Here is a 57,671-nt window from a genome sequence, read left to right as displayed (position 1 = left end):
CGCAGCTTTCCAAAGCTTCCGCTGCCAGCAGATCGTTGCGGGTTCTCGCGCTGATGATCGCCACGCTCTGTACGCCTTGTTCAGAGGCCTCCTGCGCTAATGCCGCGAGCGTCGCGATCCCGACTCCTCTGGCCAGCATCAGGATTTTGCCGGGGACACCGCTTTCACCGTTCTCTTTGGCAAAATTATTATTACCACTAGCAGGAGCTTTGGCAGCCTCCGTAGTCTTTAGTGTAAAGCCTTCGCCGAGCGGACCGAACACATCCACGCGCTCACCTGTCGTCAGCCCGGTAAGACGCTGGGTTCCAATCCCCTTGACCAAATAGAGAAACTCTAGCGTTCCCTCCTGCTTGTTAATCCGATATATGCTGAAAGGCCGACGCAGCAAGGGATAATATTCCTCCGCACAGCGAATATTGAAGAACTGACCCGGCTTGACGTCTTCCTGAAGCTCGGAGGCATCTACGACCATATGCCAATACCGCTGACTGACCTGCTGATTAGACAATATCTTTAGCTTGACCGCTTTCATGTGTTTTGCCTCCTCCCATATTCATCCCGGGCACAGTGCCCGATACAGGCTCGGCATACAGCAGCACCGCCTGCTCGAGCAAAGCCGCACCCTTCGCAACCTGATCCATCGAGCTGAACTCATCCTTATGATGGCTGAGCCCACCCTGCGACGGGACGAAAATAAGCCCTGTCGGGCATAATGCCGCCATATTCATGGCATCATGGCCTGCTCCGCTCATCATCGTCAAATATGAAATTCCCAGCTCATCGCATTGCTCAGATAGAGAGCGGACGAGCCGCTCATCCAGCAGGACGGGCTCTTCATTGCTCAATATACGTGTATCGATCGTTAGCCCCCGAGTTCGTTCCAATTGGCGAATCTTCTCGTTTATCCTATCCACAACCGTCTTTCTCGACTCGGCTATCGTGCCCCGAACATCGATTTTCAGGCTCACCCAGTCCGGCACAACATTCATAGCTCCCGGATGAACATCACAGACACCGGCAGTGGCTACGGTTCCATGTTCCCGTTCCGCCAAGGCCGCTCGTTCGACCTCAAGTATAATTTCGGCAGCGCCAATTAACGCATCATGGCGCATATTCATCGGCGTCGTCCCAGAATGGGACGCTTTACCTTGAATGGTCAGCTCCAGGCGAAAGGGTGCGGCAATTCCTACGGCGATCCCCACATCCAGCTTACGCCGTTCCAAGACCGGCCCCTGCTCGATATGAAGCTCGAAGAAGGCGGCCAGCTCGCCTCTGCTTCTGCGCGCTTCGGTAATTCGCTGCAGCTCCAGCCCTACCGAAGACAAAGCCGCCGAAAAAGAGATCCCTTCCTTGTCCTCCAACTGTACTAGCATGCTAGGATCTAGTAATCCGGACATCGCCTTACTGCCGATCGTAGATACGCCAAAACGCGCCGATTCCTCGCAAGCGAAGGAAATCACCTCAATAGGACGGCAAGTCGCGATTCCACGCTCATTCAAGCTTGCAACCAATTCCAGGCCGGCTATGACACCAAGCGTCCCATCAAATGGGCCTCCCTCGTAGACGGTATCCAAATGAGAGCCGCAGGCAACCGCAGATAATCCGATCTCGGTTCCTTCCCTCCGGGCAATCACGTTGCCGGCTGCATCAATCCGTACGGACATCCCTAGCTCTCTGCTCTTCCGAATAAAGTATTGGTTAGCTGCCCAATGCTCCTCGGAATAAGCCAGCCTCGTAATTCCGTGATCCGCGGATTCGCCAATATGATTCATTTCAATGAATAATGATTCCAAGCGAGCGATATTCATGTTCATTCACCTCGGGTGCCTACTTAAAATAAGACCCGCCCCTTCATTCCACCGACGGCTGACGCGGACGAAAGGGCGGGCATATGGTGCTCGTTGTTCCGTAGTTACATAATCATGTCTTGCGACTCATGCCAATGAAGTACTTTTTTCTCCAAATAACTCGACAGCAAATACAGAACCAGCCCGATGACACTCAGCAAAATAACCGCCGTCAAAATCATATTAATATCGAATGTTTCGTTCCCTAGAATAACCAAATATCCAAGGCCCGCCTTGGCCCCGATCATCTCTCCAATGACCGCGCCGGTGATAGCATACGTTGTGGATACCTTTAATCCCGACATAATCGACGGGAGAGAATACGGAATTTCAACCGACCAGAAGCGCTGCCAGCGGTTCGCCTTCAGAATGTGCAGCAGATCCTGCATATTATTCTCGACAGATCGAATCCCGATGATCGTGTTGACCATGATCGGAAAGAATACAACGAGAATGACGAGCGCGATTTTTGAGGTCGCCCCGAGCCCGAACCAGAGGACGAACAAGGGAGCGATCGAGATTTTTGGTGCAATCTGCGCAAGCACAATGTATGGTGTGAACAGACGCTCCAGCACAACGCTTTTCGCCAAAAAATAACCGAATACGAGTCCCATTGCGCTGCCGATAATGAAGCCGACGAAAATTTCATACAGCGTGGCTCCAATATGAACGCCGAATCCGTCCATCGTCAAATAGCCGATAAACTTGCCGAAGAATTCCAAAGGTGCAGGCAATATTTGTGGCGGAACCTTGAACGCCGTCACATAGATTTGCCACAGCAAAAGAAATATCAGCAGCGTACCTATGACCAAAATGCTTTTGCGTCCATATTTAGACAATGATATCCCCACCATTATTTCAGATTCGTGACTACAAGCTCATCCGCCTTAATATCCTTGCTGATGATTTCGAATTGTCTTTGCGTATCGATCGCGGATTGCCATCTGTCCATGTCGGCAGCCCCAAAGCCTTCCTTCTCCGTCAGTTCGCTTTGCCACAAGTAAGGAATGAAAACGTCGTTGAATATTTTTGCCGTAATCTCTTGCTTGCCTTCCGCGGTTGGTGCGTATTTCTTAATAGCCATATCCACGACGGCATTCACATCGCCGTTAATGATGTAATCCAGGGATTTGTTCAATGCTTTGTTGAAGCCGATGACCGTATCCTTGTCCGATTCCAAGAAGCTGTCGGAGGTAATTACTACGTTACCGAAAGACGGCAGAAATTCATCTGAACGGATTTCATCGACTTCGACCCCGCTGTTGCGAAGCTCAACGGTTCGCAGCATCGAGAAGGTGATGGCATCAACCTGATCATTAACGAGGGCATTGACGATGGCGCCAGTGCCGACGATTTTTGTGTTGACGTCTTTGGTACTCATTCCGTTCTTCTCAAGCATAACCTGCAACTGAATATAGTTCGGGCTGCCGAAGCTCGTAACAGCGATCGTCTTGCCCTTCAAATCCTGCGGACTGCTAATGCCTTTGTCTTTCTTGAAAATCGTCGCACCAAGGCCATGCTGATATGTCGTGTGAACGACTTTCACCGGAATATCTTGTGCTTTAGCCGTAATTACGGAATCCGCGTTCGGGAAACCGAACTGCACATTGCCTGCGGCCACGTTCTTCACGATGCTTGCAGCATCGGCGTAGACGAAGTCAACATCCAATCCCTCTTCTTTGAAAAAGCCTTGTTCCTTCGCCACATACATCGGGGCGTAATAAGGAACGGCAGCTCCGTCCATTTGCACTGTAACCTTCTTCAGTTCATTGGACTGTCCTTGCCCCTCCGAATCCGGGGCTGCGCCGTTATTGTTAGCCTTTGCGCCGCAGGCGGATAAAACGATTACGAGCATCAGAGATAAAAATGCGAACGTTGCTTTTCTCATAGTTTTACAACTCCTCTGTGGATTAATTTATCGATGGCATGCAAAGCAGCCCTGCATAATTTCATTTGGCTTTCCTCGTAATCGACGAGCCATTGGTTCGTGGCACGGTTGGCGTGGACGACGAGCAGCGTGCCCGCGTAAGCTCCCATGACCGAAGCCAGCGTCAGGAGCGTCTCCGACTCCATCTCCAGGTTCAAAACGCCCAGCGACTGCATCTCTTCGATGATGCCGCTTGAATAGTTGGAGCCCGTCAAGTCCCGGCCCTGCCCATGATAAAAGGAAGAGGTCGTCGCCCCGATCCCGAGATGGTAACGGTATCCTAATTCCTCGCACGCTTCAATCAGGGCCTGAACCACGTAATGATTAGCAACGGCAGGGTATTCAGGACGAGCGTAATGATGCGAAGTCCCGCCGATCCGAACGCTGCCCGTGTTGATAATCAAGTCGCCGCAATCGATTCCTTCTTGAATTGCCCCGGTGCCTCCGATGCGCAGCAAGCACTTCGCCTTTAGCTTCAGCAGCTCAAGCACGGCGATTTCCGTGGAGGAGCCGCCAATACCGGTTGAGCATACCGATACGGATTTTCCGTTATATTCACCGGTGCCAACCTTGAATTCCCGGTTCGAGCCGACGATTTCGTACTGGTCGAACAACTGTGAGATTAGTTCCACACGCCCCGGGTCTCCAGGTAATAGCACATAGGGCGCTACATCTCCTTCGGCAATACGAAGATGGGGGACTTTTGTTCCCTCATACATGGGGAAGTCTGCCTGAATGAATGTATGACCGTTGCTCATTTTTTTCCGTCACCTTCTCTTGTAGAAATCACGATTTACTCTCCAGCCGCTTCGATTCATGCCAGAACAAGAAGCGATTCTCAAGTACACCAATCAAGACATAAAATAGGATGCCCATAATGATCGTATAAATGATGCTGGCGAACAGCATCGGTGAATTATAGGTCGTACTGTTGTATACGAGCAGGTACCCGAGACCGCTTTCTCCCGAAATCCACTCGGCCACGATCGAAGCGATGACGGCTTGCACGACGCCTACCTTCAACCCGGCGAATATTTGCGGAAGCGAATGCGGCAGCTCTACTTGAATGATTTTCTGCCACCAGTTCAAGCCGGTAATTTGCATCAGGCATTTCAAGTTATAGTTAATACTCTTCAAACCAAACACCGCACCTACCATAACGGGGAAGAACACCATGGAGATGATGAGCACCAGCTTCGAGGTGAAACCGAGCCCGAACCAGATGACGAACAGCGGTGCTAGCGCGATTTTGGGCGCCGTCTGGGCAAGAAGAATAAACGGCATCAGCGCTTCCTCCAGCAGCTTGACCTTCCCGATAAGATAACCGATACCATATCCGAGGAGCGTTCCCAATATGAATCCGGCAAATACCTCGCCGGAAGTAATGAGGAAATGGTACAGAACATTCTGCTCCGCAAACATATCGATCAATGCCGTGCCCACATCGGACGGAAGCGGCAGCATAAAGGCAGGAACATCGAAGACGATGATGTAGGCGTACCACAGCAGCACTAAAACGATCATGGCTGCGGCGTATTCGCCGATAACTCTAATCTTGGACATCAGCCTAACACTTCCCTTAATTTTTTCACGTAATTGACGAATTCAATCGTTTCTTTGACTTCTACGCTTCGCGGGCGGGGCAGATCAATATCGATGATTTCATCGATTTTGCCAGGGCGAGGAGACATCACAATGACGCGATCCGATAAAAATACCGCTTCGGCAATGCTGTGCGTTACGAACAGAATAGTCTTCTTCGTTTCCGTCCAGATCCGGAGCAGCTCAATGCCCATCTTGTCCCGGGTCAAAGCATCCAGAGCGCCGAACGGCTCGTCCATCAGCAGGACGTCAGGGTTGTAGGAGAGCGCTCGAACGATCGAGACTCTTTGTCTCATCCCACCGGAGAGCTCGCGGGGATAGGCCTTCTCGAAGCCTTTCAATCCGGCCAGCTCAAGCAGCTTATCGAGATTGTCCAAGTGCTCTTTCGAGGTCATCTTTTTCACTTCCAGAGGAAACTTCGCATTCTCGTAGACGGTCTTCCACGGGAGCAGAGTAGCGTCCTGAAAGACGAATCCAATATGATCGGCAGAACTTTCCCAATGGATATGACCGGAAGAGGGCGTGTCCAAATTGGCCAGAATTCGCAGCAAGGTGGACTTGCCGCAGCCTGATGGGCCGATGATCGAGATGAACTCGCTTTCATCGACGTTCAGATTGATGTTCGTCAATGCTTGCACCTCGCGGCCTCGGCTTGCCTTATATATCTTATTTACCTCTTCGATGCGAATCGCGGTAGACATGTCGGATCACACTCCCTTTTGTGTCTTTTGCTTCATCAAACTTCAACTAAAGCCTATAAAGCCTAATTTTTTTATCTTTTTAGTATTTTATTATTTAAAATGCTTCATACACATGTCCCACCGGACAGATTTGCACCCTTCAAATTTGTCCACATGTACAATTTACTTTGGGATTATCGCTGCTAATGCTACCGCCTCAGCCACATTATTCACAACGCGTGCATCGAATGGCCTAGGAATTATATAATCCGCGGTCAATTCCTCATTGGAGACCAGTTCAGCAATGGCCCTAGCTGCGGCAATTTTCATCTCATCGGTAATCGCCGCTGCGCGTGCATTCAAGGCTCCTCGGAATATTCCTGGAAAAGCCAGCACATTATTTACCTGATTGGGGTAATCAGATCGTCCTGTGCATACGATGCCAGCCCCGGCGCGCCATGCCGCCTCCGGCATGATCTCCGGATCCGGGTTGGAAAGCGCGAAGATGATCGAGTTCGCCGCCATGGTGCGCACCATCGATTCTGATAAAATATTGGCCGCCGACACGCCGATGAATACATCGGCTCCCTGTATTACTTGTTCGAGGCTGCCATCTGCCCTTTCGATATTCGTTATTTCGGCGATTTCTTCCTTATAAGCGTTCATGCCCTGGGTTCTTCCCTTGTAGATTGCGCCTGTCCGATCCACGAGAATGATTTGTCGGAACCCAAACTTAACGAGCAGCTTCGTAATGGACAAGCCAGCTGCGCCTGCTCCGTTGACCACGATTCGAGTATCTGGTACATTCCGTCCGGTAAGCTTCACCGCATTTATTAATGCCGCCAGCGCAACAATCGCCGTACCGTGCTGATCATCATGGAAGACGGGAATGCCCATCTCCTTTTTGAGCCGATCCTCAATTTCAAAGCAGGCAGGGGCAGCAATATCCTCCAGATTAATGCCTCCAAAGGAAGGCTCTAGACGCTTGATCGTCTCGACAAGCTCGTCCGGCTCCGTACCGCGGATGCAGAGCGGTATGGCATCAATCCCCGCGAATTGCTTGAACAGGATCGCTTTTCCCTCCATAACCGGAATCGCCGCCTCCGGGCCAATAGGCCCGAGCCCTAATACAGCCGTTCCATTGGAGACGATGGCAATCATGTTCCCCTTTGCCGTATATTCATAGGCCGCTTTTGGATCACTCGCAATCTCCATGCAAGGCTCCGCGACTCCGGGGGAATAGGCCAAGCTTAAATCATCGGCATCCTTGACGGGCACCTTGGAGATCACTTCGAATTTGCCCCGGTGTTCCCGGTGAAGGGCCAGCGCCGCCAGCCGCTTATCGATCATCTGTTGCTTCGCGTTCATGTCCCACTCTCCATCCGATTATTGGTTCAGCTCTTCATAGACGATTTGCCCTCTTACCATCGTCATAACCGTCTTGCCTCTTAATCTCATTCCGTCAAACGGCGTATTTCGTGATTTCGAGCGGAAGCCCTTCGGATCAACGACCCATTCCTTATCAGGGTCGATCACCGTTATATCCGCTTCTCCTTCTGGGGCCAGCTTACCGGCCTGCAGCCCCATTACGGCGGCTGGCTGAACGGTTAGCTTGGCAATGGCTTCTGCCGCCGTGAGCTTCCCTTTATGGACAAGATTCGTAAAGGTTAGCCCAACCGCCGTCTCCAGCCCGACCATGCCGAACGGCGCCTGATCGAGCGGACGCGACTTCTCCTCAGCCGTATGCGGAGCGTGATCCGTCGCGATAACGTCCAACGTTCCGTCCTGCAGACCGCGAATGACGGCTTCGACATCGTGAGCCGTACGAAGCGGCGGGTTCACTTTGGCTAGCGTGCCGCAAATAAGCGCCTGTTCGTCCGTGATCGAGAAATGGTGCGGAGCACCTTCTGCCGTCACGCGAACGCCCCTCGCCTTCGCTTCACGAATGAGCTGCACCCCCCGGGCCGTAGATACATGCTGAATGTGCAGCCGGGCTCCTGTCTCTTCGGCAAACAATATGTCCCGGGCTATGATCAGTTCCTCGCCGATCGCCGGGATGCCCGGATCGCCGAGCCGCTCGCTAACCTTCCCACGATTCAATGCTCCGCGGTCGATAAGTCGGTGCTCCTCGCAATGGGAGCTGATCGGAATGCCGAGCTTTGCGGCCCGCTGAAACGCTTCATAAAGCAGATGCGGATCCATCACCGAACGGCCGTCATCCGTAAAAGTCACTGCTCCTGCTTCGCTTAGAGTTTCCAACTCTGTGAGCTTGCATCCTTCAATGCCATAGGTTATGGCAGCGGAAGAATATACCTTGACTATTCCCAGCTTGGCCCCGGTATCCAGCACATATCTTAAGGTGTCCACCGTATCGATTGCAGGCTTGGTATTCGGCATGCATACGACCGATGTAAAGCCGCCGGCAGCTGCAGACAACGAGCCCGTCTCAATCGTTTCTTTTTGCGGGAATCCCGGATCACGAAAATGAACATGAATATCAACCAATCCAGGAACAACCATCAGCCCGGTAGCATCGATGACCCGATCAGCCATTTGCTCAAGGTTATCGCCGATATAAATGACTCGCCCCTGGTCTACGAAAACATCCGTAACCCTTTCTAACTTTGTACTCGGATCTATCACCAGCCCATTCCGAAAAAGCGTTTTCATATATGGTTTTACTCCTTTGTTATCTATTAGGTACAAGCATCTTAACAAACAATCCTGAGCGGTCATATGTTCCTGTGGACAAAAAAAGGAACCGACAATTGTCGGTTCGGCTAAATGAGAACGTAATTCAACATAGATGCCTTTTCAGTTCTGTTTAAAGGATGGAATGAAGCTTCAGGCCGATATGCAGGAGCAGCCGCTCCTCGGCGTCATGGACGCTGCAGCCGGTTAACTGCTCTATTTTTTGCAGCCGGTATTTCATCGTGTTCACATGGACAAACAGCTTTGAGGCCGTTTCCGATAATACGCAGTTATGAGCAAAATACTCGTTTAAGCTCGTTACGAGATTTGAATTATTGCTTCGGTCGTAATCCACCAGCTTACCGATTGTTTCTGCATAAATCGCTTCCTTCTCCTCCTGATCCGCGAATGGGCTTAATATCCGGTATATTCCTAAATCCTCATAATGAATGCACCCGCTATCCCTCGAAATTGGCTTGCTTAATTTAATGGCTTTCATGGATTCCATGTAGCTTATATGAATGCCTTCGAGTCCAGGATGAAACCGACCTACGCCAATCACAAACTTGATATCCTCAAACTCCTGGGCCAGCTGCTGTATGAGCGAATCCGCGACGCTCCTGATCGTCTCCTCCTGACCATCGCTCAAACGAGGCCGCTTCGACTTAGGCTCGCCTTTCAGGATCTCGCGAGGAATTGGATACAGCACCACAAGCACGTCCCTCTGAATGCTCTCGATGATTTTATGAGCGTCAAAGCGAAAAATTTCTTTAATCTTCCTCAGAAGCTTGCGCTTCTCCTCCTGCAGGATGAGCGGATCCTGCTGCTCCACGTTCTCGCTCGCTTTTGGGGCGAAGGCGATGGAGAGCACTTGATAATTTTTACGAAGATCCCAGCCGAACAAGGCTGCCCTGGAAATAACCTCCTCCTTGTCCTTCAAATTTCCCAGCAACACTTCCGATAGGAAATCATCCTTGAACGTTTGCTCCACATCAGCCTTCGTAATGGCCTTCAAAAACTCTAATGCCAGCAGCAGCACCATCCGGTCGAGCACGATCAAATCGCGTTCCCGGAAATCCCGTGTCGTCTGCCAGCAAGTCACATCACCATACAAAGTGCCATTAAAGAGCAAAGGAGTCACGATGCAGGAGGTCTCCTGGTTATCGAGCAGCCGCTGCATACGAATTGACCGCTTGGCCGTCTTCAGTTCATTTTTCTGAGCCAGGGTGAGCGGAGCGACATTTCTCCCCTTGTGAAGACTATCCAGCGAAGGGATATCTGATCCCACAGTAATGGGGTTTTCCGTTATTTGCTGCACAGCTTCAACCAAAGGCTGAATTCCTTTCCCTCCCATCGCCAGCTCCGTAATCCACTGAAAAAAAGGCTCCAACGCCTCATTGTCCGCCTCGCGGCTTCTCAGCAGCAATTCCATCAGCGGCGTCATAATATCCAAATAAGATACTTCGCCTTCGATCTGGATAATGGGCAGCCGTAGCCGGTTTCCCGCTTCGATGATCGCTTCCGGAATCTCTGTCACATAGCGATGGGTTTTGATCGCCAAAGCGGAGCTGCCTACCTCATCCAACTGATCGACCAGGCGGCCGATCGCCTCTTCATCATCCTTGATGGCATACAAGCTTGTCAGCAAAAGATCATTGCCCTTCAGCCACTGGATGACATCCGGCACCTCCATAACCGTTATATAATCGATTGTCCGATCGAGTCCCTGCTCCCCAGCAACAACCTTACATTGCTGCAATCCTCCGATTTGCATTGCTTTCCTTACGCTAACACCCATTTATTCGCCCTCTTCATGTGATCTTGTTGTTCGATATTCAGCTTAAACGAACAGCTTTGTTCATATTATATCAAATCCTTGTTTGTACATACCTTTCAGCCTATTGAGCTCGCAGTAATGACTGTTTGTTTTTGTTTATTTATTTTCTAATATATGATATATTTAAGGTGTTTAGAAACATTATCTCTCATTAAATAATAGAAGAAACGTGAGCGTGTTCATATGCTAAGAGAAGAACGATTAAGAGAAATAGAGGATATTCTGAAAAGCAACGGAATGGTTGAAGTCGCGAAGCTTTCCCGCCTGTTCAATGTCACTGAAATGACGATCCGCCGAGATCTGGATGACTTGGTGCAGCGGAAAATTGCCGTTCGTTCTCACGGCGGAGCCATGCTTCCTCCGGATAATGTGTTATCGGAACGCTCCTATGAAATGCGCATCATGGTCAATCGTAAGGAGAAAGAAGCTATCGCAAGGGAAGCTCTGGCACTGATCAACGAAGGGGATCGCGTCTTTTTTGACTCGAGCACAACGGTCTATTGCCTGGCTCAATTGATCTCCAATACGCAAAATTTGTTAGTCGTTACCGACACGCTTTCTACCGCGAACGAATTAATATCTCGTTCCCGCGTAAAAGTCGTTTGTCTCGGTGGTGAGCTGCAGAAGGAAACCGGCTCTTGTGCGGGGCCATTTGCCGAGCAGATGATCGAGTGCATGAATTTTAATACTGCATTTATAGGGCTGCCCCGCATTTCTATGAATGGGGTGCTATCCACGTCCAGCATAAGCGGCCTGCGAATTAAGCAGGCCGCCATCCAACGCTCCAAGAAGGTCGTTATCCTGATCGATAGCAGCAAACTGGGCGATCCTGAGTTTTTGGAGGTCGGCCACTTGTCCGAAATAGATACCGTGATCACCGACTCCAACATCGACCCCAGCTTTGTAACTTACTGCAAGAGCATCAACGTGAACGTCATCATTGCCAAGGTTAATGAGTAAAAACTTCCAAGGCTAGCTTGGATAAAAAATAAGGGATTCGCAGCCAAAAGCAGCAGCGGGAGCAATGATCTCCGGCTGCTGCTTAGTGTATTAAAGCGATCTTCTAATCTGGTCGGCGGCATCCTTCAAGGCGTTCTCCACCGTATCCTGCCCGTAGAAAGCCTTCTGTACCGCTTCGGCCCAAATATCGAGGAAGCGGGTAATCTCAGGATGCGCCGGTAGTCGTAAGCCAGCTACTTTGGACATTTCCTGAACGACGGACAGATATTGTCCTTCGTTCTCGCCCCAGCCTTTCACCATCGCCGCAACCTCTGGGTCCTCCCAAGCCGAGGTACGTACCGGGTTCATGTTGCCGGACAGATGGGTCTTGATCATCACCTCGCGGGAGGTTGTCCACTGCATGAATTTCCAGGCAGCGTCCTTCTGCTTGGACGACGAATTCATCCCCATCGACCATACCCAGATCGAGGCGCTGCGGGAGCCGCCCGGCCCTTCTGGAGTCAAGGCGTAGCCTACATCGTCGGAGACTTGTGATTGCTCCTTGTTTTCATAGGTAGAAGCAAAGCCGTCAGCCTCATTGAGCGAGAACAGATACTGACCGGAAGCAAAGCCCTGCAAGGCCTCATACCAGGTGAACAGTCCGGCTCCTTCCGGGGAGCCCTCCTTAATCATTTTCACGAACAGCTCCGTAGCTTCAATGCTCTCCGGGGAGTCGATAGCGACTTCGCCATTGTCATCAATCATCTTCACGCCGTAAGTTTGGAGCATCGTGCCCAGCGTCAAGTAAGTCAAATCCCAGTATTTATCGAAGCGGGTTACAATCGGATAAATCTTCTGTCCGTTCTCATCCGTCATATTGGTCTTTGAAAGCTCCGTAACCATTTTGCCGAGATCCTCATAAGTCTTCGGTACTTCCAAGTTGTATTTCTTCAGGATGCTGGGACGGTAAGCCAAATTATAGCTTTCGTAGTTGATCGGCAGCGCATACAGCTTGCCTTCGCCAACCCCTTTAAGAGGTTCTCCTGTCCAACGGCCCGAGTTGACAATACCCGGCACGAAATCATCGAAATCCCAGGATTCCGGTGTCTTTGCCGTATCCGCGATATACTCATCCAAGGGCTCGATCCATCCGCCGGAAATATACTGCCAGTTGTTGATCGGCGAAGTCATAAAGACATCATAGATACCGGTATTGGAAGAGAGGTCAGCTAGCAATTTTTCAAAAGCCGGGCCTTCCGCCAGCACCTCATATTTCACCTTAATCCCCGTTTCCTTCTCAAACTCAGGGATGAGCGGTTTAAGTGCATCCACAAAAGTATGGGAGACTAGAAGCAAGTTGATTTCTTCGCCGGAGGTTTTTCCCCCACCGTTTCCACCATTCGAAGTTTCATTGCTCGGGTTTTTCTGCGCACAGCCAATGAGGGATGTAAACATTAGTATTGCAACAGCTAGAAGACTAATCTGCTTTTTCATTGCTTGCTACACCTCTTTCCACAATTGGTTCTTTTCTTGTTTTTTAAAAAATTACTGAATTACAAGGTTTCGCGAAGCTCACGGACGCGATCCATAAATTCCTTCAGCTTGGCCACATTCGTTTTGCCGCTCATCAGATTCGGATCCTTGATCGAAACCCCGAGAATGGCTCCATCAGCTACCTTCAACAGCTCCTGGCAGTTGCTGGCGTCGATTCCGCTGCCCACGAGCACCGGCAAATCGGCCCCTTTCTTCACGGCAAGCACCTCTTCGACCTTCGTTGGATCACCGGTACGGAAGCCTGTGGCAATCAACGAGGAAGCACCGAAGAAAGCTGCATCCCGCGCAAGTTCTTCAATCGGCCGATCTGCCACGATGGCATGGCTGCCATGCTTGACATGAACGTCAGCAAAGACGTGAATATCCTCGGCCTCCAGCATCGATCTGTAGCGAAGCGCTACCCCAGAGGCTCCTTCCACAAATCCCTCGTTAGCGATATACGCATTGGCCCATTGGTTCACCCGGACGAATTGCCCGCCAAAGGCCTGGGTAGCCGCAATTGATTGAATTGCCGCATTCGCTACGATGTTCACGCCAATCGGCAGGTTCGTCTCTCTACGGATGCGCTCTCCGATAATGGCAATACAAGCCGCCGTCTCCGGGCCCATATATTCTGATTTTACAAAAGGAATATCACCGGCATTTTCAATCATCAGTCCGTCGACGCCGCCTTCGATGAGCCTCATCGCTTCTTCTACGCAATAGTCGTAAATGTCCGGCAGATTGTATTTCTTGAATTCCGGGGAACCCGGCAGCGGAAGAGAGTGCACCATGCCGATAATTGGTTTTTTTACAGGGAACAATTCTTGAAGTATGCTCATTTGTCAGTTCTCCATTCTGTCGCTCTTGGCGTTATTTTGATTATTCTTTGATTCCCCAGATGCGCATAGCATTCGTCCGGAACACCTGCTCCAATTGCTTGTCGGTCAGGCCGATTTCTCTCAGCTTGAGCTGCTCTACAGCGGCCGACTGGTAAGGCGCATCCGAGCCGTACATCAATTTTTCGCTGGATACCTGCTCGATGAAGATTTTAATATCAAATGGAAATGCCTGGGACATGTCCACATAGATATTGGGATAATCCTGAGCCGCGATGATTGCCTCCCATAAATACAGATGCATGCCGGCGTGGGCGAGCACGACGTTGACCTTCGGATAATTTTTAGCAGCGATGGCTTGCAACGAAGGCAGATCTCTAGGCGCATCCCCGGAGTGGAAAAGCACCGTCAATCCGTACTCCTCCGCTTTTTCCATTAATGGCCCCATTACTTTCATATCGTTAGGACGATAGAAATCGTACCCGGCTACCAGCTTGAGCCCTTTGCAATTCCATTCCTTCACGTATTTGTCGATGAGAGCACAGGTATGCTCTTTGCCGAACGTCGGGTTGATCCGGGCTACGCCGACCAGGCGATCCGGGTATTTCTTAACGGCCTCCCCGACCTGCATATTCGCTTTATCGTAGTCCACGTCCCAAGGGGGAGACATAATCCGGTCATGCGGAAAAAGAACACCATGGGAAGCGTTTTGCTCATCCAAGTAACGAATGACCGTATCCGGCTGCCCCGTAATCATGTACGGTGTGCATACCGAGCTCGCGACCTTTGCATCGGTACCATAGTGCATATGAGCATCAATTACTTTCATCTAGCATCCTCCTTTTTGTAATTGGTCAGCGAATGAATCGAGCGATTGGAGCGCTATAATTCATCCCCGAAATATTCGCGGTAGCGGATCTTCATTCTGTTCCAATCGGGCACATTGCTCTGGCAGCCCCAAGCCTCGATGATGAAGCTGGACACCGTAGCTCCTACTTGGGCGGCTAGCCGGGGAGTACAGCCCTTGATCAGCGCCGCTATCGCTCCTCCCGCAAAGGAATCGCCTGCTCCGGTCGTATCCACCACGTTCTCTCTCCTTACAATCGGCACGATTTCCGACTTGTCAGCCGAAATAACCCTGCAGCCGCGCATCCCCATCGTCATAAAAATCAGCTCCAGACCGTATTTTTCAAAAAGACTTGCTTCGCTGCCGCCGATTTTGGCAATCAACCGTCCATATTCACTCTCATTAATGAAAATCACATCGGTCAGGGAGAGAAATTCGTCCAGCAAATCCTCGGCCGTTTCCACCATGCCGTTGATGTAGGTGTGAGCGCCCGCTTCGCGTGCTGCCCGCAGAGCTTCTAGCGTGTAGGAGGAAAATTTCTCGCTGACAACAACATGCTCAGCTTGAGCGGCCAAGCCGTCCGGAATCCGCTCCTCCTCCTGCTGCTCTGCCGCGCCCAGATAAGAGAAGCAGAAGCCCTTTCCCTGACTATCGAAGTATAGATAGTTGTGTCCGCTGGGCAGATCGGATTTTATCGTAAGCCCGCTCAAATCGATACCGGCCTGCTCAAGATGAGCCCGGTAGCCATACGCATCGAAATCATGGCCCGCAATCGTGGCCAGGGAAGTCTTTATCCCTAGTTGTGCGGCTACATAGGCTAGATTAATGCTGCAATCTCCGAAGTACACCTGATTAACCCCGTCGCCGCTAGTTTCAATGGGTATCGTCTCCCCTTCCTGGGGAAAATGACTCATCTTGAACAGATGGTCAAAGGGAGCCCAGCTGCCGACTGACAATAATTGAAATTTCTTCATTTTACCGCCCCCATCGTAAGTCCTTTAACGAGGAAACGTTGGGCAAATATCGCGATGATAATCCCCGGTACGGAAGATATCACCGCAGAGGCCGCCATTTCTCCCCATTTAATCTGGTCAAAGGTCATCGCCTGCAGAATTCCCATCGTGACCGGCATCGTCGATCCCCCGGACATCACTAAGCCGAATAGCAGGTTGTTCCAGCTGAAGACAAAGGAGATAATCATCGCGCTTCCAATTCCCGATTTAACGATAGGGAGCATGATACGGAAGAAGATGATCCAATGATTAGCGCCATCGATGCTCGCCGCCTCCTCCATTTCTTTCGGCACCTCCCGGAAAAAGCCCCTCATAATCCAAATGATCAGCGGCAGCGTGATCAGCTGATGCACCAGAATCATCCCCGGAAAAGTATCATAGAAGCCGATTTTCTTGTAAATCGAATACAAGGGCAAAATAACCACAAGCTCAGGTGCGAAGCGATAACTCATAAAATTACCGGCAATACGGTCATTCGCCTTTGACTTCTCGCGACCCAGAACGTATGCAGCTGGCAGACCCAACACCAGCCCCAGTGCGACCGCACTGAACGTCGTAATGCTGGAGTTGATGACATAGCGTAGAAACTCCGGAATACCCTGCAAATCGCTAAAGCTCCCGCCACTGAACAAAATTTGCCTATAATTGTCAAAGGTCGGAGTGAATATAAATCTGGGTGGATACGCTATAATGTCCTTAAAGTTTTTGAGTGACATCGTAAAAATCCAGTAGAGCGGGAACATAATGACGAATAACAAGGCCATATACGCGGCATAGCGGACAATCGTCTTAATGAATTGATGTGAAGAATGGCTCACTGCGCACCTCCTACTCGATTCCGCTCTTATTCCATTTACGCATCAAGAACGTACTGGCGATGTAAGCGAGAATCCATAATGTGAATAATATGCTCATTGCCTTGCCTATACTGGACCAACGGAACGCCTCTTCATAGGCCATAATATTCAGCGTCCGGCTGGCATTCAGCGGCCCGCCGCGCGTGGTGGAATAGATTAATTCAAAGGCCTTTAAAGAATCGCAAACACGGAATAACAGAACGAGAAGGATGCTGGATTTCAGCCACCGGAGCTTAATTGCGAAGAAGATTCGAATCGGGTTCGCTCCATCCACTTGAGCCGATTCCAGGATGTCCTGCGGCAGCGACTGCAAACCGGACAATAATATGATCGTTATAAAAGGAAGGTATACCCAAGTATCGATTACGACGAGAGAGAACAATGCGGTATCCACACTAGTCAGCCACGGAAACGGGGCGATGCCGACCTTCGACAGCAGATAATTCAGAACCCCCGAATTCGGCTGCATCATCGTCTTCCACATCAGGCTGGAAACGATCGGCGGTATCAATAGCGGAAACACCAATACCGAACGCATAAAGCCCTTGAATCTGGACGGAATATCGAGCAGCAGCGCAGCCAATATTGCCAGGGGCAGCTGCATGAGGATCGCCATAATTACGTAGCTCAAGGTGTTGCCGAGACTCGTCAGAAATATCGGATCTTTGAAGTTGTTGATATAGTTGCTCAGGAAAATAAAATTGAAGTTGCCCGAATAAAGTTTCTTGTCTGTGAGCGAGGTCGCCACACCGATCAGGAACGGGATCATGATCCCGATAAGCACCAGTACTGCCGGCATCAACATTAATCTTTTGATGAACTTCTCGTTATCTACAAAGTGATGCAACGGATTCGGGTTTTTCACGAGCTGTATGTCCTCCTTTGAGTAGTGTAAAGTTCGTTTTTGTTCTATATGTTAACTTTCATATTAACACCACACCTTAGCAATCACTTTAAAACAGCGATTTTTCAACATATTATTCACACAACGTTCAAAGACCCCTAACTTTTTTGCTTGTTTTTTCATATTCAATTTTGGAAAGCGCATTCATTTCTATGTTTTTGATTATACTTTTATTTCGATTCATGTCAATATGCTTTTTATTATTAGAACATAATAATAAATAATCGAACATTCAAAAGCGAGAAAGTAGACTTCTATATCCCGATTCTCTTTTCTCTCTCTTCAAAGCCTTAATAACTACGCGTTATTTAGTTGGTTAGTCATTTTCAAACATAAAAAAATAGAGCATCAGGGATAACCCTAATACTCTATTAGTCCAAACATTACCAATAAAATTATTACATTAACTATCATTTTATTACATTACAGCATTTTCTAGCTTTTTTAGATCAGTTTATGCGCGTACCATTTCTCTCCCCTGAATCGCCAAGCGAAGACTAATCCGCGAATGCCCCATTCAGCTACCATGGCCACCCAAACCCCCATAATGCCAAATCCGAGCGTAATGCCTAGGATATACCCCAAAATAACGCGGAACAGCCACATCGACAACAGAGATGAGACCGATGTAAAATTGGAATCCCCCGCGGCGCGCAAGGCTGCCGGCAGAACAAAGCTAAACGACCAAAGGAATGGCTGCGCAATGGCGATAAGCAGAATCAAACCGAAAATGGTTGGAATAATTTCCGCAGGCGGCGAGAACATGCGCACAATCAGCGGAAATAAAGGGAGCAGAATCAGCGATGCAAGCACGAACAGGATGGTGGAGAGCCCTATAAAGGATTTAATAAACTTCCTCGCGTCCTGAATATTCCTTTGGCCGATACACTGGCCGACCACCGTAACAATCGCAATACTCAGCGCTCCTCCTCCAATTTGAAAGACTAGCGACATGGAGCCGCTAATCGCATTCGCCGTCATTGCCAATGTCCCCAATTGCACAATAAAGGTCTGCGTCAGGAGCTTGCCTCCGTTAAAAAACATCTGCTCTGCAGCAAAGGGAATGCCGATGAACATAATTTTCTTCTGGATCGAGAAATCCAGCTTTAACGTGTTTTTTAATTGGACGCGCAGGGTCTGGTTATATTTCAACAAGTAAACCAAAGAACTGACCATGCCTAGAATTCTGGCTAATAGCATAGAAATAATGAGACCGATCACGCCTAAATCCAGAACCGTAATTAACAGTACGTTCAAGCACAAAAAGGTAATGTTCATGATCAAAGACAAATTCAGGCTGGCCTTCGTCTCCGCCACGCCTCGAAGTACGCCGTTGACGGCTTGAAATATCGCAATAAACGGGTAGGAGATACAGCTGCCGATCAGATACAGCCTGGCATTCTGGAAGACTTCCGCTTCCGCCTGGCCAAATAGCAGGTTCAAAGTAGGCGTATGAAAAACAATGACCAAGACACTGAGCAGCACAGACAGCACCGCTACAGCGGATAGAGCCTGCGTAGCTGCTTTGGACACCATGCTCTGATTCCCGCTGCCTTTATATTGCGCAACGATGACCGTCCCCCCGGTAGCTATGGCCACAAACACATTAATTAAGAAAATGTTGAGCGAATCTACCATACTCACCGCACTGACGGCGGCTACCCCGGACGAGCTGATCATGGCCGTATTCAGCAGACTCATCAAAACAATAAAGCCTTGGTCAACAAAAATAGGAATAATAATCGAAATGATTTGCTTATAATCCATCGATGTTCCGGTAAAATAACGATTTAACAAGGAAACACTGCCCTGTCGTATTCTCGGCCTTAAACTATTCACCTGTGTCATCACTTCTTTGGTTGGATTCTGTATCTGTTGCATCAGCGTAATTTTTATACAGCTTCATATCATTATAGCATTCTTCTACTAGAAGAGATTGAACGATCATCAACAAAGAGAATTTTTCTCCGTTTACAGAAATTACATTACAAGCAGTGCATTTTTCCTTCCGCTTCATTCCAAGGTACGGTGTACCCCTGTCCTTTCGCGCAAAAAATCGAAGACGAAGTATACTCCGGATCTGCGTCCTTATTATAGCCGATCCGCTCAATGACCTCCTGCTCATTATGGCACCGGTCATAGCCGGCGAATGTTAAGCTCAGCGTCCCTCTTCCTTGAGTGAAGGAGGCTAGCTCGCTACTGTAATTCATAAAAGTCGCAACCGGTACAATTCCCGTCAGAATCGCTTTGTCCCCTTCCGTGCGGGGAGCGTCGCAGGTGCCGTGAGCCTGTTGCACGTCCGAGATCACGCGGCCAAGCTGATCCAGCTCCACCTTGATTTTGAATTGATAGTACGGCTCCAGCAGCAGGTTCTTCGCTTTCTCCAGCCCTTGCCTTAACGCGCGATAAGTTGCCTCCCTGAAATCGCCGCCGGACGTGTGTTTATTATGGCCCCTCCCGGTAAGCAACGTTACGACCACATCCGTAAGCGGCGAGCCCGTTAACAAGCCGTGATGTTCCCGTTCATATAGATGATGGCGTACAAGGTTCTGGTTCCCGACGGACAGATCATCGGCATGGCAGGCATTCTCGAACCGGATGCCGCTGTTTCGCTCAGCCGGCTGCATACGAAGATGCACCTCGGCGTAGTGCTTTAACGGTTCGAAATGGCCGTAGCCGGTCGTCTCCGCCTCGATCGTTTCTTTATACAGAATCTCCGGCTTATCGAACGATACGTTTAGGGCGAACCGCTCCTTGACAAGCTGCTGGAGTACTTCAAGCTGAATTCTTCCCATGACATGAAGATGGATCTCCTGCAGGCTTTCCACCCAAAGGACATTCAAAGAAGGATCCTCGTCATTCAATATTTTGAAATATTGCAGAGCCTCCTTCTTGTTCACCTCAGGTTCCAGGATCACCTTCGATTTCAGGGTCGGCACCATTTCGTACACAGCATTTTCCGTTAACTCCCCTAGGCCGTCACCCACCGCAGCCATGGACAGACCGGTAACGGCAAATAGCTCTCCCGCCTCCACCCGTTCCACGGCTTTAAATTCGCGGCCATTGTACACACGGATCTGGGTTACTTTCTCGCTTATACGGTTCTCTGCATCGCCGTAATGGAGAATATCCCGCACTTTTAACGTCCCGCTTAGCGCCTTAACAAAAGTGATTCTCGTGCCCTGCTCGTCATGGCGAATCCGGTAAACACGGCCGGCAAACGGCTCCTCGCTGGAATAGTCGGTCACCGTCAGCTGATCCAGCTTCTGCAGGAAGCTCTCGATTCCGATCCCTTGCAGCGCCGAGCCGCAGGCATAGGGGAAGATTGCATTGTCCCCAATCAGGCGCTGCATTGCGGCAAGCCAGGTTTCCCTGTCGTAGCCGGTGTCCATATACCGCTCCAATAGAGCTTCGTCACGCTCGGCCAGAAACTCTGCCAGCTCCTCATTCATTTCGCCGTCTTCGGCCAAGGCCTCCGTAATATCGCATACATCCGCCGCAAAAGTACTTCGAATGTCCCGCACCACCTGTTGGACATCAGCCCCTACCCGGTCAATTTTATTGATAAAAAAGAAGCAAGGAACCCCGTGCTTCCGCAGAAGCTCCCACACGATCTCCGTTTGCCCTTCAATCCCCTCGACGGCGCTAATGATAATAATTGCATAATCCATAGCCTGAATCCCTCGCTCCATTTCGGGAGAGAAGTCAATATGGCCCGGGGTATCGATGAGGAAATAGCTGGAGTCCCGGTAGGTGAACCTCCCCTGATCCGTAAATACCGTAATGCCTCGCTGTCGCTCAATTTGATGGCTGTCCAGGAAAGCGTCCTTATGATCCACGCGGCCGCGCTGCTTAATGCTCTTCGTATAGTAAAGCAGCTGCTCCGAGAATGTCGTTTTCCCGGCGTCGACATGCGCTAATATCCCAATCGTCTTGTACATTCGTTATCCTCTCTTCAAGGAGTTCAGTAGACTCTAGTTATCTAACTATAATTATAGCAAAAGCAAACCCTGCATTCCTATGAAAATGCCTCCCTTCAAGAAGGGAGGCTGTACATTGAAGCAGCGGTAAACTCTTAAGTATAAGTACCAACAACAGCTGCTTAAATCACATCTTGATCAAAGAATACGCCCTATGATATGTTTATTGGAAATATTTTCGAGAGGTAGGCGTGTAGGCATGAACAAACTGGATCCAATCTTATTCAACATTCCTGAAAGCTTCGAGAGCAAGCGATTACTGATCCGGGCCCCGCAATGGGGAGATGGAGCAGCGGTAAACGAGGCTGTTGCCGAAAGTATTGAACAATTACGTCCATGGATGCCTTGGGCACAAAAAATGCCTACGCTCGAGGACTCAGAGACAGACATCCGTAATGCTCACCTGAAATTTTTAGAGCGAACGGATCTGCGATTGCTTCTCACGCTCAAAGAAACAGGCCAGATTATCGGATGCAGCGGTCTTCACCGGATCAATTGGGAGGCCCGCAAATTCGAAATCGGGTATTGGGTACGCACTTCCTTCAGCAAGCAAGGCATGATTACAGAGGCCGCGGATGCAATTACGAATTTTGCCGTCCATGAGCTGCAGGCCAATCGGATCGAGATCCGGTGCGACGAACGCAATATGCAAAGCGCCAAAGTGGCACAGCGTCTAGGCTTTACCCTGGAAGGGATCCTGCGGAAGGATGCTTGCGGCACCGACGGCTCATTAAGAAGCACGATGGTCTTCTCTAAAGTTCGCGGCGCGGAATTTTAAGTATTATTGTTAGATCTAAATAAAGCTGAAGGTACAGCAAAAGGAGGGGCACAGCCCCTCCTTTTTATAATTCCACTCGATTCTTTAGTCTTTGTACGGATCGAACTCGTTCGCTCCCGCCATGCATACGCCGATCGGCTTAAGCACATGCAGCACCTTTAGCGTCTCACTGTGCGCGTACAGAACCTCCTGCAGCTTGCGATAAACGAACGGGCTCTCGTCCGTTCCCGCGCCGCGCAGCTCAACCCCGAAATCCCGGACGGCATCGAGCATTTGCTTCGCGGTGATTTGCCCGCCGCTGCGGGTGCGCGTCTTCCAGTTCATTTTGCCTGCCGCCTGAGTCCGGCTCATAATTCGGCCTGCTCCATGTACGGTACTGTAGTATGCGTCCCGGTTCTCCACCGTGTCTTTCCCTCGGACGATGACGGAGATATCGCCCATACTGCCGCCGATAAAGCCCATCTGTCCAGGAGCGGACGGCGTTGCTCCCTTGCGGACTACAACGACTTCCTTCCCGTTATGCATTTCTTTCCAAGCATAGTTATGATGGTTATGCACCTCAAAATCCGCATCCGCTCCGAGCAGGGCGAGTACCTCCCGAATCACATAATCCCGCCCGGCATAGGCGTAGCGTCCGGCCAGCTTCATCGCCCGGTAATACATATCGCCCGCTTCGCTGTCTAAGTCAAGCAATAACGGCGGCTGATCCATCGATTCGCCCGGCGCCTTGTCCGTAAAGCGCCTGCCCGCCGCGAGATTCATGAAGCCGCTGGCCGTCTTATGCCCAAAGCCGCGGCTTCCGAAGTGATTGCCGACCCACAGCCGGCCTGTTGCCGGCTCCTCGAACAGGTCGACATAATGGTTGCCGCTCCCTACCGTACCGAGCTGGCTGCGCGCCAAGGCCTTCAGCTTGTCGTGCTCCTGCCGGCCGAAAGCCTGATACACGGCCCAATCCGGATCGTCGAACAATTCGTGATCAAGTCTATCATTGTTCACCCGCCCAATTCCGAACGATATTCTTCTCGCGATTTCGTCCATAATCGTCCCGATTCGGGGCTGGATGTCCCTTGCGTACAAATTGGTGCGCACCGCCTTATTCCCGCAGGCAATATCGTACCCCACTCCGGACGGCGATACCTGCCCGTCGTACACGACGACGCCGCCAATCGGCTGGCTGTAGCCTTTATGATGATCCGCCATCAGCAGAGACTGCACGACATTCCCCGTCTTTGCGCACATTTTTGCTTGAGCTACCGCGCCTTCGTCCGGCTTGCCCCAGACTCGTACACCATCTATGTTCTCATAAGCCATGATTTTCTCTCCTCTAACCCATGATTCCACGATCTCTTGCCATTTGTGTAACAACATAATTCCATGCTATCGTTCTTCCTGATGCTTCCTCCTGCGTCCTTACCTCCAAGCTTCCTTTAACAACGTCCGGAACAGCTCATCAAGCTGGCGATCCTGTCCGTCTGCGGAGGATGACATCCCTTTTACTGCTTCCTTGTAATACTGGATTTTCTCATCCAAAAACGCGTTGATCCAACCGATTTGCGGCTCATAGTCCATTTCATCGCCGGATTTTTTTCGCGCCAGCAGGCTATCGACGGCTTCCTTCAGCTCGCTTCCCGCCGGTAATAGATCATCCGTAAGCGCCGTGAATTCGATCGGCGGCATCGTGCCGTATTTTTCAATCCACTCGCAAGCCAACACCGGCCGGAGCACATAGAAATATTTCTTGATCTTCACCTGCTCCCCCCGTAAATATTCGCGATAGTTGCCCTCAGCCATATGTAAATAATGATACATGCACGATTTGGGCGAGAAGGTTAGCGAAGAGAGTTTACGAATTTGCTTTGCTGCCGAATAATCCTCCATATAAACGATAGGCGATTGCAGCCACTCCAGCAGAGGCGGATTGGACTTGCGGAACAAGTTCAGCGCCTTCTTCAAATCCCAGCCGTTAATATCGAGCAGCTCGCTGATTGGGCGTTCGATGACATCCTTTTTTTCAAAAATCGATAAATACCATTCCACCGGCCTGACATATATGAATCTTACATCATAATCACTGTCCTTTGAAGGAAAGCCCCACGCTCGGCTCCCCGACTCGCAGGCATACAAAATTCTCACCTGCTCCTCCTGCTCGATTTGCCGCAATTGGGCTAATATTCGCTGTTGCTGAGACATACTGTCCTCCCCTTTCAACCTACTACCCTAGATTTTCTTCCATCCCTGCCCTTATTCAAAAATCCGAGATTGCCATTCAAATCGTATGTACATAACAATAGCAAAATTTCCCCGGGATTTCTGCCTTCTCCTGCTTTGAGCTTGAAAAGGTATGGCCTTATTCCTTCCAAGGAGGAGTTGTCTTCGTAAAAAATTGCAACGAACCCCAGTACTTTATAAGGTACTGGGGTTTCAATTTGATTTCCCTAGAGATGAACCTTAGAAATTAAACAATGACTCTGCGTCCCGAATTTCGGGACAAATGATCCGTCGGATGATCGTCAAACGATTTTCCTGCGGGAACTGCTCTTTCTTTCCCCCATGCACGAATCGAGTCGATTTGCTCGGGACTGGTTTGGGATAAAGGAACGACATTCGTAAAATTGTTAATAAACGTTTCTTCAGTGACAGTATCATCACCTTTTACGAAGGCTTGCTTAACGACATCCCGAACCGCCGCTTCAATATCCGCCCCTGCAAACCCCTCGGATAGCCGGACTAGCTTCTCCATTAATTCCGGCTCGATATCGCGTCTCAAGCCTTTGCGCACATAGATGCGAATAATCTCTTCTCTTTCCTTGGCAGTTGGCAAATCGACAAAGAACAGCTCATCAAATCTACCTCGGCGAAGCAGCTCTGGCGGTAATTTAGAGACATCGTTTGCGGTAGCAACTACGAATACTCTGGCCAAGCTCTCTTGAAGCCAGTAGAGGAACTGCCCCACCAGCCTTGTGGAGGTTCCTCCATCGCCTCCGCCTATGGCACCGGCCAGCCCCTTCTCTATCTCATCGATCCACAACACGCAAGGCGCAACATGATCGGCAGTAGAGAGAGCCTCCTTCAGCCTTGATTCGCTTTGCCCCAGGTACTGACCATGTATGGTGGACAAATCCAACCGATATAGCGGAAGATTCCAGAGGGAAGCAATCGCCTTCGCTGAAAGTGATTTCCCGCAACCAGGCACCCCAACTAATAGAATCCCGCGAGGAGGGCGAATTCCGCGTTCCCGCAAATCGGCTGTAAGCAGCTGTTCATTGGCCTCCAACCATAATTTTAACCCCTCAAGCCCGCCGACCTGATAATCCTCGCGCACCTTAACCCGTTCTATTCCGGAGATATCGGCAAATATCCGATCTTTGGCATGCATGAGCTCCTTCAAATCATCGTTTGTAATGGAACCATTCGCCAATAGAGTAGCGATGACATTTTCCGCTTCGATCTGGCTAATGCCCGCCAGAATTGCAGCGGCTTGCTTCTCTTCCGCCTCCCCCCATTGGATCGGAATTTCACTGCGATAAGGCGATATTTGCTCTCGAATAATATGAAGCATTTCATCCTCATTCGGAGGATCTAGCGTCACCGACATGCCATGACGTTGAAGAGATCCCCAAATCGGCTTATTCGTAATAATAATTACACTACCACCCGTTTCAGTAGCCAGCATCACAACATCCTGCAATTGCCTAGCCATTTGAGTATCGTCTTCGATATCCTGCACCTCTGTAAAAATAAACGTTAAGTTTTGCTGTTGACCAATTTTTTGAGTAGCAAAATCAAGCCCGCCAATGACCGAACGATCATCACTTACTAGGCGATTACTAGAAATATCTCTCATTCCTTGAGATAAGGTATGATAATAAATCGATATCCCAAGCTTTTGAGCGAGTTGATTTAAAGCAGCCAGCGCACGGGTGCGTTCCGAAGTCCGGATAGATATAAATGGTATTCTGGCTTTTAAGTACTGCTCCAACGTTTTGAGGCAGCTATTGAAATCATTCATTTAAACAGCACCCTTCTTCTGGTTGTAGTAAAAGGTTTAGGTTGATGATCATACGATTGGCTGCTAGCCTGAGGGGGCTTAGCCACCTCAGGATTATTATAATTAAGCAGCGAGTTATTCTTAATCAATATTCGCAGCCTTCCGCTCCGATCTGCTTTTGCGCTGTCCTCAAGCGACTTTTGTGTATCCTGAACATATTGCGCGTGAATATTGATAAACGAGGTTCGGACTTCCTCGGGAAAAACCTGCAGCCGGCACAATCGCTCCAGAAATCCAAATCTGCGGCGCGCGTTCATCAGCGCTACAACGATTCCAGCCTCACTGCCGTCAGTTCGGTTTAGTTCCTTCTGAAAGCTCTGAACCGTTTGATGAAGTCTCTCTTCTAATACTTCGAACACTAGGCGAGTTATTTTCTCGGCAACGCCTGCCGTCCATTCCAATGTCCCGGACTCCAATTTTAGAAGCGTTTCTTCCTCATCTTCGCCTTCCTTCAGTTGATATAGCAAATCCGACCATTCTTTATATGTCCTCGGATAAATCATAGGAACTTATTGCTCCTTCTCTTAATCAAAGTAGCCGGCGGCTTCAAATCCCATTCCGGAAATTGCGAAGCCAACACTTCGTTAGTAGTGATTTTCTGGATTTCTTCCAAGTTCTTTTCAAACTTCTCTTCCGCTTGCTCCGGCTTGTGAGAATTTCTATTTACAATAAACGGCTTTGATTCTTCCATGGGTTAAGCACCTCACATTAAGATGTAATAACGGAACGCGCAGAATCGTGACTCGAGAAAGCATACTTCTCAGGCGATATCCCCTGAAGAAATTCACCTATTTTTACCGCCTTCTGATCCTCTTCCTCATACGCTCTCCGGTAATCAACTATATCGGCCAATACTGCACGCAGTATATCCTTACAGCTGGCTAACAGCTGTTCATAGTCACTTGCAATTTTCGCTTTGGCTTTCGAAATCCGATGCTTGGCAACAAAGAAATAAATAATCAACGCTGCGCTGACAACAAATAGGAACGGCATGCCGATCCCCATAAAAATAAAGATGACTCCTGCTGCCAATGCTCCCCATTCCTTGAAGCCAAGCCGGGCTCTCGACAAGGCTTCGAGCTTTCTATTCTCCATATGCTCGGATAAATTATCCGTCAATTCCTGTTCATTTTCGCCGTTACGGGTAGTTCCCGTCCAGCTGTCAATGGACAACTCAATATCAATCGGTACGTTTAGCCTGTTCTCTGCAGTCAAGTCATCATGAGCGTGGCCGATCCATTCTTTCGACAGAGCAAGCGACAGCTTTTGCGTTGCCAATGATGCTTTGGACACCTCAGGGTACATAGCGAAGTTGGTCAACAATTGCGTGAATGAAACCCGCTCTTCCAGCAGCTTCTCGGAATCAAAGCGCGACTGAGCCAATGCACGATCGCCGTCGGCTTCAACAATCAGTGACAGGAGTCTTTCATCCTTGCGAAGCGGAAGCTCCTCCTCATCAAATTGGGTAACGAGCGTATCCAGCAGCGCATCTACAGCAAATGCTATGCTCTTGGCCGGTACGATTTCTTTAGCAAATATGGTCGTAAAATACCTATGGATAATATCATGCAGCATAGCACCTTCCAGCGACTGCTCGAGATTTCCCCAGGTCGGGCTATATTTCCGCAGGTACGGATAGGATTGTTCATCCAGACGCTCTGCTTTTGATTTAAGCGCCTGTTTCCATTGCTCGCGCTGTTCTTCAACAAACCCGGCTTTTTGGGAGAGTTCTTCAATCCAAGCTTCGATTTGCTTCCCGCATTTATTTCTTGCCTCAGGGCCAAACACCCCGTTAGCAAAACCGTCTATCAGAATGACGACTTCTCTTTCGAGCTCATGAGGATCCTGTAAGCCCAGGTACCGATCCAGCCACTCCCGGCTTGCTTTATAGCGAGCTCCCCTTCTAGTAACAAGCGCAAAAAAAAGAGACGTCTTCTCATCGTTGCGGCGAAGCCCTTCCATCATAGCCCGTTCTGCAAGATCCTTATTATCATTCAACCATGCAGCCAATGCTATGAGGCAGGGTGCAAGCCAATAACGCGGAGCCGCCAGCAATTGCTCCTCCGAGGCGTCCTCGATCGTTTCTTTTTTTACAAGACTAGCGTCTACAGCCTGTAAAATACCTACCGCCCGTCTTCTCACCTCATTATAGTGGCCAAATTTAGTTTCAAGCTCCTGCCTTACTTTGACAAGTCTGGTTTCTGCCAGTTGGAGATTTTTGGATAGCTGATCTTTATGTACAAACTCCCTAAATTCGTTCACCAGCTGCTCGATTCGGCTTTGTGCCTCTAGTACTTCTTGACTTACCTCTTGAACCTCACGGCTTACCTCTTGAACCTGATTTGAAACAACGATAATATTATTCTCTAATTGCCCCAGGCCTCGTTCGATTCGGCTCAAATTCGCCTGCGAAATTACGCGATCCGACAATTCTGTCACCCCTTGATTATAGATACGTTTCCTGTCCTAGTTACTGCACATATAGCATTGGAGAAAATTTCAACATAGGCATAGCCCGGATGGAGAGCGATGCTTCTCCCTTGTTCCATTCCGGCAGGCAGTGCCTGACCCACTTTATAATGCTCAACAATTTCTAATGCTACATCTAAGGTATGTACTTCATATGGCGCTCCTAAATAACACTTGGAAATAATGCCGATTGGAAATTGGTGGGGCTGTAGTTCTGGAAACTCACTCGCAATAGCCTGAATCAGATCCTGAATGACCTTTTGGCTGCAGACAGCCCCGCCAGCATCTAATTTAGTCATGGCTTCCGTGTAAGCATCCGATCGTTTGACGCGGAGCCTTTTCTCCAGCGCTGCTCCAGACAACTCGATATTCGGTCGAGTTATGGTCGCGGTTTTCAGAATTTGCTCCGTATTCGTTTTGGGCTGGACGTTTAACAGTGGTCGTCGCAATTTGCCACCCTCTTTCATATATGTAATCGTTAATGCATAGTAAAATATGACTACAAGACTTTTTCCATATTTTAAGTATATTAATAGTGTCGAAGGAAGTAAACATGAATATAATTTTGTAGAAAAACTTAAAAAAGATGTCGAAATATCGACATCTTTTTTAACAGTTATTCGATCTTGCAGCACCTGCAGGCCAAAATTTTGTAAAAAATCACACCCAACTCAATGGTGCTTCCTATTCTATAAATCATCACAATAATTATAAGGGGTCTAACCATGTAGGAATGATTCCTTTTTTTGTACTTTTGATACTTCTGCGGTATTGGCTTGGAGATGCCTTGAACGCGCTCCGAAAGGCATGATTCAAATGGGGCGAATCACAGAACCCGCATTTTTGGGCAATTTGCTCAATCGTGTTATTCGTTGTTTCCAGCAGCTTTTTTGCATGCAGCAGGCGCAGCTTTTTCACCATTTTCATCGGGGTAAGGCCATAAATCTCTTTAAAGGCACGGCTAAAATAAACAGGGTTCATGTGATATATTTGCGCCAGCTCATCACGGGTAATATTCTCGTCTAACCGATTCTCGATATAGTGAAGCACATTATTGAAGCGATCGGTAATATAGAAATCATTCGGCGACCGCTTTCCACCCAGCTTAGAGCTCTCGATAATCTCATGGAGCAGGGAGAAGGCAAGAAAACTGCACTGCACGGATCGGTAATCGTTGCCCTCCTGCAGCCATAGGCTTCTGAGCTCATCGAATTTCTTCTCGTACAGGATCGGATCTCTGATCGAAACCACTTTGCCCATCGGATAGAAGCTGAAAAAGTCCACTTCCTCCATCACCTTCAAATCAATAGTAAACAGATAATGGATTCCATCCGTCTTGGAGATCACATTAAACGGGAGATCCGGCCGATAAATCATCACATCCCCCGTTTTGGCCATGTATTCTTTCCCCTCAAAGGTCGTGCTGACCTCCCCTTTTTTAATGTAGACAACAATACAGCAGGATTGGACGTGGTCAAAGCTCACTCGGGATTTATATTGAATTTTCTTCACATCGAACAACGTGATTTTCAGCTGATCGCTTACACTATACGACAAGAGAAGCCCTCCTTTGATGTGTGGATATGCTAGTTTAGCTAAAAGGCTTAATAGTTTGTTTGTTCAATTAGAATATCATGTTTTCTGTAAGCTATCATTTTAATTCTCTTGTTCATGTATGAATGAAATGATCTCCTCTACAGTCTGCCGCTGCTGTTCTTCTCTCGTGATCGCGGCTGTCCCGTCTCCATCCTGCTCACCGTAATTGCCGAAATAGGCATGGTTTCCTCCCTTGATAACATGCTGATTTGGAACGGCATCCAGCTTGGCCGTATCTAAAATCATATCTTCGCTGCCGTGAATCGCAAGGGTTGGAATTTCTGTATCCCCGACAGGATAGGCGCCGAGCAGAACCATTCCTTGTACTTTGTCGTTATGTTTGCCGGCATAGCTGCTCGCCATCGCTCCGCCCAGAGAATGGCCTCCAATATACCAATGCTTCACCTCCGGAAGCTGTTTGAATACGCGGTCGGCAGCATTAATATCAAGCACCGCCAGATTGAAGGGCATCTTCAATAGCACGCAAGTCAGTCCGTTCCGGGACAGCTCCTGAAGCAGTGGGGCGTAGGCGGTCGCCTCTACCTTGCCGCCAGGGTAGAAGATCAAAGCCGTGTCGCTGGTTTGTTGTTGATCTGGGTAGAACACCCACATATTTTCCAGGCTGACGACACCCTTCTCTTCGCCAAAAACGGCTTGCACCGCCGCTTCATCGGCCCGATAATAATCGAGCGTGTAAATATAGAATGCGCCTGCTACGACCAACAATAACGCGACGATGCTGATGGCCGTGATTTTGAGCCTTTTTTTCGTTTTTGCTTTCATGGCCGAACTCCTCTTTGATGATATCATTGAGCTAAAGCCGTTCGAATCGGGGCTCGATGCCGGCTTTACAAGTATTAGATTTGCATAAGTCGGGTAAATGATCAAGGACTCGTTCTGTGATATTCTTATTATGAAAATAATATGGAGGTGCTATGTTTGAAAACATCATACGGCTCATCATTATCATTCACTTGGATTCCATTCTATACGCATTTTGCAAATAAATTGCTAGAATACAAAAATAACCGTCCCGAGCTGCTTCACATGGTCAAAAGCGCTTTTGACCAGCTGCAAATGAAGTATCCTTTCATCGATCATGGCGAGCCTTTAGATGACATTTGCCCATTCACTATATTTGGCTGCTTTAATAAGGGAATAACGAATGAAAACCGCATCGCGATCATGAAAGCATTCAACGAAGGGCTCGATATACATATAGAAGTACCTACTGAATTTGACGGAATCCCTGTTCTCAATAATATGAAGGCATGGTTTTTCGGATACAAGACGGATCGAAGCCCCCAGGATATTCCTAATCTCTGGAATATGTTTGAGGCTGGAATCCGTTATGCGGATCATCCGTCCGAAGTCACAAAGAATGATTTTATAACTTGTTATGATACCGTATCTAGACAGCATGGCATAAAATGGAACCTGACAATCGGATTATACTGGATCAGGCCGGCGTTTTATTTGAATCTGGATGAGAGAAACCGCAATTTTCTGCAGCAGCGTAATGTTGCATTTTCAACAAATATGCCCCATTTAAAATCGCCTCCTAACGCTAAAACCTATCTTGACGTCTTGGAGCTTTGTCGGCAAGGCTTTGAGCAAGAGCATAGTACGATTCACAGCTTCCCCCAATTATCCTACAAAGCATGGAGGAGCTCTACTTCCGACGAAACAAGCAGCCATCAAATATCTACGGCTAAAGAAAAACGGTACTGGTTATATGCGCCCGGTGACAACTCTTCGATGTGGGATGAATTTTATAAACAAGGTGTTATGGGAATCGGCTGGAGCGAGCTTGGTGATCTGAAGCAGTATCCGAGCAAGGATGCGATGAAAACCAAAATGAAGGAGCTTTACGGTCAAGAGTATTCCTATAGAAATTCGGCCCATGCGACATGGCAATTTGCCAACGATATTCATCCCGGGGATATTGTATTTGCCAAGAAGGGCTTGTACAAGGTTATTGGACGGGGCATTGTGGAATCGAAATATATCTACGACAGCAACCGCGAGGAATATAAACATATTCGTTCGATTAAATGGACGCATAACGGCGAATGGGAGCATCCGGGGCAAGCCGCGCAAAAGACACTTACCGAGATTACTCCATACACCGATTACGTTCAGAAGCTGGAATCCCTGTTCATGAATGAGCCTGCCTCGGAAGTGGTAGTAGAAGAACCGGAGATCATATATGACCCCTACACCAAGAACGATTTCCTCGATGATGTGTTTATGGATTCCAAGCAATATGATATCCTCACCGGTCTATTGAAGAACAAGAAGAATATTATTCTGGAAGGAGCTCCCGGTGTCGGCAAGACTTTCGCTGCCAAACGGTTAGCCTATGCGATGATGGGAGAGAAGGATAGCAGCCGCGTCATGATGGTGCAGTTCCATCAAAGCTACAGCTACGAAGATTTTATTATAGGCTTTCGGCCTACGGAGAACGGATTTAAGCTGGCTCACGGCCCTTTCTACCAATTCTGCAAGGTGGCTGAAGTAGATACCGAGAGAGATTACTTCTTCATTATTGATGAGATAAACCGCGGTAATCTAAGCAAAATTTTCGGTGAGCTGCTGATGCTGATCGAAAAGGACAAGCGCGGAGAGAAGCTGCGTCCACTGTACTCCAACGAGCTATTCTCGGTTCCTGAAAATATACATATCATCGGGATGATGAATACGGCTGACCGCAGCCTGGCGATGATTGATTATGCCCTGAGAAGAAGGTTTTCATTCTTCGGGATGGAACCCGCCTTCGATTCGGACGGCTTTAGAACAGTGGCTCGAATAGCGAACAACCCGAAGTTCGACGCTCTCGTTGAACGGATCAAGGCGCTGAATACGTTCATCAGCCAGGATGAGTCTCTGGGCAACGGCTTTCGAGTCGGCCATAGTTACCTTTGTACAAGCAGTCCCGTGACACAGAACTGGCTGACTTCCGTCATACAATATGAAATATTACCATTAATTCATGAATACTGGTTCGATGAGCCCGCCAAAGTCGAGCAATGGAGCAAGCAATTGCTCGGAGTACTCCATGATTAAAATACAGAACATCTATTATATGCTGGCGTACGCTTTCCAAGAGCTGCATGAAGACGGCTATGCCCAAGTAGCGACAGAGGAATTTGATCATTTTGCTGATTTATGTGCCGCTATTCTTGCCAAGGGCATCGCCAAGCAAATCAAAAGGGGCTTAGGCAGAGAATATATCCGCCACAGCGATCCGCTTCATTCGCCCCGCGGCAAGATTAATGTCTCCGCTTCCCTCAAGCAGCTTACCGTGATCCACAAGCAGCTCGTGTGCGAGTTTGACGAATATACCGAGAATACGTACATGAATCAGATTTTGAAATCAACAGCCTTACTGCTGATCCGCTCGGGGGAGGTTCGTGTTGAACAGAAACGGGCCTTAAAAAAAATCATGCCTTATTTCAATGCGGTAGACACTATAAATCCTAAGGCGATTTCATGGTCGCATCTTCGGTATCATCGAAACAATGCTACCTACAAAATGCTCATGAATATTTGCTATTTAATCATTGACGGCTTGCTCCTAACAACTCAGGACGGCCCCCGGAAGCTGGCCGCCTATCTCGATGATCAACGTATGAACAGACTATATGAAAAATTCGTGCTGGAGTATTTAAGGAGGCATTACCCGCATTTTGGCGCAGCGGCATCCCATGTTGATTGGCATGTAGATGACGGGGTGGCAACTTTCTTACCTGCTATGAAAACAGATATTACACTGCAATACAACGGAAAAACGCTGATCATAGACACCAAGTACTATGGACGGACCATGCAGACGAACAGCCTGTACGATACAAGAACGATGCACTCCCACAACATGTATCAAATTTTTGCTTACGTGAAGAACAAGGATACCACTCAATCCGGCAAGGTTAGCGGACTCCTGTTATACGCCAAAACAGATGAGGAGATCGTACCGGACAACGATTATAAAATTAGCGGCAACAGAATCAGCGTTAAAACGTTGGATTTGAACACCGATTTCCCTGCGATCAAGAAGCAGTTGAATGCCTTTGTAGAAGACTTAATCCGATAATTCTGTCAAAACTCGACTCGGAGGCCGCTATAATAACAAATATGTAAACCAAAGTCAGCATTTTAAAAGAACGCTCCGCTATTTGCTCACGCAGTTCCGGCCCTTTTTCTTGGCGCGATAAAGGGCCGTGTCTGCCGACTTCATCACGGCATCTGGCTTCTTGTGCTTTTCGCTTTTTTGGGCTAAGCCGATGCTAACGGTTATGTAAATTTGTTTCCCGGCTCGGGCGCTTCGTCGTTTATGCCCGGACTTGCTCCTGCCCTTCCCTTTGCGATTACGCAGCGTGAAAGGTTGATTAGAGATTTGCTCTCTTAATTGTTCCAAATGCGGCAATGTATCGTTGAGGCTTTTCCCCGGAAAGAGAATCGTGAATTCCTCACCGCCGTAACGGTAGGATCTCCCCCCGCCCGTCACGTCCTTGATGACCGAAGCCACCAGCTTCAGCGCCTCATCCCCCGTGTCATGCCCATAGGTGTCATTAAACTTCTTGAAGTGGTCGATATCCAGCATGGCGATGACATAGTTCATGCCCAGCTTCATCATGTCCTGCCTCAGAGCCCGCCGTGAGGGCAATCCGGTTAGCTCATCCGTAAAGGCCATCGAATACGAATCCTGAATGATCGAAGTGATCAGCACAATGCCGGATACGGCAAAAAATACAGAGTACAGCAACAGGTCACGATTGTCGTGTACCACATAAAACAAGGCACATAGCACGGCAATAAATGAAATATCCTGGGAAGACTTATATTTGACCTGTCTGATGATGAGTATGATTAACGCAATTAAGAAGAATGCGATGGCTGCTTGAGTTACCGCTGTCCATGATGCCAGGCTGACTGGAAGGGCATCTTTTTGGACGAGATGGAGAAGCTTCCTTTGCTCCGGGCGCAAGAGCCATATTACAATCAATGCTTGAGAGAGGATGATTCCGATGCGAAGCACTCCCCATAAGCTTAATATTCCCCGCTCCTTAAAAAGCGAAAATATTCCGATGTTTAGTGGAATCATCAAGCAAATGAGCGGATAAATATCGGCAGCTGCAATCGGAAAGGATAGCTCCATCATGCCTGGTACATATTCCATGGACGCCAAAGCGAGAGCAAGTACGATAAGGATGAAAAGCTCCCTGCTCCGATTGAATTTCCACGAGATTACAGCCCCCACGGCAAAGATTACATAGGGAGACAGCTCAATAATTTCCAACTGCGCCTCTGCCATCGTACTGGTTTCTTTATAGAAATAATAGGCCGCAGCCATTAAAACAAATGGGAGAACAAGCTTAAGGACGTTTCGAACCGTAGTCTTCAAATAAATGATTCCCTTCGTGATGTTTTACTGTTGCCTCTCCTTATTTATCGGCTAAAGTAAAGCACCAACTTAGCGAGGGGGATTGGATAATATGATGATTAGTCATGTTCGCTCAGCAGCATAAACACCGAAAACACGCTTCCCTCCCCCTGCTTTGAGCTTGCCTTGATGTAACCGTTCTGCTGCGAGATAATCTCACGGGCGAGGTAAAGGCCGATGCCGACACCCTCGGCGTCGCGACTGTTCTCGCCGCGGTAGAAGCGGGCAAATACACGTGGAATCTCTATTTCGGCAAGCCCTGTCCCCGTATCCTGAATATCGATGCGGGCGTATAGTTCGTACCGATCCATCCTGATCTGGACTTGACCACCGTCCGGGGTATATTTGACTGCGTTATCGAGCAGGTTGAATAGCGCCTCGGCCGTCCAGCGCGGGTCATGGGGCAAGATAAGCTCTTGAACAGACGGATCAAAATAAACCGTAATTGCCTTCTGTTTCGCCTTTTCGTGCACCTGCTTTAATGCAGTCATTATCGTATCTACCAGATTGCCAGGTTTTAAATGCAGCTGGATAATTCCGCTTTCCAGCCGGGACATCTTAATCATGCTCTCCATCAGCCAGCTCAGCTTATCCAGTTGACTCTGAACATGGCCGGAAAACTCCCTCCGTTGCTGCTCGTCCAAATCCCCCTCCTGCAAAAAGGTGCAGTACATCTCCAAATTAGCCAACGGTGTTTTCAATTGATGCGAAATATCTGAAATTAGCGACTTGATCTCATCTCTCTCCGTACGCAGTTTGTTCTGGTGAGCGCGCATCATCTTCGTCAGTTTCAATACCTGGGATTGCAGCTTGGACAACAGGTCATCGTCTAGAACCGAGACCAGTTCCTCTTCTCTTAGGTCGTATAAAGCACCGAGCATTTCTGACAACTGCACGATGACATTCTGCATATGGCGCTGCATCATGTCAATCGCCAGCCTGAACAATAGCAGAACAAGCCCCGTAAAACCTGCGCACAGCCAAGCAAGCAGCGGATGATCCAATTTCACTGCCGCATAAAAGGTTAGTCCAGCACCAAATCCGAACAATATACAGCCTATAATCACCAGCTTTCTCTGCAAAGCCTGCTGCCTATCCCTTCTCACGGTACACTCCCCCATGTATATCCAATACCAAATACCGTCTGGATATAGACTGGATGCTTGGGATCATCCTCAATCTTCTGGCGCAGCCGCCGAATATTGACGCTTAAGGCATTAGCCTCCACGAAATTCCCGTCGATATCCCACAGCTTCTCGACGATCATCTCCCTCGTCAGCACCTGGCCTTGGCATCTCGTCAACAGCTCCAGCAGCTTGTACTCTGTCGCCGTCAGGCGAATCGCCGTACCCGCCTTGGTTAAGGTCATTTTGTCATAATCTATGACTAACTCCCCGCTCAGTAATCGATTGGCTCCCCTCTCTTCCTTCTTCACTCTGCGAAGCACGGCCTGAATTCGCTGCTTCAGCACCTCAACGGAAAATGGCTTGGCGATATAGTCATCGCATCCGGTCTCAAAACCTTGGATTATATCCTGCTCGGTATCATTAGCGGTTAATACTACAATCGGCACCTCTGAGCCTAGGCGAATCTGTGTACATAGCCCCATGCCGCTTCCGTCCGGCAGATTAATATCAAGCACGATCAGTCCAATAGAAGGATGTTGCATATACTTCTCCCAAGCTTCGCTAGATGTAAAGGCACTGATAGGGTCGTAGCCCGCTTTTTTGAGCATATAGGCAATTCCTTGATTAAGTAATCGGTCATCCTCAACAATCAGTATTTGTGTCATGCTATCCTCCTAATGCAATAACCGGACACAATATGTGCCCGGTTAGGTGTTTGGCTCTCACTACCCCTCCATACTCCGCAACCTCTGGGTTACCGATTCCTTGGAGAAGCTCTTGAAAGCTGCTGCGGGAATGATCAGACAAACTGCGAAGATCGATACAAGGGCGATCACCATGGGAACTGCTGGATAGATGAACACGGCATAATCGGCCTGCGATTGAAACAGCTTGAATACACCATAAGTGATCAGGTTGCCCAATGTCAGCACCAGAACGGAGGATATTATTGCATAACCGAGCCCCTCAAAAACTAGCATTTTCAGAAGCTGTCTTTGGGTCATGCCAATGCTCTCCATAATCGCTAATTCCTGACGTCTGACCGTTACACCGGTGAACATCACATTCAGAAAATTAAGTATGCCGATTAAGGCCAAAATAAGGGACAATCCCCCGCCCAAAATGTAGAGCATCAGCTTCATCGATGCAAAACCCTCCTCCGCTTCAATTTTGGACTCCACGGTAATACCGCCAATGGCATTCGCCATGTCTTTGAGCTCGTTCAAAATCACTTCAGCCAGCTCATCCTCCGATTGGATATTCACATGATCAATGAAAGGTTCATCCACCAGCTTGGCCATAGCCTGTGCACTGATATAGATGTTGGGGGCCAGACTGCCACGGTTGAATTGATAGTTTCTGGGCAGAAAGCCCCCAAGCACGATCTCACTATGCTTCCCGCTTTCCAATCGGAAGCTTATTTTCGAATTCAGTTCATACAATTCGGGCCGATTCGCAGCAATTAAGGCAATTTTTCCTTGTTCGAAAGCTGCAATATCAATCGGTATATCTAGCTCCTGATTTATTTCTTCTACATCACGTGAATCGATTCCAACGGCATACGACCAGAACATTCCTGGATACTGCTCCAATTCTTCCTCTGTTGGCGCTGTTATATCGAATTCCTTTGCGAATGCTTCAATATGCTTATTAAAAATGGCTTCATCATACGTTACCTCGATGGGTTCACTCGTTACCGCCCTTACATCTGTCACACCCGGTATTCCCCGGATTTCTTCCAGCAATGGTTCGTTGAGATATGGTTTTCGCTCGCCTCCTGCCAGGGTATTTGCCGTGCTGTTATGCAGTTCAAAGTCATAGTCAATATAGCTCTCGACAAAATGATCAAAATCCAAGCTCATCTGAATGGTGTTCACAGCCATAAAGGTGGTGATCCCCATAAATAAGGAAAGAAATACGAGCAGAGCTCGCTTCCTGTCCCTGAAAATATTGCGGACTGCCATAGCTGTAAGCCTGCCGCCGCTATGGCCGGGCCGATACTTGCGCTTGATCGTTGCACCTGTATAACGAACAGCTTCGATCGGTGAGATGCCCCCAGCCAGGCGTGCCGGTTTGATGCAGCTGACCCAGGTTGTCAGCAGGGAAAATGCAATGGCCCCCGCATAGATCCACGGACTAAACGAAACAGCGACGCCGGTGCTGCTCACACTGTATATCCCTAAGGCCATGGGCACCAGAACATAGGAAATCATCGTGCTAACGACGATTCCAATCGGAATACCAATCGCAGAAAGAAGCAGCGCTTGCCCCATGACGATGCGCCTAATCTGGCGAGGCGTCGTACCTATTGTCTTCAGCAATCCATAATAACGGATATCCTTGGATACCGAAATGTATAATACATTATAAATCAGCAGATAGCCGCTTAACATAATAAATGATATAAGCGCGGCAAATCCGAGCATAAGGCCGATATTCGAATCATTGGATTGATAAAGCGGTACCGTCTTGACCTTCTGCCGACCGTCTTCCTCTAGCTGTAAATCTGCCCTTAAGCGGGCGGAGGCCTCTTCAATATCCTTCACCTTTTTATAATACACCGTCGCACTGCCGGATTTCTCCACAGATATCCCTTTACGGTCGATGTAAGCTTTTGACACTAGTATAATCCCTTGGTTCCCCGACCGCACATTCATATATTCCGTATAGTAGCCGGATAAAGTAAAACGTCCAGTCTCCTCAAGAAGCTTGTCATTCAGGCTCGTGGTTGTCAGCTCAATCTCCATTCCCGGCTTGGGGTCTGTAATCCCCATCCGCTCAAGCAGCCAGGAGGCGATCATCACCTCATTCTCCTCCTGCGGATATTCACCGACAAGATGGGTCAACGCCGGCCTGCGGTGCTTCTCCCACTCTGTCTCATCGTACCAAAATAGCTGGAGCGCCAGATTGCCCCATTGCTCAGGAATGACAACCTGCTCTGCCGCAGCCTGAAGTCCAACCATATCAATATAAGCCAGTTCATGCAGCTTGGACACTTGCTCCTCGGTTGCCAGGGTCAAGGCAGCATGAGCCGTCGTGCCCATCACGCGTATTTGCTGGAGATCGTATGACTTCAAATAACTCATTCCGATGCTGAAAACCGAAGTGATCAAAAAGGTTGTCAGCGAAATCGCGAGAATAACGATCCAGTTGCGTGTTCGGTTCGCTTTCAGGGTGCGTCCGGTTAGCTTTCGGATGACATGTCGGTTGTTATTTGGAAACATCACCGCATGCCACCTCCAACGATTTTCCCATCCTCTATCCGGACAATGCGATCTGCCAGCTGGGCAATCTCTTCGTTATGAGTAATCATGACGATCGTCTGATTAAATTTGCGGCTCGTCATTTTCAGAAGTCCAATAACCTCCATGCTTGTCCGGCTGTCCAGATTGCCCGTAGGCTCATCTGCCAGGATAATAGCCGGCTTGGTCGCGAGCGCCCGTGCGATCGCCACCCTTTGCTGCTGACCGCCTGACAAATTATTCGGCAAATGCTCCAGCTTATGAGATAGCCCCAGAGCAGCAAGCATGTTGTCCAAATACGCCTGATCCAGCACTGCGCCATCCAACTCAATCGGCAGCGTTATATTCTCATACACATTAAGCACCGGCACCAAATTATAATTTTGGAACACAAAGCCAATATGCCGTCTGCGAAAAATCGTAAGCTGCTCATCGTTCATTTCAAACAGCTCTTTTCCATTTACGATCACCTTGCCTGCAGTGGCCCGATCCAGCCCGCCTAGCATATGCAGCAAAGTAGACTTTCCGCTCCCTGACGTTCCGACAATCGCTACGAATTCTCCTTCGTTAATGGTTAAATCCACGCCATCCAGCGCTTTAACTTCGTTCGGCTGCGTTCCGTAATATTTGGTTAACCCTTCCGTTTGCAATACCTGCATCCCATTCATCTCCATCACTTTTGATTCCATCCAGTATCCTTATATGCCTAATCTTAGCGGACAGATCTTACAAACTCATGACAACTTATAAATGGAATGTTATTTAGGGGCGGAGAGAGCAGCTGCTCCTGGGATAAGCCAAAGTTGAAATGAGGGGGGCTCATAGAAAAAAAGAGCGGCCATCAAGACCACTCTTTACATCGCGTATTTAAAATTCAGCTTTACAAATAACACAAAATAGACTTCTCGATCCAATACGTAAACACCGTGCCCGGGCTCCGATTTTCATATTCCTTCATTCTCAAATACATGTCCATTCCATCGGAAACATCATGCCATAGATCCGTAAATACAAAATCATATTGCCCTTTACCCATTTGCTCCTGCGCATATTCAAAGGCATCCGCCTGGACGATGCGAATCTTATCGGCATGCTTGAATTGGGGCAGCACGTATTCCCGGAATAAATCGATCACATGCTCATTGCTTTCAACGACTGTTACGCTTGCTACATTCTCCTTTTCAGATACCATGTACGCATAGTAACCAAGCCCCAGTCCATAGGTAAGCACGTTACCGAAGGCTTGATCGACCGGCTCCTTCATCGTTTCGATTTCATTCGGCGTAATGGTCATCCAGATGCGGCCGTTTTCCAGAATGGCCGGAAATTTGAATTCCGTGTCAAAAAAACCGATTTGGGGAATCTGCCTTCCCTCTTCCGTACGGACGATATCGCTGCATACAAAGCCTTCGAAAGGCTTGTATTGTTCATATTTCAATTCGCTGTTCCCTATTTTGACCGCCGGAATCTTGATATGGCTGTAGTACGGGTTGCTAGAGTACTCCTCTGCCCCAAGCCTGTGAATCATGCGGTTAAAATAACGGTTGAACAGGTCTTTATCGTCCGCATTATCCACGATATCCATGCCGAAGGCTGCTGCCAATAAGACCCCAAAGGCATATTCATAGGAAACGCCGCTCTGCACAATCTCCTCGATTTCTTCCTTGTTGATGAAATCAGGAGCCTGGTTCAAATAATGGCTTAGTAAAGCAAATACCTTGGAGTTATCTGCCTTGATTTTCTCTGCTATCGGTTGATTATGTTCCATTTTCTCTCCTGTCTATGTTTTGCATTATTTCATGCTGTGTATTAAAATCCCGCTATCACGAACCGCATCGACCGCCTGCTTCAGGATCTCCGCGTCCTGAACTAACGCCATTCTCACATACCCTTCACCCGAAGGGCCGAAGGCGCTCCCCGGCGTGACGATGACTCCGGCCTTGGTAACCAGATCCATTGCAAAATCCTCTGATTTCCCGTAATGCCGGGGAATCGCGGCCCAGACGAACATCGTTGCCGCTGGCTTTTCCATGCTCCAGCCGATCGCATTCAAGCCCTCGCAGAGCACATCTCTACGCCGTTCGTAAGCCTTTCTCGTCGTCTCTACTCCGCTCTGGTCGCCCGTTATTGCAGCAATCGCCGCGTGCTGGATCGGCAGGAACATGCCATAGTCCATGTTCGATTTAAGTATTTTCAGACGGGATACGACCTCGGCATTTCCCACGCAAAAACCGATTCTGGCACCGGCCAGTCCATAGGTTTTGGAGAGGGAATTGAACTCGACACCAACCTCCTTCGCCCCAGGGAAGGCGAGGAAGCTCCCGCAGTCTTTTCCATCAAACACTAATTCACTATAAGCATTGTCATGAAGAACGATAATATCGTATTTCTTGGCGAAAGCAATCAAATCAACGTAGAAGCTGTCCGGCGCCATGGCGGTGGTCGGGTTATTGGGATAGGAAACCAGCATCAGCTTGGCTTGTCTAGCTGCATGTTCGGGAATGTCCTCCAGGTTGATCACATAGCCGTTTTCTTTTTTCTGGGGCATGTAATGCAGCTTCGCCCCCGCAAGCAGCGGCCCGTCGGCAAACACGGGGTAGCAGGGATCTGGCACCAGCACGATATCTCCCTCATCCACGATGGATAATGAAATATGCGCCAGCCCTTCCTGCGAGCCTAACAGCGAGCAGATCTCCGTCTTCGGGTTCAGCTCAACGTTGTATCTCTCCCTATACCAGCAGCTGACCGCCTCCAAGAGCTCACTCTGATCACTAAGAGCGTAAATATAGTTCTTCTCGTCAGCCGCAGCCGTGCGCAAGGCTTCTATAACATGAGGGGCCGGTGGAATATTCGGCGTGCCTATGCTCAGGTCAATCACCGTTTCTCCACGCTGTAACCTGCCGCTTTTTATATCCAACAATTTAGTGAAGATGCCTTCCCCAAATCGGTCCATTCGTTTTGCGAACTGCATTTTTTGGGCTCCTTTTTGATTTAAAATAATAATATAAACTATATGTAATTTCTCATCATGCTTTGCAGTGCTTCTTTGGTCATACCCGCATATATGCTTAGGATGTCATAACGGGATAATCGGAAATAAAGGCTTGCCAAAAAGTTTTTAATATTTGAAATGATCACATACTCCTCATTCCAAACTTCGCTCTTGTCCCAATTAGTAAACTCCTTCAACCATGCCTCGATTTGAATCTCTGTAAATCGTTCATGACTCAAAATAGTGACAGCAGCAGAGGTTAATCTCTCATCTTCTAAATTGAAATAGACTATATTTTTTCTACAAATCAGGGCTCGGATCGCTTCCAAAAGCTCTAATTTATCTCCCATGGATAAAACAGTGCTTTTCCCCAATTCATCCATTGCATCGGCTATATGAGCCACGGAATGTGCCCAGCCTTTACCAGCCACAAAACCTCTATAATCTTTTTCCTCATGGATATATTGAATAACTCCATCCTTCATTCTAACCATATCTTGTGCTTTTAAAAAAGGTGTCCTTTGATCGGCCATAAGTAATAAAGGGATAAGAAGAACCGAAAAAGAACGTGTAAATACAGAATCCGTATCTGTTTCCCCGATTCCAAAAAATATGTGCTGTTCTGTAAAGAGTGCTTCATACACTTCTTTCAATTGCATGACCGGGATATCTCCGTTCAGCATCCACTTAGAAAATGTACAATAGATAAGATCGTCCCGTAACTCACTGTCTACGGAGCCTATGTTGAACAGCATCTCATGAATGATTTGATCTCTCTCGCCCTCCGGTAATTTATAGTTGTTCTCCTTGATTTCCTTTAAACGCTGTTTAATATCCATTTCATATTCATATCCTTTTTTCTATATTTAATATCTCAGAGTCTTTAGTTCTGTAGGTAAGGCTTTATCGCCTTGCTTGAAATCTACCAATAAATAAAAGGTTATCATAGTAGAGTTAACATGAACACCAGTTATTGTAAGCTCCAATATCAACGCAAGGGATAGAGGCTTGCAAACATCCGTTTTTTGTGTATGGACTTATCATTTTCGACGGACTATAATACAAAATACATCTTAAATCACGAACATTAAGGCGGTATTTATGGAAAAATATATGCAAATATTTCAAGGCACAGCTTTCTCCAGCAAATCCCCCAAAGAAATTCAAATCTTAAAAGACCATTTATTTTGTATCCATGCGGACGGGATGATTGAAAAAGTCGTTGCCCCAGAGGATCCCGAATATCAACCTTTGCTGGATCGCTATCAGGGCAAGCATAATTTTCATTCATTGGCCGAAGGCCAGTATTTCTTACCAGGTTTTATCGATCTGCATGTTCACGCGCCGCAATGGGCACAATCCGGAACCGCATTGGACATTCCGCTCTATGACTGGTTAAATACGTATACCTTCCCGCTGGAGTCTAAATTTTCGGATCTGGATTTTGCAAAAAAGGTCTACGATGATGTGGTAAACACTTTACTCGCGAACGGAACAACCACAGCACTTTATTTTGCAACCGTGCATAAAGAGGCAAGCTTATTGTTAGCTGAAATATGCGCCGAAAAAGGCCAACGCGGACTCGTCGGAAAAGTCGTCATGGATGATCCACAGCAAAATCCCGAATACTATCGGGACAATGACACACCTACGGCACTCACGGATACCGAAGAATTTATTCTAGCTGTACAAGAATTAGCCAAATCCACGAAACAAGGCGTCTATCCGGTAGTGACGCCGAGATTCATTCCAAGCTGTACGGATGATGCTTTAAAAGGTTTGGGAGAGCTGGCCGCCAAATATGATACGTATGTTCAATCGCACTGCAGCGAAAGTGATTGGGCGCACGGTTATGTACAAGATCGCTTCCATAAGAACGATGCCTTTGCTTTGCATGATTTCGGCCTATTGCGTAATAAATCCGTCATGGCTCACTGCAATTTCCTAGATGAGCAGGATGCAGATTTATTTGCGGAAACAGGGACGGCCATTGCCCATTGTCCTATCTCAAACGCGTATTTTGCCAATAGCGTCATCCCGATTGCCCATTTCCACTCCAAAGGCGTCGAGATTGGTTTAGGATCCGATATCTCGGGAGGCTTCTCTCCCAGTCTATTCGATAACATCAGACAAGCCGTCATCTCTTCAAGAATGCTGGAGGATGGCGTGAATGCCTCCCTTTCTGCCAAAGATCGCGGCGTACCCGGATCACGGATTACGATCCACGAAGCATTCTATCTAGCTACTGCTGGCGGCGGTGAAAGCTTAAGCTTGCCTATCGGCCGTATTCAAGAGAACTATGCTTGGGATGTACAGGTGATCGATACGAAGCTGCCAACGGCCAAATTGCCGATCTTTATTGAAAATGAAAATTTGGACGACGTTTTTCAAAAAATGATGTATCTAGTTAAACCTGAACATATCCGTGAGGTGTGGGTACAAGGTGAAAAGGTACATTCGCGTTAGGCATAAACAGCATAGTAGCCTGTTAGACGAATCATTAAATCTAACAGGCTTTTTTGCTGTGAATGTGAGCGACTATGTGCCGCGTTTTGCTCTTTTAACGACCAGACTATATTTTTTGCCGTACGCTCTGCCGTATCTGACGATCCGTCTGATTATGCTTTTATCCCGCAGCAGCGTATACGGGGATACCCCCGGCTTCGAGTTCACCTCCAGAATCCACAGCTTCAGCTTGTGATCAATCGCATAATCCATACCGAGCTCCTTAATCCCGGGGGTGACGCGCCACAGCTGCCTAACGGTTCGGTGTGCCAGAGTGTTCATGCGGCGATACAATTTCCTGCGGTTTGCGGGACTGGCAAACTTGCGCAATACGGCATCCGTTGAATAAATCGAGCCGCCCTGGCTTCCATTCGTCACGATTTTGCGGGGATGGGCCACTCTGGCTAATGTACCGGTCGTTGCAAACCCGCCTCGAGGCGCTCGCTGGATCATTTGTCTAAGATCGAATGGACGCCCTCTATGCGTAAGCATCCAAATTCCCTTCTGCACGATATACCGCTCACCCTTCATTTCCCTGCATAAGGAGGCATAGGCCTGGTGATAGTTTGCAAATGCCCGCTTGCGCTTGCCATGCTGATACACATATTTCCACCTTCCGCCTTTGTGCTTCTCCACCCTCATGACGCCTCGTCCCTGCTGCCCGCTGACCGGTTTCATATAGACCATCCCGTAATGCGAGAGCATGCGATACAACATCCTTTTCGTGGCGATTCTTGTCGGCGGCAAATACTGCCGAAGCAACTTTTCCCTCCGCATGATCACGTAATTGCTCCATTTATTCAACTTACGGTAACTCATTTGATCCCTCCATTTCTCGTTTACTCCTAGCATACGTTTCAAACAAAAAAAAGGATGTAGGCTGCTGTCGTTACGGGATGAAAGGATCTGCCATATGCTTAATTGACTAGCAGCTGGAAGAGGCTGCGTCCACTACTACGTTTAGGAGGCTTAAAAAGCGATATGGCGCTCACCCCTTCGCTTCAACAGCAGTTGGCTCGCATCACTCAGTTGCACCCCGCCTATGGCGATCTGCTTGCAGAGCAGGGCATCCTGCCTCATGCTGCGGTCTTGTCCGAACTCCCGCTCCTTACCGAGGAACGTCTGAATACGATTTACTACAAGCAGGAGCCTCGAACAGAGCCCGGCCTTACCGTCTACCGGACCTCTGGAACCTCAACCGGCATACGGAAAACGATCTATTATTCACCAGAAGACGAAGAGCATTATCGAATGGACAAAATGGCTTGCTACCGTGCGTGGCTTGCATCCAACCCCTTGCAAATACGCAGAGCCTTTGCAGATGTAGGCACGGGTCATGCGGCAAGCACGGCCAATACGATTTTTCGCGAGCTTGGCCTGCAGACGGAGGCGATTTCCTTCTCCAAGCCGATTGAAGAGCATATCGCCCGGATTAGCTCATTCAAGCCTGAGCTGCTATACACGATGCCTTCCATTCTGGAAGCCATTGCCCGAGCTGCAGGGAATCCCGCGTCACTTGGCATCCGTAGAATCATTCTCGTCGGAGAAATGGCTTCACCCGCCTGGCAGGCCAATATGGCAGCACGATTCGGCATAGGTGCCCACGATATCCTCGATACGTATGGCTCCATCGAGGTAGGCGCGATTGCCTCCTATTCCCACCAACATGGCGTCTATCTGTTCGCTGACGGGATCCACGCAGAGACGGTGCCCGCCGAGCAGCTTGATCCTGGCTTCGAGCCGCTGGCAGACAACGAGGGTGTGCTCGTACTAACCTCCAACAGACGCAGCTTATTCCCCGTCATCCGTTATGTCACCTACGATGTTGTGCGCGATTTCCGCACCGTAGAGATTGACGGGACGATGCGGCAGGCGTTCGCTTGTATCTCCAAGCGAATCGGAAGCGAGCTCAAGCATGGCGAGAAAATCAGCTTGTACGACATCGAAAACGTAGTGCATAGCTTCGTCAAGGATGCCGAGCTGCGCGTCAGCGTAGACGACAACAAGCTGACCGTTCGCATTCGGAGCGAGTCGCTCAATAACGAGCTGCTGGGCTCCATCCGGCATGCGATTGAGCATACGATTGAAGCTATCGGACAGATGATTGAAGGCCGTATGCTGGATCGAATTGAGGTTATTCGCATGAAAAAAGATGAGCCTTTTAACCAAGGGCAAGGCTCAGTGAAATCCAAGAAACTGTATAACTAGGAGGCGTAATGTGATCCATGACCAAAGACTGGCTTTCTTGTATCGGCAACACCCCGCTTGTCCTGCTCTCCCGCCTCTTCGCCAATGATCGCGGAATTGCCGTCCATGCCAAGCTTGAAATGCTGAATCCGAACGGAAGCGCCAAGGATCGCCCAGCTGCGCGTATTATTTCTGCAGCGCTGGAGCAAGGCTTAATCGGTCCCGGTTCGGTCATTATCGAATCCAGTTCGGGCAATATGGCGATCAGCCTGGCTGCCATCTGCTCCCGACTGGGTATGCGCTTCATAAGCGTTGTCGATCCAAAAACAACGCCCCAAAATATCCGCATTATGCGAGCTTATGGAGCCGATATCGAGCTTGTGCAACAGCCTGACCCCGAAACCAGCGAGTTCCTTCCGGCCAGGCTGAACAGGGTCAGACAGCTCGTTCAGAGTATCCCGAACAGCTTCTGGCCCAACCAGTATGAGAATGAAAACAACTACTTATCGCATAAAGACGGGACGATACGGGAAATTATCGCCGAGCTGGGCCAAGTCGATTATGTCATTGGCGGCGTCAGCACCTGCGGTACGATGCTGGGCTGCGCCGCCTTCGTCAAGGAGCAACAGCTTCGCACTAAAATCGTCGCTGTCGATGCCGTAGGCAGCGTCATTCTTGGCGGAACGAAAGGCAAGCGATTTTTCCCGGGGCTTGGCGCCGGCATCGCGCCTCCATTTAGCGATACAAAATTTATGGACTACGCTATTCAGGTGAATGAAGCCGATATGGTTGCCGGCTGCCGCATGCTTGCGCAGCATGAATCCATCCTCGCCGGCCCCTCTTCCGGTGCGGTCATTTATGCCCTTAAAGAAGCTTTGCTCCACAAAATACCGGATGGTTCGGTATGTGCCGTTATTCTCCATGATCGCGGCGAGCGTTATATGGATACGGTGTACAACGATGAATGGGTGGCCCAGCATCTAAACGCCGGTTCTGCGTAAAGTATCTCAAAAGATAGAAAGGGGCAGACCCATGCTTTATTTGGACAATGACCATCTGCAGGCTATCGGGTTGTGTTGGGAAGAGCTGGAGAGCCGCATTGAAGAGGCGCTGCGGCTATTGAATTCGGGTGATTATGCGCAGCCCATCAAGCCTTACCTCCGCTACGGCAATCCGGCTAACCGGATTATTGCGATGCCCGCCTTTGTCGGGGGAACGGTACAAGCGGCAGGCCTGAAATGGATCGCCAGTTTTCCCGACAATACGTTAAGCGGACTGCCGAGAGCGCATAGCGTGCTATTGCTTAACAAGTCCGATACGGGCGTTCCTTACGCCATTCTGAACTCGCCGCTGCCGAGCGTAGCCAGAACGGTTGCTGTGAGTGCTGTCATGCTGCGCCATTATTTGCAAGCGCGCCCTGCCACGGGGCGGTTGCGGGTTGGCATCATTGGTTTTGGACCGGTTGGACAGCATCATTATGACATGTGCGGGAAACTGTTCGGAGAATTTATTGACGAGGTTCTCATCTACGATATTAGAGGCGCCAAGCTGGAGACCCCGGTTATAGAAGAAGCAGATGCAGGCTATCGCGGCCGTACACGGTTGGCCGAAAGCTGGGAGGAGCTATACAACAGCTGTAATGTCATCATAACTTGTACGGTTAGCGATCACCGTTACATCGACCAGCCGCCGCTCGCGGGCAGCCTGCTGCTTCATGTGTCGCTGCGCGATTACAAAGCAGCGGCTCTCGAACATGTAAAGGCAATCGTCGTCGATGATTGGGATGAGGTGTGCCGCGAAAATACCGATATCGAGCTGCTGCACCTGGAACGGGGACTTACGAAGGACGCTACATGTTCGCTGGCCGATGTCGTCTGCCGGGACGCTCTGGGGAAACTTGCAGCGGATGAGTCTGTTTTATTTTGCCCGATGGGAATGGCCGTGTTCGATATAGCAACAGCAGCCTACTGGGTGCAGAAGGCGCAGTCGCTGGGGGTTGGTTTGGATTTAGCGGATGGATAACCTCCTTAAGATCTTCCTGTTCCTATTTGGTTCCCAACTCCCTTCGCACTCACTAAAAACCTTATAAACAAAGAACAGTGAGCCGTTCTCCCATCTGAATTTGGCTCTGCGTTTGGGGCTGTACAGCTGTTGGGCAGATCAAGGGCTTCACATAATCTCCCTTTTGAGATGATGTCGGGCTCGGTAAATAGAACCAGATGGGCAGAGTTGAGTCTTGACCCAACTGATGCGTTTCAGAGGCAACTGTTTTTCGATGCACTCGACGATGGCTGGACGAATGCGCCTTCCTTGCCGATTCGGCTTCGTCCCGGAGAGTACGCTAATCTCCATGTTGCCCAGCACGGGTGATGGACACACAGCGCGACCAAATCGTTCAAGAACGGCTTCAGCACGGCCGCCGCCGTGCTGGCCGCTCTTACGGTGAAATCCTCCTTCAAGTGATCGCAGGCTGCGTCAGCAGGCTGTACTTTATCGAGATGGATTCCGAGCAGGCGGTAAAGCACTGATATCGCCAGCGCCGGATAGAGGAGCCGCAATAAGGCAAACTGTCTGGCAATGCCAGCTCGCAATACAGATCGGCGTTCTCTTCGCACTGGTCTATAAGCACATTCACGCGGATTCATTATCCGGGGAGTGGAAAATAAGTGGAAAGTAGGCTAAACTGTACTGAGAATCATTCTCAAGTACAGTGGAGGGATGAGGCATGAACGCTTCCTTGAATTCCATTTATCAGCTCTACTTCGATACCTCCCCTTTTTCCCGCATCAGCCCCACTACGTATGCCATTGCTCCGTCGGTGGGTGATGGGAGCATCCACCGTTTGAGTACCTATAGCGGTATCGAGATCGTGTATTCAGAGTATCAGCTGTATTCGCGGCAGACCAATCGCTTCGCCACGCGGGATCGGATGGTCGAGCTGCAATTCTCCTTGTCAGGCTATCGTTCCGCCTGCATATCCGGGTTGGATTTCACGCTGGAGAGCGGTAAAGGAGCTCTCCTGTTCATGCAGGATTTCGACGTCAAATTCGATTTTAGCTATGAGGACCCGATTCGTTCCTTTGCACTCGGAATCCCGGTCGAATTGTTCGAATATGCGGTATCCAGGCTGGCGCAATCGAACGACGGACATTTCGAACGGCTGACGAAAGGCGCCGCCTTCAGGCAGCTTGATTTTGTGCCAGACAAGCGCGGGATGATGCTCGTGCATCAACTGATCGGCGAGCTGCAAGGGACGATCCGGTCGCCGCTCCTCATGGAAGCCGCTGCTTACGAGCTGCTTAATCTTTATTTTATGCAGCTGTTCGATCCGCTCCCCGTCTGTGAGGGACTGTCGCGGGAGGATCTTCGCAGGGTGCGTCAGGCGGCGGAAATCCTTGAAGCGGAAATGAAAAATCCCCCGTCACTGCTCGCGCTTGCGAAGCAAGTCGGGATCAATGATTACAAATTGAAAAAAGGGTTTAAAGCGATTTTTCATACGACTGTTTTCGAATATTTGCGGCAAATCCGGATGGAGCACGCCATGAAGCTGCTGCGAAGCGGACATTGCACCGTAACGGAGGCTGCCATCGAGACCGGATACAGCAATATCAGCGCCTTCTCCGAGCAGTTCAGCAAAGCGTACGGCGTCAAACCGTCCATGGTCAAGCGATTCTATTAAAAATAGGGCAGATCCGTAATAGAATAATCCGTCACGCGGTAATAAAATCCGTACGGAGGCGGCAAACACCTCCCCTTTCCTGTATCGTTTACTTCCAAGACAGATAAGGAGAGGAGAGCACTACAGATGTTCCGGATCAAAGCCAGTATTTTTTTCAGCGTATTCGTGGCCATGCTCAGCTTGATGCTGATCGCACCCATTATGCCGCCGCTAATTCGCGAGCTCGGCTTAAGCGAAAGCCATTCCGGCTGGATCATTTCGCTCGGCTCCGTCTCGATGGCCGTTATGGCTCCGGTCTGGGGCCGATGGAGCGATACCAGGGGCCGGAAGCCCGTCATTCTAATGGGCTTCATCGGGATGGGGATCAGCTGCCTGCTGTTTGCGCTGGCGCTATACTCAGGTTTGAACGGCTGGATCACCGGCGGATTGCTGGTTGCGCTGCTCATTGTGACGCGCAGCATCATCGGGCTGTTTATTCCAGCCGTCCTGTCCTCCGCGCAAGCCTATATGGGGGATATCACCGAAGGACAGGAGCGTACAGCCGGCATGGCCATCATTAGCGCGGCGAACGGAATGGGGCTGGTCTTTGGCCCCGCCATCGCAGGAGCGTTCACTGTAATCGGCTTGCTGTGGCCTCTTTATTTTGGCACGGTGCTATCCTTCGTGGCCTTCGCCGCGGCGCTGCTGTTCATTCCACCGGCCAAGCCGGTCGTGCAGGAGAAGCCAGCCAAGGTCAACCCCCTGCAGCCCGGGCTTAGAATCTATTTGCTGGCGGGCTTCGTAACGATGACTGGAATCATCAGCATTCAGGTCGTCGGCGGATTTTATTTTCAGGACATGCTGCATTTGACCGGGCAGGAGACTGCGCGTATGGTATCCATGGGGCTAATGCTGTCCGGAGTCGCGATGCTGGTCGTGCAGGTCATTCAGATGAAATGGCTCAAGCTTCATCCCAAGACAATGATGCTGGCGGGGGGACTGCTTATTGTGCTCGGAATGCTGACCTTCCTCTACTCGGGGAGCAAGGCATTCTATTATTTCGCCTTCTTCCTGTTCGGAACGGGCGCAGGCCTGTCAATGCCTGGATTTATGGCCGCTGCCTCGCTCGCAGTATCCAAAGAGCAGCAAGGAGGCGTGGCCGGTCTCGTCGCTTCCGTTCAGGGCGTGACAGCGATCGTGATCCCGATCGTTACGACGACGCTGTATCAAGCGGACAAGAGTCTGCCTTTCTGGCTCGTCATCCTCTTGTGCTTGGCGATAGCTCCAGTGCTTTTGTCCGTCAAAGGCAACACCCCGGCTAAAGCTTCGGCTGACGAGCAGCTTGCGCAGGATTGACGAATCAGCCTAAAATTGACACCATTAGAATAAAGCTCAAAGCCGATTCCCCCTGTAAGAGGGTGGAATCGGCTTTTTACGTGTTGAACGAATCAGTTCCTGTTCTATTAAAAAGACGAATTGCCGCACAAGCATTGTTCAATAATCTGTTACTTGGATAGTTTAAGGAAGCCTTCCCCGAAGACATCGCGAACATCCTGGATGGTAATAAATGCATTCATATCCTCGGCGCGGACAATTTCTTTGAGCATAAGAACCTCCTTTTTGCTGATAATGATATACAGAATTTCTTTGGAATCCTTCGTGTAGTATCCGTACCCGGACAGCACAGTTACCCCGCGATCCATTTTCTCAACCACATGGCGCGCGATATGATCCTGCTTAGTAGAAATGATGGTAACCGCCTTTTTGGGATTGAGTCCTTCAATGATAAAATCCATCACTTTGGTAGCGGTAAACAGCAATACAATCGTGCTCATCAAGCCTTTGACCCCGATAATGAAAACGGACGAGCAGGCTACAATGAGGTCAAAGAACAAAAGCCCGTAGCTGATGTTCCAGTCTAGATACTTATTAGTAATTCGTGCCAGAATGACGCTCCCCGCCGTTGTACCGCCCACGCGGACAATCATGCCGATACCAGCCCCGGCAAATACTCCGCCAAAGATCGTGTTGATCCACAACTCATTGGAATCAATAGTCCACCCCTTCGTCAAATGCAGAAAAATTGAATTGAGCACCACAGCAATAATCGTGTAGAGCGTTGTTTTTTTATCCAGGAACTTATAGCCGACAACGAGCAAAATCCCGTTCAGGATCAGGTTCATCAACCCTGGCGACCAGCCAAACAAATAGTAGAAAATGATAGTGAGCCCCGTAACCCCGCCTTCGCCCAGATCATTGGGGATAACAAATAAATTCACTGCCAGCGCAAACAAGAAAGCCCCCACAATAAGCGAGGACATATCCGTAATTCTTTTTTTCATCAAGTACTCCATCCAATCTCTCTAAAAATCAACCTATGCTGCCATATCGTATCAACAGGTTGTACATCTCCTGATTTTATCATGCGGCTCATGAATTTAGTATATGGTAAATCATAGTCTCTCTCTATCAACGTTTGTCGGGAACGGAAATCGGATCGTCTAACAATGTAAAAACAAGCTGTGCACCGTCTCTCAGCCCCTGTATGTATAAGTGCTCGTTTTCTACTGCCCGTTTGAAGTGATGCTTGTCCTCCCAATCCATATACCCCGGAATATTCGTTCGATCCACGCCAGCAAACATAGTCTCAAAAGCCAAGCCCTCCTCGGAACGAAGCTTGCGCAATTCAGGACGACGTTCGATTCCACTCATAACACGTTCCAGCCTTTCTTGAAGCGCACTTTGAAGCCATAATGGCAAATCCACCGTTTATTCCCCCCTCTGAAATTTGAGCTTAGCTTGAACGCCGTTTATAGCCCACCCGTTTGTGCAACTGGATAATCAGCTCATCCACTTTCCTACTTTGAGCTTGGAGTGCGTTGTTTTTAAATAATGGGACTCCCTGTTCAAAGGTTTTGTGCCCAAGTTCATTTAACTTTCGTTTTTCAACTTCAAATGACTCCTTCCAATCCTTCATCCCTTCATCTCCTTATCCAATCAAGATGATGATTATTAATAAAACAATTCGTGAAACATATGTATCTGTTCAAATATTTCGGAAATTCTAGAACTAACACCCTTAAAACTATCAAAAATAATACCTTTAAAACTCATTAAAGTCAACTATAAACTCCTCCATAATAAGAACTAAGAGCTCCGATTCAGAAAGGATCAAAAATGAATGATTACGATAAAAAAGCTGTTGGTGAACGTATCCGAACCCGGCGAAAAGCTTTGGGCATCTCTCAAGAGGATTTTGCAGAACTAATAGGTCGTGTTCCCAAATTTTGCGCCGATATTGAACGTGGGCAAACCGGAATGTCTATTGAAACCATGCTTAGTATTTGTTCCCTGTTAAAAATGTCTCCCAATCAACTTCTCTTAGGCAGTTCGGATCAAACCAAGCATTATGATGAAACCGAACTGATTGTCGATGCTCTGAATCAATGTACAGAGAAGCAGCGCAAAGATGCCTATGCCCTATTGAAACTTTTTCTTACTGCTATTCGTTAGGTAAAAGTTTTTGCTGCAGACTGCAGATAACCTGTCACAGAACTCTCTTGTTTGATTTGGGGGTCATTGTCATTGTGAACAAAAAGTACGACCTAAAAACTAAAGACGCCCGGATTTGTTTAGCCGAGCGTCTTTCTTATTTTATCGAATTTCACATATCTATTAACGAACTATCACTTCGTTTATTAATCTATATATGCTGAACTTAAGATTTTACGGTAGAAGCAGCAGCAAGGAATGTTCTTTCGAATTTGTACGATTTTTCGCATAAAATTCTTGCTGCGGACGCTTTCAAGAGCGCTTTTGTATGATTTTTCATTTAAAACAGCCGCGACCGACCACCTCGTGAGCTCTTTGTACGAATTTTCATTCAAAATTGTTGCTGTAGCCGACAATGCCGGATTCCGCTTGTTTTTGCTCCATATAACCTTCCATTGAATAGCGGGAAGGACGATGCAATGGCCATAAGACGGATCGAAGTATCAGGTTAGTTCAACTCATCCCGTTTACTCGCCACGTACTACACGGAAACCTTGATCGGGGCCGAAGCCACTCGCCTCAAACTTGCCCCGGAAAGATATCTCATTGTTCCTGACGTCACCGATCCAACCGCCGCCCTTCACCACCCGAAAAGCGCTATCCAAATTTTCTTCTCCGTACCAGTTCCAGCACCATTCCCTTACATTACCTGACATATCGTAAAGCCCTAGCTCGTTGGGCTTCTTGCTGCCCACAGATTTTGTTTTGTTTTTGTTGCTTTCTATTTTAGGCCAGTTCCAATCTCCGGATAAGTATTTATCACCAGCATTTTTCCAATACCATGCTACTTCATCTGCATTATTGTTTCCGCTGTATGTGTAACTCTTGCTCTCCTGTCCACCACTCGCAGCGTATTCCCACTCGGCTTCTGTCGGCAACCGGTAACCGTTAGCTCCCTCATTGATCGTTACTGTCCATTTTATATTATCGTGCTCGCTCTTATTATTCCGATCCTTTTTATTCTTGTTTATATTGTAATATGGTTTTAAGCCCTCTTTAATACTGCGTTGATTACAGTACTCAATAGCGTCGTACCAGCTTACCATTTCTACCGGCAAATTATCTCCTTGGAATCCTGAGGGATTACTTCCCATGACTTCCGTCCATTCTTTTTGAGTTACCTCATATTTACCTATATAAAAATTCGATATGGTTGCACTTTTTCCATAGTAGTTGGAATTTTTGTTTATAAAGGTTCCGCCTTGGACGAATACAAGGTTATTATTCTTATTAGGCATTGCATTCTTTTCAGGCTTTTCTTGCGAACAAGCACTGAGCACAAATATGATTGCCATTATTAGAAATGTGAATCGTTTTCTCATGGATAGCTCTCCTTTAAACTGATAGGAAAAGTGATAGGCCGATACGGTCTACAATTCAAGATCCACCTGCCTACGCAGACGGTTCCGATCCCTTTATTCACTTCTCTGAAAGGTAGTATTCCAACAGATTACAGGTAAGTATCTTTTGTTAAAATATATAAAGCCGCCGTCTATGAAGACGGCGGGCCTTCGCAATATGAATGATAATTAGATTTTCTCAACATTCTAGAAACGGTCTAACGCCCGTCAATTATCCTGCTTGCAGTTGGCAGTCGAGCTGTTACCACACCGTTACGTTAGAGCTCCCGCTACTTTGATACCCCTCTGTCGCTAACACCTGGTAAGACCAGTTGCTCCCCAGATTCATTCCTTTACTCTTCCATGCGTTAACATGGTTACTGAAAGTAATAGCGACGTTGCTTCCAGTCGGTCTCTTTGACTGCCTTACACTCCAGAACTGTTGAAAAGTTTGTGTGCCGTCAATGGAAGGTGCGTTGTATCGCATCGTCGTATAAATGTCATAGGTACCCCCATCGCTGGTTACGGTGCCTTTATGCGTGCCGGTAGGTCGATAAGTACCCCAACTGTCAACCACGTAATATTCTATGAGCGAGTTTCTCGTCCATCCATAGAGCGTCAAATACCCATTACCGGACGGTGCCCAGACGCCGGCATTGTAGTTGATTACCCTGTTCGGCGATCCGGTATTCCAGCCTTTTCCGACAACAAAATTCCCCGTATTTGACCAAGTCACACTGTAATTTCCGCCTGATCCATTGACGGCATTTACTGTTCCGCCGCCATCAGTCCAATTTTGCCAATAGTCTGTCGCTGCATTTGAGATTGCTGCAAACATGCCGAAACTCATTGAAGCCGCAAGAACTACCGTCAAAATTTTCTTACTAAACTTAAACATAACTTACCTCCTAGAATGTTTTTTTGTTCCTACGAACCCTACATACTACTTCCCTCTCGTTTCTCTTTGCAGTACTAACTTAGCCTGTGGCCTATTTTTCGTTTTCCTATCACCTCCTGACTTAGTAAATTATAGAAGGTAAGCGCATACATAACTATTACGAAATTAAATATTTATCCCTACTTTTTTTACATATTTTAAATTCGTGGAAAGTAGCGAGGAGGTTAAAACGGGTTTCTCCCCATAGTGACTCTATAATGTAAAAAGCCGCCCCATGAATTGAACTGTGACCCTTTTAGTGGGCAGTTTAAAGAAAGCCTCCGCGGCTCAGGCAGCTAAT

53 protein-coding genes (1 of these 53 running past the window's edge) are annotated in these 57,671 nt (G+C 48.6%); 11 read left to right on the top strand and 42 right to left on the bottom strand.

Going from position 1 to position 57,671, the window contains the following annotated elements; translation table 11 throughout:
• From ACE3MQ_RS26130 to ACE3MQ_RS26085, 10 genes are all read right to left on the bottom strand, one after another.
• Nucleotides 1-532 carry the 5' portion of a dihydroorotate dehydrogenase electron transfer subunit gene (locus ACE3MQ_RS26130; protein ID WP_379398345.1) on the bottom strand. 323 nt of this gene lie to the left of the window's left edge, so the window shows 532 of its 855 coding nt (coding positions 1-532); its start codon is at nt 530-532; the stop codon falls past the left edge of the window.
• On the bottom strand, nt 501-1,808 hold the full coding sequence (locus ACE3MQ_RS26125) for a Zn-dependent hydrolase (protein ID WP_379398343.1): 1,308 nt from the start codon (nt 1,806-1,808) through the stop codon (nt 501-503). The genes ACE3MQ_RS26130 and ACE3MQ_RS26125 overlap by 32 nt, the downstream gene beginning before the upstream one ends.
• 104 nt (nt 1,809-1,912) lie before the next feature.
• On the bottom strand, nt 1,913-2,686 hold the full coding sequence (locus ACE3MQ_RS26120) for an ABC transporter permease (protein WP_379398341.1): 774 nt from the start codon (nt 2,684-2,686) through the stop codon (nt 1,913-1,915).
• A 14-nt stretch (nt 2,687-2,700) separates the two neighbouring features.
• Nucleotides 2,701-3,735, bottom strand: a complete 1,035-nt coding sequence (locus ACE3MQ_RS26115; RefSeq protein WP_379398339.1) for an ABC transporter substrate-binding protein — start codon at nt 3,733-3,735, stop codon at nt 2,701-2,703.
• Nucleotides 3,732-4,532 carry a nucleoside phosphorylase gene (locus ACE3MQ_RS26110; RefSeq protein WP_379398337.1) on the bottom strand — a complete coding sequence of 267 codons (801 nt, stop codon included), beginning with the start codon at nt 4,530-4,532 and terminating at the stop codon, nt 3,732-3,734. Before ACE3MQ_RS26110 ends, ACE3MQ_RS26115 begins: the two co-directional genes overlap by 4 nt.
• A 28-nt stretch (nt 4,533-4,560) precedes the next feature.
• Complete coding sequence (locus ACE3MQ_RS26105) at nt 4,561-5,337, bottom strand: ABC transporter permease (protein WP_379398335.1); 777 nt, start codon at nt 5,335-5,337, stop codon at nt 4,561-4,563.
• A complete protein-coding gene (locus ACE3MQ_RS26100) occupies nt 5,337-6,077 on the bottom strand; it encodes an ABC transporter ATP-binding protein (protein WP_379398333.1) in 741 nt (246 codons plus the stop codon). Before ACE3MQ_RS26100 ends, ACE3MQ_RS26105 begins: the two co-directional genes overlap by 1 nt.
• Nucleotides 6,078-6,239: 162 nt before the next feature.
• The gene (locus ACE3MQ_RS26095; protein ID WP_379398331.1) at nt 6,240-7,424 is read right to left on the bottom strand and encodes an NAD(P)-dependent malic enzyme; all 1,185 of its coding nucleotides are present in this window, start codon (nt 7,422-7,424) and stop codon (nt 6,240-6,242) included.
• Between the two features lie 18 nt (nt 7,425-7,442).
• Nucleotides 7,443-8,726: a dihydroorotase gene (locus ACE3MQ_RS26090; protein WP_379398329.1), complete on the bottom strand. Its 1,284-nt coding sequence runs from the start codon at nt 8,724-8,726 to the stop codon at nt 7,443-7,445.
• A 154-nt stretch (nt 8,727-8,880) separates the two neighbouring features.
• Nucleotides 8,881-10,545: a PucR family transcriptional regulator gene (locus ACE3MQ_RS26085; RefSeq protein ID WP_379398327.1), complete on the bottom strand. Its 1,665-nt coding sequence runs from the start codon at nt 10,543-10,545 to the stop codon at nt 8,881-8,883.
• Nucleotides 10,546-10,767: 222 nt separating this feature from the next.
• On the opposite strand from ACE3MQ_RS26085, the gene ACE3MQ_RS26080 reads away from it, so the two are divergent.
• Nucleotides 10,768-11,544 carry a DeoR/GlpR family DNA-binding transcription regulator gene (locus ACE3MQ_RS26080; RefSeq protein ID WP_379398325.1) on the top strand — a complete coding sequence of 259 codons (777 nt, stop codon included), beginning with the start codon at nt 10,768-10,770 and terminating at the stop codon, nt 11,542-11,544.
• Nucleotides 11,545-11,634: 90 nt separating this feature from the next.
• Here ACE3MQ_RS26080 and ACE3MQ_RS26075 read toward each other — a convergent pair whose 3' ends face one another.
• The 8 genes from ACE3MQ_RS26075 to ACE3MQ_RS26040 all read right to left on the bottom strand — a co-directional run bounded on the left by ACE3MQ_RS26075 (nt 11,635) and on the right by ACE3MQ_RS26040 (nt 21,457).
• Complete coding sequence (locus ACE3MQ_RS26075; RefSeq protein ID WP_379398323.1) at nt 11,635-13,017, bottom strand: ABC transporter substrate-binding protein; 1,383 nt, start codon at nt 13,015-13,017, stop codon at nt 11,635-11,637.
• Nucleotides 13,018-13,076: 59 nt separating this feature from the next.
• On the bottom strand, nt 13,077-13,898 hold the full coding sequence (locus ACE3MQ_RS26070; protein WP_379398321.1) for a BtpA/SgcQ family protein: 822 nt from the start codon (nt 13,896-13,898) through the stop codon (nt 13,077-13,079).
• A gap of 40 nt (nt 13,899-13,938) precedes the next feature.
• Complete coding sequence (locus ACE3MQ_RS26065) at nt 13,939-14,724, bottom strand: amidohydrolase family protein (protein WP_379398319.1); 786 nt, start codon at nt 14,722-14,724, stop codon at nt 13,939-13,941.
• 53 nt (nt 14,725-14,777) lie between these two features.
• A complete protein-coding gene (locus ACE3MQ_RS26060; RefSeq protein ID WP_379398317.1) occupies nt 14,778-15,716 on the bottom strand; it encodes a carbohydrate kinase family protein in 939 nt (312 codons plus the stop codon).
• Nucleotides 15,713-16,573 carry a carbohydrate ABC transporter permease gene (locus ACE3MQ_RS26055; RefSeq protein ID WP_379398315.1) on the bottom strand — a complete coding sequence of 287 codons (861 nt, stop codon included), beginning with the start codon at nt 16,571-16,573 and terminating at the stop codon, nt 15,713-15,715. The genes ACE3MQ_RS26060 and ACE3MQ_RS26055 overlap by 4 nt, the downstream gene beginning before the upstream one ends.
• A gap of 10 nt (nt 16,574-16,583) precedes the next feature.
• Nucleotides 16,584-17,477 (bottom strand): carbohydrate ABC transporter permease, encoded by an 894-nt coding sequence (locus ACE3MQ_RS26050; protein WP_379398313.1) that lies wholly within the window; start codon nt 17,475-17,477, stop codon nt 16,584-16,586.
• Between the two features lie 483 nt (nt 17,478-17,960).
• Complete coding sequence (locus ACE3MQ_RS26045; protein ID WP_379398353.1) at nt 17,961-19,364, bottom strand: MATE family efflux transporter; 1,404 nt, start codon at nt 19,362-19,364, stop codon at nt 17,961-17,963.
• A gap of 137 nt (nt 19,365-19,501) precedes the next feature.
• Complete coding sequence (locus ACE3MQ_RS26040; RefSeq protein WP_379398311.1) at nt 19,502-21,457, bottom strand: GTP-binding protein; 1,956 nt, start codon at nt 21,455-21,457, stop codon at nt 19,502-19,504.
• 238 nt (nt 21,458-21,695) lie between these two features.
• On the opposite strand from ACE3MQ_RS26040, the gene ACE3MQ_RS26035 reads away from it, so the two are divergent.
• Nucleotides 21,696-22,274 (top strand): GNAT family N-acetyltransferase, encoded by a 579-nt coding sequence (locus tag ACE3MQ_RS26035; RefSeq protein WP_379398309.1) that lies wholly within the window; start codon nt 21,696-21,698, stop codon nt 22,272-22,274.
• An 84-nt stretch (nt 22,275-22,358) separates the two neighbouring features.
• On the opposite strand, the gene ACE3MQ_RS26030 is transcribed toward ACE3MQ_RS26035, so the two are convergent.
• From ACE3MQ_RS26030 to ACE3MQ_RS25990, 9 genes are all read right to left on the bottom strand, one after another.
• On the bottom strand, nt 22,359-23,585 hold the full coding sequence (locus ACE3MQ_RS26030; protein ID WP_379398307.1) for an RtcB family protein: 1,227 nt from the start codon (nt 23,583-23,585) through the stop codon (nt 22,359-22,361).
• 99 nt (nt 23,586-23,684) lie between these two features.
• On the bottom strand, nt 23,685-24,464 hold the full coding sequence (locus tag ACE3MQ_RS26025) for a nucleotidyltransferase domain-containing protein (RefSeq protein ID WP_379398305.1): 780 nt from the start codon (nt 24,462-24,464) through the stop codon (nt 23,685-23,687).
• A gap of 265 nt (nt 24,465-24,729) precedes the next feature.
• On the bottom strand, nt 24,730-26,283 hold the full coding sequence (locus tag ACE3MQ_RS26020; RefSeq protein ID WP_379398303.1) for an AAA family ATPase: 1,554 nt from the start codon (nt 26,281-26,283) through the stop codon (nt 24,730-24,732).
• The gene (locus tag ACE3MQ_RS26015; protein ID WP_379398301.1) at nt 26,280-26,825 is read right to left on the bottom strand and encodes a hypothetical protein; all 546 of its coding nucleotides are present in this window, start codon (nt 26,823-26,825) and stop codon (nt 26,280-26,282) included. The genes ACE3MQ_RS26020 and ACE3MQ_RS26015 overlap by 4 nt, the downstream gene beginning before the upstream one ends.
• The gene (locus ACE3MQ_RS26010; RefSeq protein ID WP_379398299.1) at nt 26,822-27,013 is read right to left on the bottom strand and encodes a hypothetical protein; all 192 of its coding nucleotides are present in this window, start codon (nt 27,011-27,013) and stop codon (nt 26,822-26,824) included. The genes ACE3MQ_RS26015 and ACE3MQ_RS26010 overlap by 4 nt, the downstream gene beginning before the upstream one ends.
• 17 nt (nt 27,014-27,030) lie before the next feature.
• Nucleotides 27,031-28,752: a coiled-coil domain-containing protein gene (locus tag ACE3MQ_RS26005; protein ID WP_379398297.1), complete on the bottom strand. Its 1,722-nt coding sequence runs from the start codon at nt 28,750-28,752 to the stop codon at nt 27,031-27,033.
• 5 nt (nt 28,753-28,757) lie between these two features.
• Nucleotides 28,758-29,240, bottom strand: coding sequence for a hypothetical protein (locus tag ACE3MQ_RS26000; RefSeq protein WP_379398295.1), 483 nt, complete (start codon nt 29,238-29,240; stop codon nt 28,758-28,760).
• 259 nt (nt 29,241-29,499) lie between these two features.
• On the bottom strand, nt 29,500-30,348 hold the full coding sequence (locus tag ACE3MQ_RS25995) for a helix-turn-helix domain-containing protein (protein ID WP_379398293.1): 849 nt from the start codon (nt 30,346-30,348) through the stop codon (nt 29,500-29,502).
• A 99-nt stretch (nt 30,349-30,447) separates the two neighbouring features.
• Nucleotides 30,448-31,170 (bottom strand): alpha/beta fold hydrolase, encoded by a 723-nt coding sequence (locus ACE3MQ_RS25990; RefSeq protein WP_379398291.1) that lies wholly within the window; start codon nt 31,168-31,170, stop codon nt 30,448-30,450.
• A 156-nt stretch (nt 31,171-31,326) separates the two neighbouring features.
• Here ACE3MQ_RS25990 and ACE3MQ_RS25985 point away from each other — a divergent pair, with 156 nt between their 5' ends.
• On the top strand, nt 31,327-33,453 hold the full coding sequence (locus ACE3MQ_RS25985) for an AAA family ATPase (protein WP_379398289.1): 2,127 nt from the start codon (nt 31,327-31,329) through the stop codon (nt 33,451-33,453).
• On the top strand, nt 33,446-34,480 hold the full coding sequence (mcrC, locus tag ACE3MQ_RS25980; RefSeq protein WP_379398287.1) for a 5-methylcytosine-specific restriction endonuclease system specificity protein McrC: 1,035 nt from the start codon (nt 33,446-33,448) through the stop codon (nt 34,478-34,480). The genes ACE3MQ_RS25985 and mcrC overlap by 8 nt, the downstream gene beginning before the upstream one ends.
• A gap of 78 nt (nt 34,481-34,558) precedes the next feature.
• Here mcrC and ACE3MQ_RS25975 read toward each other — a convergent pair whose 3' ends face one another.
• The 8 genes from ACE3MQ_RS25975 to ACE3MQ_RS25940 all read right to left on the bottom strand — a co-directional run bounded on the left by ACE3MQ_RS25975 (nt 34,559) and on the right by ACE3MQ_RS25940 (nt 44,030).
• A complete protein-coding gene (locus tag ACE3MQ_RS25975) occupies nt 34,559-35,791 on the bottom strand; it encodes a GGDEF domain-containing protein (protein ID WP_379398285.1) in 1,233 nt (410 codons plus the stop codon).
• Between the two features lie 98 nt (nt 35,792-35,889).
• A complete protein-coding gene (locus ACE3MQ_RS25970; RefSeq protein ID WP_379398283.1) occupies nt 35,890-36,936 on the bottom strand; it encodes a sensor histidine kinase in 1,047 nt (348 codons plus the stop codon).
• A complete protein-coding gene (locus ACE3MQ_RS25965) occupies nt 36,933-37,622 on the bottom strand; it encodes a response regulator transcription factor (RefSeq protein ID WP_379398281.1) in 690 nt (229 codons plus the stop codon). Before ACE3MQ_RS25965 ends, ACE3MQ_RS25970 begins: the two co-directional genes overlap by 4 nt.
• Nucleotides 37,623-37,682: 60 nt before the next feature.
• Nucleotides 37,683-40,181, bottom strand: a complete 2,499-nt coding sequence (locus tag ACE3MQ_RS25960; RefSeq protein WP_379398351.1) for an ABC transporter permease — start codon at nt 40,179-40,181, stop codon at nt 37,683-37,685.
• The gene (locus ACE3MQ_RS25955) at nt 40,181-40,858 is read right to left on the bottom strand and encodes an ABC transporter ATP-binding protein (protein ID WP_379398349.1); all 678 of its coding nucleotides are present in this window, start codon (nt 40,856-40,858) and stop codon (nt 40,181-40,183) included. The genes ACE3MQ_RS25960 and ACE3MQ_RS25955 overlap by 1 nt, the downstream gene beginning before the upstream one ends.
• Before the next feature lie 221 nt (nt 40,859-41,079).
• On the bottom strand, nt 41,080-41,967 hold the full coding sequence (locus ACE3MQ_RS25950) for a spermine/spermidine synthase domain-containing protein (RefSeq protein WP_379398279.1): 888 nt from the start codon (nt 41,965-41,967) through the stop codon (nt 41,080-41,082).
• 24 nt (nt 41,968-41,991) lie between these two features.
• Entirely contained in the window at nt 41,992-43,170 is a 1,179-nt protein-coding gene (locus tag ACE3MQ_RS25945) for an aminotransferase class I/II-fold pyridoxal phosphate-dependent enzyme (protein ID WP_379398277.1), read from the bottom strand.
• A gap of 38 nt (nt 43,171-43,208) precedes the next feature.
• A complete protein-coding gene (locus ACE3MQ_RS25940) occupies nt 43,209-44,030 on the bottom strand; it encodes a DUF2785 domain-containing protein (protein WP_379398275.1) in 822 nt (273 codons plus the stop codon).
• Nucleotides 44,031-44,292: 262 nt separating this feature from the next.
• On the opposite strand from ACE3MQ_RS25940, the gene guaD reads away from it, so the two are divergent.
• Nucleotides 44,293-45,657 carry a guanine deaminase gene (guaD, locus tag ACE3MQ_RS25935; protein WP_379398273.1) on the top strand — a complete coding sequence of 455 codons (1,365 nt, stop codon included), beginning with the start codon at nt 44,293-44,295 and terminating at the stop codon, nt 45,655-45,657.
• Nucleotides 45,658-45,729: 72 nt separating this feature from the next.
• Here the strand turns inward: guaD and ACE3MQ_RS25930 are convergent, their stop codons facing one another.
• Nucleotides 45,730-46,515 (bottom strand): YheC/YheD family protein, encoded by a 786-nt coding sequence (locus tag ACE3MQ_RS25930; RefSeq protein ID WP_379398271.1) that lies wholly within the window; start codon nt 46,513-46,515, stop codon nt 45,730-45,732.
• A gap of 162 nt (nt 46,516-46,677) precedes the next feature.
• Here ACE3MQ_RS25930 and ACE3MQ_RS25925 point away from each other — a divergent pair, with 162 nt between their 5' ends.
• From ACE3MQ_RS25925 to ACE3MQ_RS25915, 3 genes are read left to right on the top strand one after another with little or no spacing between them, the layout of a single operon-like run.
• On the top strand, nt 46,678-47,904 hold the full coding sequence (locus tag ACE3MQ_RS25925; RefSeq protein WP_379398269.1) for a phenylacetate--CoA ligase family protein: 1,227 nt from the start codon (nt 46,678-46,680) through the stop codon (nt 47,902-47,904).
• A gap of 17 nt (nt 47,905-47,921) precedes the next feature.
• Nucleotides 47,922-48,884: a 2,3-diaminopropionate biosynthesis protein SbnA gene (sbnA, locus tag ACE3MQ_RS25920; protein WP_379398268.1), complete on the top strand. Its 963-nt coding sequence runs from the start codon at nt 47,922-47,924 to the stop codon at nt 48,882-48,884.
• 31 nt (nt 48,885-48,915) lie between these two features.
• A complete protein-coding gene (locus tag ACE3MQ_RS25915; RefSeq protein ID WP_379398267.1) occupies nt 48,916-49,905 on the top strand; it encodes a 2,3-diaminopropionate biosynthesis protein SbnB in 990 nt (329 codons plus the stop codon).
• A 233-nt stretch (nt 49,906-50,138) separates the two neighbouring features.
• On the opposite strand, the gene ACE3MQ_RS25910 is transcribed toward ACE3MQ_RS25915, so the two are convergent.
• Nucleotides 50,139-50,498, bottom strand: coding sequence for a hypothetical protein (locus tag ACE3MQ_RS25910; protein WP_379398265.1), 360 nt, complete (start codon nt 50,496-50,498; stop codon nt 50,139-50,141).
• A gap of 110 nt (nt 50,499-50,608) precedes the next feature.
• Between ACE3MQ_RS25910 and ACE3MQ_RS25905 the strand changes: the two genes are divergently transcribed.
• Entirely contained in the window at nt 50,609-51,562 is a 954-nt protein-coding gene (locus ACE3MQ_RS25905; protein ID WP_379398263.1) for a helix-turn-helix transcriptional regulator, read from the top strand.
• 126 nt (nt 51,563-51,688) lie between these two features.
• Nucleotides 51,689-52,897, top strand: a complete 1,209-nt coding sequence (locus tag ACE3MQ_RS25900) for an MFS transporter (RefSeq protein WP_379398261.1) — start codon at nt 51,689-51,691, stop codon at nt 52,895-52,897.
• A gap of 149 nt (nt 52,898-53,046) precedes the next feature.
• On the opposite strand, the gene ACE3MQ_RS25895 is transcribed toward ACE3MQ_RS25900, so the two are convergent.
• The 3 genes from ACE3MQ_RS25895 to ACE3MQ_RS25885 form a co-directional block, all read right to left on the bottom strand.
• Nucleotides 53,047-53,883 carry a YitT family protein gene (locus ACE3MQ_RS25895; protein ID WP_379398259.1) on the bottom strand — a complete coding sequence of 279 codons (837 nt, stop codon included), beginning with the start codon at nt 53,881-53,883 and terminating at the stop codon, nt 53,047-53,049.
• A gap of 127 nt (nt 53,884-54,010) precedes the next feature.
• Complete coding sequence (locus ACE3MQ_RS25890) at nt 54,011-54,307, bottom strand: hypothetical protein (protein WP_379398257.1); 297 nt, start codon at nt 54,305-54,307, stop codon at nt 54,011-54,013.
• Between the two features lie 28 nt (nt 54,308-54,335).
• Nucleotides 54,336-54,518, bottom strand: a complete 183-nt coding sequence (locus ACE3MQ_RS25885) for an aspartyl-phosphate phosphatase Spo0E family protein (protein ID WP_379398255.1) — start codon at nt 54,516-54,518, stop codon at nt 54,336-54,338.
• A 200-nt stretch (nt 54,519-54,718) separates the two neighbouring features.
• Between ACE3MQ_RS25885 and ACE3MQ_RS25880 the strand changes: the two genes are divergently transcribed.
• On the top strand, nt 54,719-55,054 hold the full coding sequence (locus tag ACE3MQ_RS25880; RefSeq protein WP_379398253.1) for a helix-turn-helix domain-containing protein: 336 nt from the start codon (nt 54,719-54,721) through the stop codon (nt 55,052-55,054).
• A 506-nt stretch (nt 55,055-55,560) separates the two neighbouring features.
• On the opposite strand, the gene ACE3MQ_RS25875 is transcribed toward ACE3MQ_RS25880, so the two are convergent.
• Together ACE3MQ_RS25875 and ACE3MQ_RS25870 are read right to left on the bottom strand one after the other, a co-directional pair.
• A complete protein-coding gene (locus ACE3MQ_RS25875; RefSeq protein ID WP_379398251.1) occupies nt 55,561-56,415 on the bottom strand; it encodes a formylglycine-generating enzyme family protein in 855 nt (284 codons plus the stop codon).
• Between the two features lie 280 nt (nt 56,416-56,695).
• Nucleotides 56,696-57,331, bottom strand: coding sequence for a glycoside hydrolase family 11 protein (locus ACE3MQ_RS25870; RefSeq protein WP_379398249.1), 636 nt, complete (start codon nt 57,329-57,331; stop codon nt 56,696-56,698).
• Between the last annotated feature and the right edge of the window lie 340 nt (nt 57,332-57,671).

This window comes from Paenibacillus lentus (assembly GCF_042714055.1).
In the GTDB taxonomy this organism is placed as follows: Bacteria; Bacillota; Bacilli; order Paenibacillales; family Paenibacillaceae; genus Fontibacillus; species Fontibacillus lentus_A.
Note: the sequence above shows the minus strand (reverse complement) of the source record. Positions and strands in the feature narration are given on the sequence as shown.

Coding starts and splice junctions, on each gene's coding strand:
- ACE3MQ_RS26125 (WP_379398343.1), bottom strand. CDS start 1,808: ATGAATATCGCTCGCTTGGAATCATTATTCATTGAAATGAATCATATT.
- ACE3MQ_RS26115 (WP_379398339.1), bottom strand. CDS start 3,735: ATGAGAAAAGCAACGTTCGCATTTTTATCTCTGATGCTCGTAATCGTT.
- ACE3MQ_RS26110 (WP_379398337.1), bottom strand. CDS start 4,532: ATGAGCAACGGTCATACATTCATTCAGGCAGACTTCCCCATGTATGAG.
- ACE3MQ_RS26105 (WP_379398335.1), bottom strand. CDS start 5,337: ATGTCCAAGATTAGAGTTATCGGCGAATACGCCGCAGCCATGATCGTT.
- ACE3MQ_RS26100 (WP_379398333.1), bottom strand. CDS start 6,077: ATGTCTACCGCGATTCGCATCGAAGAGGTAAATAAGATATATAAGGCA.
- ACE3MQ_RS26095 (WP_379398331.1), bottom strand. CDS start 7,424: ATGAACGCGAAGCAACAGATGATCGATAAGCGGCTGGCGGCGCTGGCC.
- ACE3MQ_RS26090 (WP_379398329.1), bottom strand. CDS start 8,726: ATGAAAACGCTTTTTCGGAATGGGCTGGTGATAGATCCGAGTACAAAG.
- ACE3MQ_RS26085 (WP_379398327.1), bottom strand. CDS start 10,545: ATGGGTGTTAGCGTAAGGAAAGCAATGCAAATCGGAGGATTGCAGCAA.
- ACE3MQ_RS26080 (WP_379398325.1), top strand. CDS start 10,768: ATGCTAAGAGAAGAACGATTAAGAGAAATAGAGGATATTCTGAAAAGC.
- ACE3MQ_RS26075 (WP_379398323.1), bottom strand. CDS start 13,017: ATGAAAAAGCAGATTAGTCTTCTAGCTGTTGCAATACTAATGTTTACA.
- ACE3MQ_RS26070 (WP_379398321.1), bottom strand. CDS start 13,898: ATGAGCATACTTCAAGAATTGTTCCCTGTAAAAAAACCAATTATCGGC.
- ACE3MQ_RS26065 (WP_379398319.1), bottom strand. CDS start 14,724: ATGAAAGTAATTGATGCTCATATGCACTATGGTACCGATGCAAAGGTC.
- ACE3MQ_RS26060 (WP_379398317.1), bottom strand. CDS start 15,716: ATGAAGAAATTTCAATTATTGTCAGTCGGCAGCTGGGCTCCCTTTGAC.
- ACE3MQ_RS26045 (WP_379398353.1), bottom strand. CDS start 19,364: ATGACACAGGTGAATAGTTTAAGGCCGAGAATACGACAGGGCAGTGTT.
- ACE3MQ_RS26040 (WP_379398311.1), bottom strand. CDS start 21,457: ATGTACAAGACGATTGGGATATTAGCGCATGTCGACGCCGGGAAAACG.
- ACE3MQ_RS26035 (WP_379398309.1), top strand. CDS start 21,696: ATGAACAAACTGGATCCAATCTTATTCAACATTCCTGAAAGCTTCGAG.
- ACE3MQ_RS26030 (WP_379398307.1), bottom strand. CDS start 23,585: ATGGCTTATGAGAACATAGATGGTGTACGAGTCTGGGGCAAGCCGGAC.
- ACE3MQ_RS26025 (WP_379398305.1), bottom strand. CDS start 24,464: ATGTCTCAGCAACAGCGAATATTAGCCCAATTGCGGCAAATCGAGCAG.
- ACE3MQ_RS26020 (WP_379398303.1), bottom strand. CDS start 26,283: ATGAATGATTTCAATAGCTGCCTCAAAACGTTGGAGCAGTACTTAAAA.
- ACE3MQ_RS26015 (WP_379398301.1), bottom strand. CDS start 26,825: ATGATTTATCCGAGGACATATAAAGAATGGTCGGATTTGCTATATCAA.
- ACE3MQ_RS26010 (WP_379398299.1), bottom strand. CDS start 27,013: ATGGAAGAATCAAAGCCGTTTATTGTAAATAGAAATTCTCACAAGCCG.
- ACE3MQ_RS25990 (WP_379398291.1), bottom strand. CDS start 31,170: ATGAAAGCAAAAACGAAAAAAAGGCTCAAAATCACGGCCATCAGCATC.
- mcrC (WP_379398287.1), top strand. CDS start 33,446: ATGATTAAAATACAGAACATCTATTATATGCTGGCGTACGCTTTCCAA.
- ACE3MQ_RS25965 (WP_379398281.1), bottom strand. CDS start 37,622: ATGACACAAATACTGATTGTTGAGGATGACCGATTACTTAATCAAGGA.
- ACE3MQ_RS25960 (WP_379398351.1), bottom strand. CDS start 40,181: ATGTTTCCAAATAACAACCGACATGTCATCCGAAAGCTAACCGGACGC.
- ACE3MQ_RS25955 (WP_379398349.1), bottom strand. CDS start 40,858: ATGCAGGTATTGCAAACGGAAGGGTTAACCAAATATTACGGAACGCAG.
- ACE3MQ_RS25950 (WP_379398279.1), bottom strand. CDS start 41,967: ATGGAACATAATCAACCGATAGCAGAGAAAATCAAGGCAGATAACTCC.
- ACE3MQ_RS25945 (WP_379398277.1), bottom strand. CDS start 43,170: ATGCAGTTCGCAAAACGAATGGACCGATTTGGGGAAGGCATCTTCACT.
- ACE3MQ_RS25940 (WP_379398275.1), bottom strand. CDS start 44,030: ATGGATATTAAACAGCGTTTAAAGGAAATCAAGGAGAACAACTATAAA.
- guaD (WP_379398273.1), top strand. CDS start 44,293: ATGGAAAAATATATGCAAATATTTCAAGGCACAGCTTTCTCCAGCAAA.
- ACE3MQ_RS25930 (WP_379398271.1), bottom strand. CDS start 46,515: ATGAGTTACCGTAAGTTGAATAAATGGAGCAATTACGTGATCATGCGG.
- ACE3MQ_RS25925 (WP_379398269.1), top strand. CDS start 46,678: ATGGCGCTCACCCCTTCGCTTCAACAGCAGTTGGCTCGCATCACTCAG.
- sbnA (WP_379398268.1), top strand. CDS start 47,922: ATGACCAAAGACTGGCTTTCTTGTATCGGCAACACCCCGCTTGTCCTG.
- ACE3MQ_RS25915 (WP_379398267.1), top strand. CDS start 48,916: ATGCTTTATTTGGACAATGACCATCTGCAGGCTATCGGGTTGTGTTGG.
- ACE3MQ_RS25905 (WP_379398263.1), top strand. CDS start 50,609: ATGAACGCTTCCTTGAATTCCATTTATCAGCTCTACTTCGATACCTCC.
- ACE3MQ_RS25900 (WP_379398261.1), top strand. CDS start 51,689: ATGTTCCGGATCAAAGCCAGTATTTTTTTCAGCGTATTCGTGGCCATG.
- ACE3MQ_RS25895 (WP_379398259.1), bottom strand. CDS start 53,883: ATGAAAAAAAGAATTACGGATATGTCCTCGCTTATTGTGGGGGCTTTC.
- ACE3MQ_RS25885 (WP_379398255.1), bottom strand. CDS start 54,518: ATGAAGGATTGGAAGGAGTCATTTGAAGTTGAAAAACGAAAGTTAAAT.
- ACE3MQ_RS25880 (WP_379398253.1), top strand. CDS start 54,719: ATGAATGATTACGATAAAAAAGCTGTTGGTGAACGTATCCGAACCCGG.
- ACE3MQ_RS25875 (WP_379398251.1), bottom strand. CDS start 56,415: ATGAGAAAACGATTCACATTTCTAATAATGGCAATCATATTTGTGCTC.
- ACE3MQ_RS25870 (WP_379398249.1), bottom strand. CDS start 57,331: ATGTTTAAGTTTAGTAAGAAAATTTTGACGGTAGTTCTTGCGGCTTCA.